This window comes from Catellatospora chokoriensis (assembly GCF_011297315.1).
GTDB classification, from domain to species: domain Bacteria; phylum Actinomycetota; class Actinomycetes; order Mycobacteriales; family Micromonosporaceae; genus Catellatospora; species Catellatospora citrea.
Genome location: NZ_JAAOTI010000042.1, coordinates 1 through 56041, shown reverse-complemented (window position 1 = coordinate 56041; position 56041 = coordinate 1). Strand labels below are relative to the sequence as shown.

The window sequence follows — 56041 nt, the reverse complement described above, 5'->3', positions numbered from 1 at the left end:
ACCCATCAGGGCAAGTACCAGGCCCGCATGATCGGCGCCGCGATCGGCGCGCGGGCCAACGGCGAGCCCGTCGACGAGACGCGCTGGGGCGCGCACGTCTCGACCGCCGACCACACGGCGGTGCCCCAGGTCGTGTTCACCGACCCGGAGGTCGCCTCGGTCGGCCTGACCACGCGCGAGGCCGAGCGCACCGGCCGCCGGATCGAGGTGGTCGACTACGACATCGCCCGGGTCGCGGGCGCGCACCAGTACGCCCAGGGATACCGCGGCCTGGCCCGCCTGCTCGTCGACGTGGACCGGGGCACCGTCGCCGGCGCCACCTTCGTCGGCCCCGGCGTCGGGGAGCTGCTGTATTCGGCCACCGTCGCGGTCGCGGGCGAGGTGCCGCTGGAGCGGCTCTGGCACGCGGTGCCCGCCTTCCCGACCATCAGCGAGGTGTGGTTGCGCCTGCTGGAGACCTACCGCGACCGCCACCAGCCCCGCCGTACGCCGCCGGCGCATTCCTGAGCGCCGGTTCCACTCATCCCGAAGGAGATCAACCCATGGCAGCCAGTGACCTGGTTCTCATCGCCGGCGCCGGTGGCGTGGGCAGCACCGTGCTGGAGAAGCTACGCGCCCACGACGTCCCGGTCCGGGCCATGGTGCGCCGCGACGACGACCGGGCGGCCGCGCTGCGCGCACTCGGCGCGGACGTGGTCCTCGGCGACCTGACCCGGCCCGAGACCGTCGCGGCCGCCCTGGACGGCGTCGGAGCGATGTACTTCGCGATGCCCGTGTCCCCGGACCACCTGCTGGCCGCGACCGTGGTGGCCAGCGTCGCGCGGGAGTACGGGCAGCTGTCCGGCCTGGTCGACATGTCGCAGATGACGGTGTCGCAGATGACGGCCACCAGCACCGACGAGTCCCACCAGCAGCGGCTGCACTGGCTGGCCGAGCAGGTGTTCAACTGGTCGGGCCTGCCGGTGATCCACCTGCGGCCGACGTCGTTCCTGGACAACCCGCTGTTCACCACGCTCGCGGCGATGTCGATCCAGAAGGAGGGCACGATCGCGCTGCCCTTCGGCACCGGCCGCACCTCGCCGGTCGCCGTCGACGACGTCGCCCGGGTCGCCGCCGCCGTGCTGCGCGACCCGGCACCGCACGTCGGGCACGTCTACGAGCTCACCGGGCCGCGCACCGTCGACATGACGCAGATGGCCGAGGAGTTCTCCCGGGCGCTGGGCCGCCCGGTGACCTACACCGACGTGCCGCTGGACCTGTGGCGCGCCGAGGTGCTGTCCAAGGCCGCCCTGCCGCCGCACACCGAAGCGCACATCGCCACCATGGCCCGGCTGCACCACGAGAACCGGTACGACCGCGCCTCCGACGACGTCGCACGCGTCACCGGCACACCCGCCCAGACGATCGAGGAGTTCGTCGCCGCCCGCCGGGACTTCTACCTGGGCTGAGCCACCCCTGGCCAGCATCACCGACCGCAGAGGAGACGACGCCATGCGTACCGCACCCCAGCGCCCCGACGGTGCCGAGACCGACCGCCGGGCCCGCTTCGGCACGCTGCCCAAGCAGATCCGCCCGGAGGAGATGGTCGAGGAACGACCGGCCACCACCCCGGCGGACCACGCCTACAACCCCGACGAATGGCTCGTCCGCTACGCGTGGTGAGCCCACTCGACCGACGATGGAGGATTCCGATGCGCCTGCCCAAGCCCCTCATGGTCCTGTCGATGGCGATGCTCGCGGCCAGCGTCGCGATCGCGTGCGCCGCTCAGGTCGTCTGACCGCGCTCAGCTCGCCCCGGCCAGTTCCGCCGGGGCGAGCGCCAGGCCGTAGTTCTGGCCGCGTTTGCGCACCTGCCACAGCCCGCTGACCGTGCCCCGGTCCACGAGCTTGCACATCAGCACGTCCAACAGGTCCGTCATGAACATCGGGTAGGTCAGCCCGGCCGTGTCCCGCCACACGAAGTACGGTGTGGTGCGGCCGCGGGGGCCGGTCACGAGCGTCAGGGTCGCGGCGAACGGTTCGTTGCCTTCGGACCAGGCCTGGTCCTGCTCGGGGCGCAGCCGGCCCCAGACGGGGATCCGGCTGGGATAGTGCTCCAGGTTCCCGTGATCGTCGACCGGGTAGCGGTCGAGCCCGTTCGTCGCTGCCATGACGGCGATCATGCATGCAGGGTGTGACACCCTGCCGCGGTCCGTCCGGCCACGACAATCAGCTCGGCCGGGGCGCCCGGCGCGTTGAGGCGACCGCGCAGTCCGGAGCTTTGCAGTCGCGGCGGTCCCGGTGGATGCGGAGGTCGTTGACGCTGATCCGCACCACGCTCACGGCCGGGCGGGAGGGCCCGCGGCGCCAGTACGCGCGCTCGTTCTCCGCCGCCCGCTCCGCCTCGGCCTGGGCCAGCCGCGGCGCCACGAACTCGTGTGTACGCCAGTCCGGCCAGTCGCGGCGCACCGCGAACACGACCGCCCCGTCAGCCAACCGCCGCCGCGCCAGGCCGAACCAGCCGACACCCACCCACAGGCCACCCATGCCCCGAACCCCCGGTCAACGCGTCTGCCCCCACCGCGCCGCCCGGTGGGCCGACGCCGAACCTCCATGGTCGTGGTGAATCGACGGTCACCCACCGTTACGTCGGTGATCTGTCCACCGCCGGGTGACCTCACCGGCGGGGCCCTATGGCAGCCGACCTCGGTCCCGCCAGTCCACGCTTTGAGACATGCACATGCATGGCACCGTTTGCGGTCTTGCGGAACCTAGACTCCTCAGGGGAACGAGCAGTCGGCGCACGGGGAAACGCTGACATCGCGCGACGAGGCGCACCCAGCGAGCCTCCGCACAGATGATCAGGTGAGCATGAAGATTCTGGCGATCAACGGATCCGAGCGCAGCCGCGGCTCGACCTGGCTGGCCGCGCAGGAGGTGGCCTCGCACGCCGAGCTGCGCGGCTGCCGGACCGACATCATCAACCTGGCAGAGAAACGGGTCCTGGCCTGCGACTGCGGCGCCTGCAACTCCCGGCCCGACCCCTGCCCCGTCGACGACAGCGTCGGCGAGGTCGTCGCCGCGATGATCGAGGCTGATGCCGTCGTGCTCGCCGCCCCGGTCCACGGGTTCGGGCTGTCCTCGCTCATGCAGACCTTCATCGAGCGCGCCGGGGTCGGCCACCTCAGGTTCACCCGGCCGCTCACCAACACCATCGGCGCCGCGATCGTCGTCGGCCGGCGCTACGGCCACCTCGACGTGCACGCCCAACTGCTGCACAACCTACTGCTCAACCGCTTCATCCTGGTCGGCAGCGGCTTCCCGGTGACCATCCACTCCGGTGGCGAGCAGGGCATCCTGTCCGACACCGAGGGCATGGACGCGCTGCGCCGCACCGTCGACCGGATCATCGACGTCGGCACCGCCCTGATCGAGTCCGGGACCAGGCTGCCGCGGCCCGAAGAGGTCGAGCGGCGCGTCGGAAGGACCGGCTGACCCGTGACCGCGATCGCCGAGGCCGAGTCCCCGGCCGGCAGCGGGCTCGGCCTGCTCGTCGCCAGCAAGTTCGCCTCCACGGTGGCGTACTCGATCCTGTGGGTGCTGCTGCCGCTGCACGTCTACCAGGCCAGCGGGTCCGCGCTCGTCGCCGCGCTGGCCTCGGCGGTCAACGTGCTGCCGTTCCTGCTGTTCGGCATGCTCGCCGGGGCCGTCGTCGACCGGTCCTCGCCGACCCGGGTCATGGTCTGGATGGAGACCGGCAACGCCGCGGTGCTGCTGTGCGTGCCGCTGCTGCTCGCCACCGTCGGCGCCCCGCCGCTCGCCCTGATCGCCGTCGGGTTCGCCTCGGCCACCGTGTACGTGTGGTTCGAGGTGGCCAGTTCCGCGGCGATACCGTCCGTGGTCGGCAAGGCCGGGGTGTTCCGTGCCAACAGCTACCTGTGGATGGCCGCGACGGTCGTCACGTCGATCGCCGCGCCGGTCGGGTTCTTCCTGCTCGACGCGCTGCGCCTCGGGCCGACGTTCGCCCTGCTCGCCGGCTGCTACCTGGTGTCGGCGCTGCTGATCGCGATGATGCGGCTGCCGGCCGCCGCCCGGCCCGATCCCGGCCGGGCACGGGAGCCGGGCGCGATCTGGGCGGGCCTGCGGTTCATCGGCGGCCAGCCGCTGCTGCGCGCGTACACGACCGTCAACGTCGGCGTCGGGATCAGCGCCGGCGCGGTGTACGGGATGCTCGTCGTCTTCGCCTCGCGGGCGCTGGGCCTGGCCACCGACGACTACCGGATGGCTTGGATCATGACGGCGTCCGGGGTCGGCGCGCTGCTCGGCGCGCTCGCGGCCCGCCGCCTGAAGACCGCGCCGCCGGTCGGCACCGCCCGGTGGCTGATCGGGGCCGACCTCGTCCTGCTGCTGGCCTACGCCGCCGCCCCGAACTGGGCCGTCGCCCTGGCCGCGCTGCTGTGCTGGAACACCGTGCACACCTGCTTCATGGTCGTGGGCATCTCGGTACGGCAGATGGTGACGCCGTTGAGCCTGCAGGGCCGGGTCAACGCGGTCGGCCGCATGATCGCGTGGGGGTCGGTGCCGCTGGGCACGCTGCTGTGCGGCTGGCTCACCGAGGTCGTCGGGCCCCGGCAGGCGCTGGCGCTGCTCGCCGTCTGCGCGCTGGCCAGCCTGGTCGTCGCCGTGCGCACCCCGCGCACGCTCACCGTGGAGGAAGCAACCTCATGACCACCCGGCCCCCGTTGCGGGTCCTGTTCGTGGCGTTCAGCCGCTCCAGCCTCGGCCACGTCACCCGGATGCGCACCGCCGCGCAGCGGTTCCAGCTGGCCGGCCACCAGGTCGCCGTCGCCGCGCACGCCGAGGTGCGCCCGATCGTCGAACGGGCCGGGCTGCCGTGGATCGGCATCGACGAGATCGGGCCCGCGCCGGTCTGGCGCGGCATGAACGACGTCACGGAGCTGCGGGCGTTCGCCCGGACCCGGCTCGCCAGCCCCGAATACGTCGAGACCTGCCTGGCCGACGAGCTGCGCGCCATCGACGACTTCGGCCCCGACGCCGTGGTCAGCGACATGCGCAACACCGCGTCGGTGGCCGCCTCGATGCGCGGGCTGCCCAGCGTCACCTGCCACAACCTGCGCCTGTTCCGCCATCCGATGCACGCCGTGCTGCCCGAGGTCCTGATCACCCTGGACCAGCTCGGCGTCGCCGACGCCCATGCCCGCAAGGTGCTCGGCGACGCGATGCTGGTGCCCGACCTGGCCGTGCTCGACCCGCTGTCCGAGGTGCCCGCCGAGACGATGGGCCTGGTCACCAGCCTGGTCTCCGAGATCCGCCACATCGGCGCCCTGGTCCCGATCGAGCTGCCCGCCGCGCCGGTGCGCACCGAACGGGCGCCACTGCTCAACATCACCCTCGGCGGCAGCGGGGCCGGGGACAAGGACCTGCTCCGCGTGGTCGCCGCCGCCCGCGGGCTCGGCGTGCCCCTGGCGGTGACGCTCGGTGTCGAGGGCGACGGCACCGAGGCGCTCGCCGCGCAGGTGCGCGTCGCGGCCGGGGACGCCGACGTCGACATCGCGGGGTTCCGGCACGACGCGGTCGACCTCATGGCCCGTGCGAGTGCCGCCGTCGTGCACGGCGGCCACTCCTCCCTGATCGAGGGCCTGCTCTGCGCCACGCCGCTGGTGTTCGTGCCGCACTCCGCCGAGCAGCGCGGCAACGCGGGCCGGATCACCGACCTCGGCCTGGGCGCGACCGTCGAACCGGACGACCCGGCCGAGACCATCGCCGCGAAGATCAGGTCGATGCTCGCCCCGCCGGACCGGGCGGTCCACACCGCCTTCGCGCAGACCCTGCGGGCCGCCGACGGCGCGCAGGCGATGGTCGAGCACGTGGAGCGCGCCGTCGCCCTGCACCGCATCACCAGGAGCAGCCATGCCGCACAGTGACGGCGACGTCCGCCTGTCGACAGTGATCATGACCCATCCCGCCCGGGCCGCCCGTGCCCAGGCGCTCGCCGAGCAGCTCGCGGCGCTGTCCCCGGTCCTGGTCGTCGACACCGGACCGGCCGGGCGGGGCAATCTCGGCAACGCGGTGCGGGCCTGGGCCGCGGTCGGCGCCGACGCGACCCACCACCTGGTGCTGCAGGACGACGTCATCCCGTGCGGCGGTTTCGCCGAGCAGCTGCACCGGGCCGTGCGGGCCCGGCCCGACGACGCGGTCAGCCTGTTCTGCGAGTGGGGCTCGCGCACCGCGGGCCTGGTGCGCGCCGCCGCCTGGCAGGGCTGGTCCTGGGCGCGGGCGGTCGACGTCTACACCCCGTCGCAGGGCCTCGTGCTGCCCCGGCGGGCGGCGCTCGACTTCGCCGCGAGCGTCACGGACCCGACCGGCGCGGACGATCTCGCGCTGTCGGCGCACCTGCGTGCCACGGGGCGGCGCACCGTGGTCACGGTGCCGAACCTGGTGGAGCACGACGACCACCTGAGCCTGACCGGCAACGGCTTCCAGGGGCTGCGGCACGCCGCGTGCCCCGCCGCGGACGGCGCGCCCGTCGACTTCGGCACCGCCGTGGCCGGCGAGGGCCTGACCTGGGTGCCGTGGGCGTCCTGGATGCGGGTGCACGCCGAGTGGTTCTTCTGCGGCGACCAGGGCGAGCTCACCTGGCTCGGCGAGTTCGCCGACACCAGGCTCCCCGACGGCCTGCGCAAGGCGGACCTGTCCGACCGGTTCTACGCCGACCTCGCCGCCGCCGATCCGGCGCTGCCCGCCGCGGTCAGCGAGCTGACCTTGTTCGAGTACTGGACGACGTACTTCGCGCTCGGGCTGACCATGCCGGGCAGCACCCGAGCCGAGCCCGGCCCGCTGGCCACGGGCGCCTTCGCGACCGCGTTCGCGGGCCTGTTCCGGCGCTACCTGCCGATGCCGACCGTCGCCGCGCTCCAGGCACCGGCTGGGCAGTTCGCCGCGGCGGCCTTCCGGCGGGGAGCCGACGCCGACCTCGACCGGCCGCACGCCGGCTGGTACGCCGGATGAGCCGTCCGGTGCCCGGCCCGCCGCCGCACCGCTGGCTGGGCCGGCGCGGCAACGCCCACGCCTACGCCGCGGACCCGGTCGCCTACACCGCGCGACTGCACCACGACTTCGGCCCGGTCAGCGGGCTGGTGCACGGCGACGGCCGGCAGGTGTTCGTGTTCGGCGCCGAGCACAACCGGGCCGTGCTCACCGACGGCGACCGCTTCCACACCGTCCTGGAGTACGCGATCCCGGCCCGGATCCGGCGCGTGCGCCGCGGCATCGGACTGCTCAACATGAACGGCCCCGCGCACCGGGCCGCCCGGCACACCGTGACGCCGTCGTTCCGGCCGCAGGCGATGGGCCGGCATGCCGAGGTCATCGCCCGCATCGCCGCCGAGGAGGTCGACTCCTGGATCCCGGGGCAGGCGTTCGACCTGACCGCCAGCATGCGGCGGCTCACCCTGCGGATCGCCTGCCGGTGCTTCTTCGGCGTCGACATCGCCCGCGACGCCGAGTCCGTCGGGCACCTGGTCCAGCAGATGCTGGCGCTGCGCTACTTCGCCTCGTCGATCCGCTACTTCCCGTTCGACCTGCCCGGCACCCCGTACCGGCGGCTGCTCACCGTCATCCGGCGGCTCGACGACGCGCTGGCGTCCATCGTGGACGCCAGGCGCACCGCCGGCGACCCGCCCGACCTGCTGCAGTCGCTGCTGGACAACCGCGACGAGCACGGCAAGGGCCTGTCCGACGACCAGCTCGTCGGGCACCTCACCACGCTGCTGGTCGCCGGGCATGAGACCTCCTCCAGCACGCTGTCCTGGGCGCTGATCCTGCTCTCGTTGCACCGGTCCGATCTGGACGAGGCGCTCGCCGACGTCGAGCACCGCACCCCCGAGGAGTGCGCCGGATCCGCGGTGCTCGACCGCACCCTCAAGGAGACGCTGCGGCTGCTGCCGCCCGGCCCGAACACCTCGCGGATCGCGGTCGCCCCGGCCGTGCTCGGCGGGCATGAGATCCCCGCCGGATGCCAGGTGGTGACCAGCAAGTACGTGACCCACCGGGACCCTGCCCGGTTCCCCGAACCGCTGCGGTTCCGGCCCGAGCGATGGGCGACCGCCGACCCGGGCCGGTACGAGTACCTGCCCTACGGCGCCGGCCCGCATGTGTGCATCGGCGCGGCCTTCGCCGACCTGGAGATGAAGATCGTGCTCGGCACGATCCTGCGCCGCCACGTGCTCGTCCCCGTGCCGGGCAGCCCGATCTCCCGCGAGGTCGGCCTGCTCATGTCACCGAAGGGGCCGGTGCCCGTCATGGCGCACCCGCGCACCGCGGCACCCCAGCGCCACGACCCGGTCGACGGCGACCTCAACGAGATGGTGGACCTGTACGGCGACGAGCGGTGGAGACTCGGATGGTAGAACGGCTCCCGGTCAGCCTGGTGATGGCGACCTGCGACAAGCGCGAGTACCTCGCGCTCACCCTCGAGTCGCTGCTCGTCCAGACATACCCCGGCTTCGAGGTCGTGCTCTGCGACGACGGCACCGCCGGCGGCGTCGAGGACGTGGTCGCGCCCTTCCGCGACCGGCTCGACATCCGGCTGGTCACACAGGACAACCGGGGCCGGGCCGCCGCCCGCAACACGGCGCTGGCCCGCGTCGACGGCGAACTGGTCGTCTTCATCGACGACGACCGCATGGCCGGGCCCGAGTTCGTCGCCGAGCACGTCGCGGCGGCGCTCAGCGGACGCGACGGCACGATCGGCTGGAAGCGGCGGGCGCTGACCTGGTGGCGGCCCGGCATCCTCCCGCTCGGCGAGCAGGACCTGTTGCGGCTGGTCGGCCGGGTCGGCGACGCCGAGCGGCTGGCCGAGCCGATCCATCTGCTCGCACCGGGCGAGCTCACCGCCGACCCCGCAGCCGCCTTCGCCCGCACCGAACTCGGCGACGAACCCGACAACTACCATGCGATCGTCGAGGCCTACGGCACCGGGCTGGACGACTTCCGGTTCGGCTGGGCGCTGGCCACGACCGCGAACCTGTCGGTGCCGCGGGCCGCGGTCAAGGAGGTCGGCGGCTTCGACGAGTCCTTCACCGGCTGGGGGCTGGAGGACACCGACCTGAGCTACCGCCTCCACCGGGCCGGGGTGACGTTCTCGGTGAGCACCACCGCGATCAACTACCACCAGGTGCACCCGCTGGCCCACCCCGACCCGACGGTGGCGCTGCGGATCATGCGCACTCAATTGCTGCGCAACCTGGACCACTTCTGCCGCAGGCACCAGGCCCTCGACGCGTACCTGTTCCGCCGGCGCTGGGAGCACGCGATGACCCTCGCCGAAGCCGACCGGCTGCTCAAGCTGGTCGAGCAGCAGAGCGACCCGCTGCTGCGCCGGGAACTCGAGGCGCTGTACGCCGCCCGCTGAGCCGTCGACCGGGTCAGCGGGCTGCCGGGGCCGCACCGTTCCAGATCGGCGGTGCGTATCCCGCCGGCTTGTCGCCGATGCCGAGGCCGGGGCTCACGATCCAGGACTGGTAGCCCGGGGTGAACATCGCGTACGGCCCGCCCGGCTCCGGCGCACCGGCCTGCTCCAGCCGCTCGCGCAGCTCGGCCGGGATGGTGAAGTCGAGCGCGCCCAGGTTGGCGTCGAGCTGCTCGGCGCTGCTGGCCCCGATGATCACCGAGCCGACGGCGGGCTGGGTCGCCACCCAGTTGACCGCCACCTGGGCCATGCTGCGGCCGAGTTCGGCGGCGACCTTCTCCAGGGCGTCGATCACAGCCCAGTCGCGCTCGGCGACCTGCTGCGCTCCCCCGCCGCCGAGCCGGCCGTCGCCCGCCAGGCCGTCGCCGGTGCGCCGGTACTTGCCCGACAGCAGGCCGCCGCCGATCGGGCTCCAGGCGGTCAGCCCGATGCCCAGCGACTGTGCCATGGCCGGATACTCGGCCTCTATGCCGCGGTTGACCAGCGAGTACGGCAGCTGCAGGTTGATCATCGGGGTCAGCGCGTGGGCCTCGGCGAGGCTCTGCGCGCGGGCGGCGTACCAGGCGGGCACGTCGGACAGCCCCGCGTAGCGGATCTTCCCGGCGCGCACCAGGTCGTCGAAGGTGCGCACCACCTCCTCGACCGGGGTGATCCGGTCCCAGGTGTGCAGCAGGTAGAGGTCGACGTAGTCGGTGCCGAGCCGGCGCAGCGTCGCGTCCAGCGCCCGGATGACGTGCTTGCGGCCGTTGCCCGCGGCGTTGGGGTCGGCCGGATCGACGGTGTTGGTGAACTTGCTGGTCAGCACGACCCGGTCGCGCACCCCGGCGGACGCGATCAGCCGGCCGAGGATGGTCTCGCTCTCCCCGGCGGTGTAGAAGTCGGCCGTGTCGACGAAGTTGCCGCCGCCGTCGAGGTAGCGCCGGAAGATGGGCTCGGCCTCGCGCTCGGTCTTGCCGTATGCGGCGTGGAATCCGCTGACGCCGAAGTTCATCGTGCCCAGCGCCAGCCGGCTCACCCGCAGTCCGGACCTGCCGAGCAGGTAGTAGTCGTTCACAGCTGCCGTCCCCAGTGGTTCTCGGGCGCTCCAAGATTGGACCGCTCGGTCCAACTTAACGCCAGAAGAATGGACCGTCAAGTCCAGATCTTGCATTAGTCCTGGTCAGCGTATGCACGCGCAGCCGTCGCTGGCCGCGATCGCCGCATTCGCGTACGCCACAGGGTTTGCCGGTCTTTGCCACGACTTCCGGCACCGTGGTGTCTTGCCGGACTTCACCCGATTTGTGAGGCAGGATGTCGGACGTGGAGTGACCTTCGCGCGCAGGTCGCCCTCGCCGCCCATGAGATCGGTTTCTTCCGGGGGCCGAGCGAGGCCGTCAGCGCAGGCCCCACCGGCGGTGGTCGACCGCCTTCCCCCTGTCCACGCGCCCAGCACAATCCCCGACCGGAAGGGTTAGCACCGATGACCACGCCCCCGGCACCCGGCTCGACCGGCGCCTCGGCGCCATCCGACGGCCCAGGAACACCTCCGGGCGCCAGCGCCCACCCGAACCCGAACGGCCCCGGCGGCGTCCGGGGCGGTCACGGCCGCACCAACGGCGGAGGCCACGGCCCGACACCGGTCGGCCCGGCCCCGCTGCGCCCCGTCGCCGGACGCGCCACCGTGCCGTCCGCTTCGGGCCGCGCCACTGTCGGCGGCCCGCGTGTGCCCGCCGGACGCGTAGGCGCCGGCGGCAGCGGCCGCCCCGGCACGGGCGGCGCGCCCCGCACCGCCGTGCTGCCCAGCGGACGCGGCAGCGACGGCGACCAGCCGGACGTTCAGTCCGGCGGCAAGGGCACCGGCCGCAAGAGCAGGCTCGGCCGGTGGAGGTGGCGCAGCATCGTGCTCGCCTCGGCCGCGGTCGTCGTCATGCTCGCCGGCGGCGGCCTGATCGGGGTCGCCTACCTCTACGACTCGGTGCCCGAGCCCGCGGACTTCAGCCCGAACGAGAACACCTTCGTCTACTCGGCCGACGGCGCGCAGATCGCCAAGCTCGGCGGCGAGAACCGCGAGATCGTCTCGATGTCCAGGCTGTCCGACGAGGTGAAGGTGGCTCTCATCGCGGGCGAGGACAAGAACTTCTTCAACCACCACGGCATCGACCTGTGGGGCGTCGCCCGCGCCGCCTGGAACAACATCACCGGCGGCGAGACGCAGGGCGCGTCCACCATCACCCAGCAGTACGCCCGCAACGCGGCCAAGGACCTCGAGGTCACCTATGCCCGCAAGCTGCGCGAGGCGGTGATGGCGCGGCGGCTCGAAGAGGAGCACTCCAAGGACGAGATCCTCGGCTTCTACGTCAACACCGTGTGGTTCGGCCGCGGCTCCAGCGGCGTCGGCGCGGCGGCGAAGGCCTACTTCGGCAAGGCCGCCGACCAGCTTACGGTCGAGCAGGCTGCGGTGCTCGGCGCGGTGCTCAAGCAGCCCGAACCCAACGAGTACGACGGCACCAAGGGTTTCGACCCGCACCTCAACCCCGACGCCGCCCGGATCCGCTGGAACTACGTGCTCGACAACATGGTGGAGATGGGCAAACTCGACCGCCAGAAGCGCGCGGCCATGGTGTATCCGGACAAGACGCTGCGCAAGTACTCCGCCAAGTCCGGCGAGACGGGCGTCCAGGGCACCGGCACCGGTTTCGTGATCACGAAGTACGTCGAGCGGGAGATGGCGGCGTGGGGCATCACGGACTGGCGCAACAAGGGCTACCGGATCACCACGACGATCAACTCCAAGGCCCAGAAGGCGCTGGAGGCGCAGCTCTTCCGCACGTTCGAGTGGAAGGAGACCTGCCACGGCAAGGGCGATGAGAAGGAGTGCACCAACGACGTCGTCAAGGCGGTCGACCACAAGGTCGACGGCGTGTACACGAAGATCAAGGGCTATCCGAAGAACGTGATCGCGGCCGGCGTCGCCATCGACCCGAGGAACGGCCGGGTGCTGGCCTACTACGGCGGCGCCGACGGCACCGGCATCGACTACGCCGGAAAGATCAACGAGGGCACGATCTGGGAGGACGGCGGCCACCCGCCCGCGTCCTCGTTCAAGGTCTACACCCTCGCCGCCGCGATCGACGCGGGCATCTCGCTCAAGTCCACCTGGGACCCGACGCCCATCGTCGCCACCGGCAAGAAGAAGAACTGCGACAAGTACAAGCTCTGCCCGTACGAGGTGGAGAACGCCGGCCGCGACGCCGGCAGCCTCAAGTGCAAGCGCAAGTGCACGCTGCAGGACGTCACCCGGCTCTCGCTGAACGTCCCGTTCTTCAAGATCGCCAAGAAGATCGAGCCGAAGAACGTCGTCGCCATGGCGCACGCCGCGGGCATCAACACGATGTGGGCCGTCAGCGACGGCAAGGCGCGCGACCTCACCAAGCCCGAGACCGACACCAGCCGGGCCTCCTTCGACTACCAGGTCGGCTTCGGGCAGTACCCCATCACCGTGCTCGACCACGCCACAGGCATGGCGACCTTCGCCAACCACGGCATCTACAACAAACCGCACGTCGTGATCAAGGTCGAGAAGAAGGACGAGCGGACCGGCAAGTACCAGCTCGTGCCGAACACCGGCGAGGTCAGCAAGGCGGAGCGGCGCATCCGGCAGGAGGTGGCCGACGAGGTCACCGGCATGCTCAAGCAACTGCCCAAGAGCTACTACCGCGCGCTCGCGGGCGGCCGCCAAGCCGCCGCGAAGACCGGCACCTGGGAGAGCAAGGTCCAGGACAAGGCCCACTCCAACGTATGGACCGTCGGCTACACGCCGCAGATCGCCGCCGCCATCTGGGTCGGCAACGTCAAGAACGCCTCGGACCCGATCTACCGGCCCAAGGCGCTCGGCGGCGGCAACATCACCAGCGTCGGCCTGCCCGCCGAGATCTGGCAGGGGTTCATGAACCAGGCCCATGCCGACATGAAACTGCCGCTGGAGCCCCTGGCCAACGGCACCAACGGCAAGCTCGGCGAGGTCGAGGGCGTGGGCGACGGCGTCGAGCCGTCGAAGAAACCCAAGCCGAAGGACTGCACCCCCATGCCGATCTGCCTGCTGGCCAGCCCGAACGTGCCCGGCAACGCCGCCGTGGTGCCGTCGCCCTCCGTCGGCGAACCCGGGCCAGGGCCAGGGCATGGGCCAGGGCATACGCCACCAGGCCCGGAGCCGTCCGCCACCGACTGAGCGGACCGGTTCGTCCGGCCAGGGGCCGTCGCGCCACACGGCGACGAGACGGCCCCTGGCCGGACTCCGTCAGTGGCCGACCATCGCCTGTGCGAACGCCGACAGCCGGGCCCCGGCCGCAGCGCCGAGCCCGCTCAGCGCCGCGAGCTGCTCCGCAGTCAGCACGACGTCGGCGGCCGCGACGTTCTCGGCCAGGTGCGTGCGGCGGGTCGTGCCCGGGATGACATGCACGTCGTCGCCCTGCGCCAGCACCCAGGCGATGGCCACCTGGGCCGGGGTGCACCCGGCCGCGCCGGCGATGTCGCGGATCCGGTCGACCAGCGCCAGGTTGTGATCGAGGTTGCCGGCGGCGAACCGCGGGTGGTTCAGCCGGTTGTCGCTGTCGTCGAGACCAGCCGTGGACCGGATCGTGCCGGTGAGCAGGCCGCGACCGACCGGCGAGTACGCCACGATGCGGATGCCCAGCTCCCGGCACACCGGCAGCACCTCGTCCTCGATGTCCCGGCTGAACAGCGAGTACTCGATCTGCAGGGCGCTGATCGGGTGCACCGCGTGCGCCCGCCGGATCGTCTCCGCGCCGACCTCCGACAGGCCCAGATGCCGCACCTTGCCCTGCGCGACCAGGTCGGCCATCGCGGCGACGGTGTCCTCGATCGGAACCTCGGGGTTGCGCCGATGCAGGTAGAACAGGTCGATCACGTCGACGCCGAGCCGGCGCAGCGAGTTCTCGCAGGACTCTCGGGCCCAGCCGGGGCTGGAGTCGACCCGGTGCACGCCGCCGTCGCGGCGGATGGCGAACTTGGTGGCCAGGAAGACCCGGTCCCGGTTGCCGGGCAGGAACCGCGCCAGCAGCTCCTCGTTGCGGCCGTCGCCGTATGACGCCGACGTGTCGAAGTGCGCCACGCCCAGCTCCAGTGCGCGGTGCAGGGTGGCCAGCGACTCGTCCTGGTCGGCCGGGCCGTAGTTGGTGCTCATGCCCATACATCCCAGACCGAGCGCTGGGATGGCCGGCCCGGCGGGGTCAATCAGTCTTTTCTCCATCAAGGAACCCCCGATATCTGGTGATCTTCCGGTCGATGACGGCAAGGTCGCGCTCCAGCTCGCTGATCTGGCGCAGCACCGTCGTACGGTGCTGTTCCAGCAGCTCCAGCCGCTCCCTGCGGTTGTGCGTGCCCGCGCGGACCAGCTCGATGTAGCGGAGCATCTCCCGCACCGGCATGCCGGTGGCGCGCATCTTGGTCAGCAGGTCGAGCCGCTCGACGTCGCGCAGCCGGTAGCGGCGCCGCCCCGCGTGGTCACGCGGAATCGGGTCCAGCAGCCCGACCTGCTCGTACCAGCGCAGGGTGTACGCCGTCAGCCCCGTCTTGGCCGCTACCTCGCCTACCGACAGCCCTTCCTCCATGCCGCCCAGCCTCGCAGTTGGAGCGCACTCGAAGTCAAGCCGCCGCCGCGACAGGTGTGAGGTGCCGCCAGGGGCGGAAGATGAGGCCGGTCGATGCTCTGATCATCGCGCCGGCCACCTACAACACGATCAACGAACTCGCGCTGGGTATCGCCGACACGTACGCCCTTCCTCGCCTCGGTCGAAAGCCCCAGGCAGGAGACTTGATTTATCGGAGTCCGCCAGCATCCATCCCGGCGATGCCGAGGGCCTCGGTGAATTCGAGGATTCCGTCGCCGAACGGACCGGGGCGCTCCTCGATGGCGGCCGCGAGTCGATCGGGGTTGACGACGAGGCTGGCCTTCTCGGCCCACGCCAGCAGTCCGGCGACGGCCCGGCTGTTGAGCGGCTCGAATCTGCCGTCGTCGTCGACGAGGGCCCGGACCATCAGCTCGTTGAGGTAGAACTCGACGGCGCCGCCGGAAGGATCGGCCGCCGTGGCAAAGGCGCAGCCGCTGTCGAAGACCGATAGCGCGATGGCCGGTGCCGCGGTCTCCAGCGCGAGGTCATTGGCCAGGTCGCCGGGTGCGGTGTCGTCGACCGGGCCGAGGAACCCGATCCGCCAACCGTCGGCGCGTACGTTGTCGGTCACGGCCACGAACAGGTCGTCGACGCACGCCAGCTCGTCAAGCCGCGTGTCGCCGGTGCGGGCGACGATGACAAAACCGGAGTAGCCCACGATCATTCCTGCCGTTCGGCGAGGCGCTGGTTGGCGATTGCCAGGGCGCTGGCGGCCAGCGAGTCGGGGCCGCTGCCGTGCCAGCCCGCAGTCTCGGCCGCGACCGCGTCCACGTCGCCGCGTTCAGCATGTGCATAGGCGCGGATGATGCCGTCGTTCCACGTTCCGTCCGGCCAGCGGCCCGCCTTCCATCGCCCGGAGGCGAGTTGCTCGGCGCGGGCCCGGGCGGATCGTTCACGGTCCTCCTCGACGGCGGCGAGCATCGCGTCGAAGTCACCCAGCCAGCTCTTCATTCGGGGCACGTTCTCCGCCAGCCAGGCCCGCACGACGGTGGCGGCGCGTGCTACGTCGGCTTCCATGGACAACGAGAACTTGTGGTCGGGCAGCGCCGCGGTGTCGCCGGTCGCCACCAGACGATGGCGCCAGACGCCGTGGTGCGGCATGGCATCACGGCGCGGATCGTCCTCTCCGAAGTGGTACCGGAGGTGCGGGGCGAGCAGCACCCCGACGTTGATGAAGAACTCGACCTCTCCCCACAGCGCGGTGGTGCGCTGGATGTCGAGGGCGATGCCGTTGCCCTCGGGGTCGAAGTACCGGAAGACCGGCCCACGGCGGGCAAAGCCGACGGCTGCCAGGTCGGCTTCGATGAGTTCGACGAACCGTCGTAGCAAGGCGTTCACGAGGCGGCACGGTACCGTCCCATGACAGGCCTCACATCCGGGCACCCCGTTCATGATCTCCACTTACCTGCCGGCTACGCCGTGCCGTCAGATACGCCTGCGGCGATAACGCATGGTCACCAGCCAAGGCTGCAGATCCAGGAACAGCGACCATATGACTACCGGAGCCTGCCAGTAGTTGGTTCGCCAGAGGCGCCTGGCCGTGGAGATCCGAGCAGCCTGAGCGGGCTGTGCCGGAGCCGGGTGTCAGTAGGGTGGCGGCATGTTGGATGGCTTCGACGCGCTTCACGCGCTGTGCGGCGAGGAAGGAGACCGCAGCCGCGGGTGGAGGTTCGTCTTCGCCCTGGCTGCGGCATGCGGCCGTCCGGTGGTCGATGGCGACGGAGTCCACGCCGACCGGTTGCAGGCGGCTGAGCGGCGGCTCGGCATCGAACTCCCGGCCGCACTGCGTGAGGCTTACCGACTGTTCGGGCGACGGAGGGACCTGACCTCCGCGCAGGACCGTCTCCTGTCGCCCGACCAGCTGCGGTGCGATGCCGACAACGTTCTGGTGTTCCGCGTCGAGGCACAGCACTGCGCGTCGTGGGGCGTGCCGGCCGAGGCGGTCGACCGCGACGACCCACCGGTCCTGATGAACACCGGCGACCGCTGGGTGCCGTACACCGACCGGCTGTCGATCGCCCTGGTCGAGATGGTGCTGTCGGAGGCGATGTTCTCCGGTGATGAAGGGTGCGTCGACAACCGGGACCTCGATGACGCCGCCAGCGAGGCGATCCTCGCCACGTTCGAGCGCCTGCCGCTGCCGGACCTCCCGTTCTGGGCCGGGATGGACGGGCCGCCCGTGCGCTGGTTCGCCGGGCCCGACGTACTGCTGCGCGACGACGGCGGAACGTGGCTGTGGATCCACGGCCGCACCCCGGCAGCGGTACAAGCCGTGCGGAACAGGCTCCCGGGCGAATGGCTCATGGTCTCGGCAGACGAGGACCGCGACTAGCCCACCGCTCCGAGCTCACCCGCTCGCACCCTGCCCTCGGCGGCCGGGGCATGGCAGTATGGCGGCACCCGTCACATACGGGCCGTCATCGAAGCCGCGACCGGGAGCAGCCATGGACAACGCCATCGACCACGCTCCCCTGCACCATGACGGTGACAGCGGCATCGGTGTCGTGGTCTGCCACGGCTTCACCGGCTCGCCGCACAGCATGCGGCCCTGGGCCCGCCACCTGGCCGCGCAGGGCTGGTCGGTCCGGCTGCCGCTGCTGCCGGGCCACGGCACCAGCTGGCGCGACGCCAACCGCACCACCTGGCAGGACTGGTACACCGAGGTCGAGCGCGCGGTGACCGACCTGCGCCGGCACTGCACCTCGGTGTACGCCGTCGGCTTGTCGATGGGCGGCACCCTCGCGCTGCGGCTCGCCCAGCAGCACCCCGACCTGGCCGGTGTCGTGCTGGTCAACCCGGCAGTCACGATGCTGCGCTGGGACGCGAAGCTGCTGCCCGTGCTCGGCATGGTCCTGCCGTCGGTGCCCGCGATCGGCAACGACATCGCCAAGCCCGGCGTCGACGAGGGCGCCTACCCGCGCACGCCGGTGCGGGCCGCGGCGTCGCTGCGCCGGTTCCAGGCGGTCGTCCGCGCCGACCTGCCCAAGGTCGCCCAGCCGGTGCTGCTGTACCACTCCGCCAACGACCACGTCGTAGAGCCGGTCAACAGCGAGATCGTGCTGAAGAACATCACGTCGGCCGACGTGCAGGAGGTCGTGCTGCAGGACAGCTACCACGTGGCGACGCTGGACCACGACGCGCCGCGGATCTTCGACGGCAGCGTGGACTTCATCCGGCGGCTCAGCAGCTGACCCGTCGGAGTCACGCCATCCTGCGGCCGGGGCCGCCGCCGTGCGGCGGCAGCCCCGTCTCCCGGTCTCAGCGGGCGGTGCCGGCGCGGCGTTTGGCGAAGACGTCGAACGCGACGGCGGCCAGCAGCACCAGGCCCTTGAACAGCATCACCCGCTCGCTCGGCGCGCTCATCAGGGACATGCCGTTGTTGATGACGCCCATGATGAGCCCGCCGGTGATCGCGCCGACCACCCGGCCGACACCGCCCTGCACGGCCGCGCCGCCGATGAACGCGGCGGCGATGGCGTCGAGTTCGAAGCTGTTTCCGGCGGTCGGCCCGGCCTGGTTGAGCCGCCCGGCGAAGACGATGCCCGCGATCGACGCGAGCACGCCCATGTTGACGAACAGCCAGAACGTGACCGACTTGACCTTGATGCCGGACAGGGTGGCCGCGTTGAGGTTGCCGCCGATGGCGTAGATGTGGCGGCCGAACACGACCCGGTCGGTGAGCAGGGAGTACGCCAGGACCAGCGCCGCCAGCAGCACCAGCACCCACGGCAGGTTCTTGAACCGGGCGAGCTGCACGATGACGGTCATCACGACGATGGCGGCGACGGCGAGCTTGGTGACGAACAGCGCGGTCGGTTCGACGCTCTGGCCGTAGCGCACGCGGCCGGCCCGGGCGCGCCACTGCGTGATCACGATTCCGGCGACGAACGCGACGCCGAGCAGCAGGGTGAACAGGTCGGCGCCGTCGAGCGGCCCGAGGCCGATGTTGCCCAGGTAGGTCGGCATGAAGCCGTTGGCGATCGTGCGGACCTCGTCGGGGAACGGGCCGATGCCCTGGTTGCCCAGCACGGCGAGGGTCAGCGCCCGGAACACGAGCATGCCGGCCAGGGTCACGATGAACGCGGGGATGCCGAAGTACGCGACCCAGTAGCCCTGCCAGGCGCCGATCAGGCCGCCGCAGATCAGCGTGATGAGGATCGCCAGCGGCCAGGGCACGTCGTTGTTGACCATGAGTACTGCCGAGATCGCGCCGGTGACGGCGACGACCGAACCTGCGGACAGGTCGATGTGCCCGGCGATGATGATCAGGATCATGCCGATGGCGAGGATCAGGATGTAGGAGTTCTGCACCACCAGGTTGGAGATGTTCTGCGGCGCGAGCAGGTCTCCGTCGGTGAGGAACGCGAACAGCGCGATGATCAGCGCGAACGCGATGTAGATGCCGTTCTGGCGCAGGTTGGCCGAGAAGAGCCGACCGCCGAATCGGTCCGGTGCCTGGGACGCCGCGAGGTCGCTCGCGGTCGCCGCCGGCACTGCGGTGGCCGGGCCGGTCGTGGGGCCGACACTGGTCATGGGGTTACTGCTCCTTCACCTTGGTCATGAACTGCATGAGCCGCTCCGGGGTGGCCTGCTCGCGGGTGACCTGGCCGGTGATCCGGCCGGCGGACATCGCGTAGATGCGGTCGCAGACCCCCAGCAGCTCAGGCAGTTCGGAGGAGATGACCAGCACGGCTTTGCCCTGGTCGGCCATGTGGTTGATGATCGAGTAGATCTCGTACTTGGCGCCCACGTCGATGCCGCGGGTGGGTTCGTCGAGGATGAGCACGTCTGCGTCGGTGAACAGCCACTTCGACAGCACGACCTTCTGCTGGTTGCCGCCGCTGAGCTTGCCGGTGACCGCCGAGACGTTCGGGGCCTTGATGTTCATACCGAGCCGGTAACCGTCGGCGACGCGGTACTCCTCGTTGTCGTGGATCCAGCCGCGGGTGGCCAGCTTGTTCAGCCCCGCTGCGGACACGTTGCGCTTGATGTCCTCGATCAGGTTGAGGCCGTAGCGTTTGCGGTCCTCGGTGGCGTACGCGATGCCGTGGCGGATCGCGTCGCCGACGGTCCTCAGGCGGATCTCGCGGCCGTCTTTGAAGATCCGGCCGGAGATGCCGATGCCGTAGCTGCGGCCGAAGACGCTCATGGCGAGCTCGGTGCGCCCGGCGCCCATCAGCCCGGCCAGGCCCACGATCTCGCCGCGGCGCAGGCTGAGGTTCGCCCCGGAGACCACGACCCGGCCGTGCTGGGTGGGGCTGTGCACGGTCCAGTCCTCGATGCGCAGCACCTCCTCGCCGATGCTCGGCTCGTGTTCGGGGAAGCGGTGCTCCAGGTCGCGGCCGACCATGCCGGCGATGATGCGGTCCTCGGTGACGTCGGCGGCCATGTCGAGGGTCTCGATGGTCCGGCCGTCGCGCAGGATCGTGGTCGTGTCGGCGATCGCCCGGATCTCGTTGAGCTTGTGCGAGATGATGACGCAGGTGATGCCCTGGTCGCGCAGGCCGCGGAGCAGGTCGAGCAGGTGCCCGGAGTCCTCGTCGTTGAGCGCCGCGGTCGGCTCGTCGAGGATGAGCAGGCGCACCCGTTTGGACAGCGCCTTGGCGATCTCGACCAGTTGCTGCTTGCCGACGCCGAGGTCCATCGCGGGCGTGGTCGGGTTCTCGTGCAACCCCACGCGCCGCATCAGTTCGGCGGCTTCCGCGTTGGTGCGGTTCCAGTTCACGACGCCGCCCGGGGCGCGCTCGTTGCCGAGGAAGATGTTCTCCGCGATCGACAGGTTCGGGCACAGCGCCAGCTCCTGGTGGATGATCACGATCCCGAGGCGTTCGCTGTCGCGGATGCCGGAGAACCGGCAGGGCTCGCCGTCCAGGGTGATCTCACCGCTGTAGTCGCCATGCGGGTGTACGCCCGACAGGACCTTCATCAGGGTGGACTTGCCGGCGCCGTTCTCGCCGCAGATCGCGTGGATCTCGCCGCGGCGGACCGTGAGGTTGACGTCGTTGAGGGCGGTGACCCCCGGGAACGTCTTGGTGATGTGACGCATCTGCAGGATCACGTCGGTCAAGGTCGTCCTCCTCCGGTTGACGGGGCGCCGGCCCGGCCGGGGTGACCGGCCGGGCTGGCGCGGCGGTGCTACTTCAGCTGGTCCGCGGTGTAGTAGCCGGTGTCGATCAGCGTCGCCTTGTAGTTGTCCTTGTAGACGATGATCGGCTCGAGCAGGTACGACGGGACGACCTTCTTGCCGTTGTCGTAGTCCTTGGTGTTGTTGACCTCCGGCTTGCCGCCCTTGAGCACGGCGTCGGCCATCTTCACGGTGACCTTCGCCAGCTCCCGGGTGTCCTTGTAGATCGTGGCGTACTGCTCGCTCGCGATGATCGACTTGACCGAGGCGACCTCGGCGTCCTGCCCGGTCACCACCGGGTAGGGCTGGTTGGCGGTGCCGTAGCCGCTGGTCTTGAGCGCGGAGAGGATGCCGATGGACAGACCGTCGTAGGGCGACAGCACGCCCTGCACCTTGTCGCCCTTGGCGTAGGTCTTGGTGAGCAGGTCTTCCATGCGCTTCTGCGCGGTCTCGGGGTTCCAGCGCAGGATCGCGACGGTCTTGAACTCGGTCTCCTTGCTCTTGACGACCAGCGTGCCCTTGTCCAGGTACGGCTTGAGGGTGTCCATCGCGCCGTTGAAGAAGAAGGTCGCATTGTTGTCGTCGGGCGAGCCGGCGAACAGCTCGATGTTGAACGGGCCCTTGGCGGTGCCGTCGGAGCCGTCCGCCTTCTTCAGGCCCAGGCCGACCAGCAGGGAGGTCGCCTGCTGCACGCCGACCTTGTAGTTGTCGAACGTGGCGTAGTAGTCGACGTTGGGCGAGTTGCGGATCAGGCGGTCGTAGGCGATGACCGGGATCTTCTTGTCGGCCGCCTGCTGCAGCTGCGTGGTGATCGCCGTGCCGTCGATCGAGGCGATGATCAGCAGCTTCGCGCCCTTGGTGATCTGGTTCTCGATCTGGTTGACCTGCGTCGGGATGTCGTTCTCGGCGTACTGCAGGTCGACCTTGTAGCCCAGCGCCTCGAGCTGGGACTTGACGTTGTCGCCGTCGTGGATCCACCGCTCGGAGGACTTGGTCGGCATCGTCACGCCGACCAGCGCGCCCTGCGTGCCGCCGGCCTGCTCCTGGTCAGTGGTCTTGGTGCTCGAACCGCAGGCGGCGAGGCTCGTGGCCACGATCAGGCCGAGCGCGGCGGCGGCCAGTCTTGGGATCTTCATGTCGCTCCTTCTCCCGACGGGAACGGCCCGCCGCGCCAGGTCAGGCGGCAGGCTGTGAGCGCTCACAAACTTTTTCGGTAACCCGCGACTTTCGCAGATTACGGGCTTGTGAACGCTCACATAATTCGACGATTGCGAGCCAAGGTCAATGGACGCCAGGTCACGGTTGGATTACGGCCGAGGTACGTGGAGGCACGCATCACGACGGGTTTTCGTGAGGCGTCGACCGCGTCCGGAACCGGGCCCGACAAGGGGCATATAGGATGAACACTCGTCAAATCGGCCCGGCAGGACCGAGCGCGGAGGAGCGGGTCATGGCCCCGACATCACCCGATCGCCAGGTCGCGACCGGGACCGTACTGCTCACCCTGGCGTGCGGCCAGTTCCTGATGACACTCGACAGCTCGGTCATGAACGTGTCGATCGCGACGGTCGCCGAGGACGTGGGCACCACCGTCACCGGCATCCAGACCGCGATCACCATGTACACCCTGGTCATGGCGGCGCTGATGATCACCGGCGGGAAGATCGGCCAGATCGTCAGCTACAAGCGCGCCTTCGCGATCGGCTGCGTGATCTACGGAGCCGGATCGCTGACCACCGCCCTGGCCCCCAACCTCACCGTGCTGCTCCTCGGCTGGTCGCTGCTGGAAGGCGTGGGCGCCGCGCTCATCCTGCCCGCCATCGTGGCGCTGGTCGCGTCCAACTTCGACCGCACCCAACGCCCCCGCGCGTACGGCCTGGTCGCCGCGTTCGGCGCGATCGCCGTCGCGGTCGGACCGCTGATCGGCGGGCTGCTCACCACGTACGCCTCCTGGCGGTGGGTCTTCGCCGGCGAGGTCGTCGTGGTCCTGGGCATCCTGCTGCTGACCCGCCGGATGCGCGACCTGCCACCCGACCGCGCCACCCGGCTGGACATCGGCGGCACCGTCCTGTCCGGCCTGGGCCTGGTGTTGATCGTCTTCGGCATCCTGCGCGGCGGCACCTGGGGCTTCGTCAACCCCAAACCCGGCGGGCCGGCGTGGCTCGGTCTGTCCCCGGTGTTCTGGCTGGTCATCGCGGGCGGGCTGGTGCTGCGCTGGTTCCTGTCCCGCGAGCGCGCCCGCCTGCGCCGGGGACAGCCGGTGCTGCTGGACCCCACCCTGCTCGGCAACCGGCTGCTCCGCGGCGGCCTCACCTCGTTCCTGTTCCAGTACCTGCTCCAGGCGGGCCTGTTCTTCACCGTCCCGCTCTACCTGTCGGTGGCCCTCGGCCTGTCCGCGATCGAGACCGGGCTGCGCATCCTTCCCCTGTCGGTGACGCTGCTGCTCGCCGCCGTGGGCGTGCCCAAGTTCCTGCCGAACGTGTCCCCCCGGCGGGTGGTGCAGGTCGGTTTCGCGGCCCTGTTCGCCGGCATCGTCGCGCTCGCCGCCGCGCTGGAGGTCGGCGCCGGTCCGGCGATCGTCACCGGGCCGCTGCTGCTGGCCGGGCTCGGCGTCGGCGCACTGGCGTCCCAGCTGGGCAGCGTCACCGTGTCGGCGGTGCCCGACGAGCGCAGCGCCGAGGTCGGCGGCCTGCAGAACACCGTGACCAACCTGGGCGCCTCCATCGGCACCGCGCTGGCCGGCGCGGTGCTCATCTCCGGGCTGACCACGTCGTTCCTGACCGGCGTCCAGGCCAATCCGGCCATCCCCGCCGACGTGTCCGCACAGGCCCAGGTGCAGCTGGCGGCAGGCATCCCGTTCCTGTCCAACGAGCAGCTGGCCGCGGCGCTCGCCGACGCCGGCGTGGCCCCGTCCACCGCGGCCGCGGCCGTGGCGCAGAACGAGCAGTCCCGGCTCGACGGCCTGCGCGCGGCGCTGGGCCTGCTGGCGCTGATCGCGCTCGCCGCGCTCTTCCTCACTCGCGGCATTCCCGTCCGCCAGCCGGGCACACCCGACCCGACTCGCCCGCCGCCAGCTTGAACACGGCCGCCGATCATGGGCGGGCAGGCGGGCGATCCTGGGCGGGCGAGTCGAACGATCGCGGGCGGGCCGGGCGGGCGACCGCGGACGGTCTCACGCGTGGAGCGACGCCGACAGGTCGCGCAGCTCGTCCAGCACGATGCGGGCGGCCGCGGTCGGTGCCGACCGGCCGCGCACGGCCGCGTACACCTGGCGGGTCAGTGGTTCCCGCAGCGCGCGGGTCGCCACCCGGTATCTGCCGTCCACCGCCAGCTCGGGCAGCAGTGACACGGACAGCCCTGCTTCGACGTGCGCCAGCAACAGGTCGTAGCTGCTGAAACGACCGGCCACGACCGGCTCGAAGCCGGCCTGCCGGCAGCTGCTCGACACCAGGCGCGACAGGTACGTCCCGGGCAGGTCCACCGACCAGGCCGCCGCGGCGAAGTCGGCCAGGTCCACGGGCGCGTCCGGCCCGGCCTGGTCCTGCGACGTCACCAGCACGATGGCGTCGGCGAGCAGCGGGACGGTGTGCACGTCGGGGTCGAGGGGCGCCGATCCGTCGCTGAAGTCCGCGGTCACGATGACGTCGCAGTCGCCGCGGCGCAGCGCCGGCCGGCTGTCCTGCGGGTCGAGCTCGCTGACCTCCAGCTCGATGCGGGGGTGCGTGCGCCGCAGCCGGGCGGCGAGCGGGATGACCAGCGTCCGGACGGCGCTGGAGAACGCGGCCAGGCGCACCGGACCCGCCGGCTGTCCGGACAGGTCGCGCAGGTCTGCCTCGGCGGCCTTGACCTGGTCGAGGATGACCCGGGCGTGCCGCGCCAGGGTGCGGCCGGCGGCCGTGAGCCGCACCCGGCGGCCGACCCGCTGCAGGAGCTCGGCGCGGGTCTCCGCCTCCAGCACCGCGAGCTGCGCCGACACCGCAGACGGGCTCAGGTGCAGCGCCGCGGCGACGGCCCGCACCGTGCCGAGGCTGTCCAGGAGATGAAGCATCTCCAGGCGGGAGGTGTTCAGCCGCATCGGACCTCCTTGTGCGCAGATGACGCACAGGCTAGCCGGACATCGGCGCTTTTCGCGCACAGCGGCGGTCCATATCGTGAGGACATGACGCTGACGAGCGAACAGGCGACCACTGAGCAGTTCTGGTCCGACGCGGAGCGCCACCTGGTGCGATACGGCGGGCCGTTCACCCCCGAGATCATCGAGCGGGCGGCCGGGAGCTTCGTGTACACCGCCGACGGCCGGCGGATCCTCGACTTCACCTCAGGCCAGATGAGCGCCATCCTCGGCCACTGCCATCCGGCGATCGTGGCCACGGTGCAGCAGCAGGTCGCGAGCCTGGACCACCTGTTCAGCGGCATGCTGTCGCGCCCGGTGGTGGACCTCGCGCGCCGGCTCGCCGAGTCGCTGCCCGCGCCGCTGGACAAAGTGCTGCTGCTGACGACCGGGGCCGAGTCGAACGAGGCGGCCATCCGCATGGCCAAGCTCGTCACCGGCAAGCACGAGATCGTCGCGTTCGCCCGGTCGTGGCACGGCATGACCGGTGCCGCAGCCGCGGCGACGTACAGTGCCGGCCACCAGGGCTACGGGCCGACGGCACCGGGCAACTTCGCGATCCCGACGCCGAACCCGTACCGTCCCGACTTCACCACCGCCGACGGAGAGTTCGACTGGCGGCGGCAACTCGACCACGGCTTCGCGATGATCGACGCCCAGTCGTCGGGCAGCCTCGCGGCCTGCATCGTCGAGCCGATCCTCAGCTCCGGCGGCGTCATCGAACCGCCGCCGGGCTACTTCGCCGCGCTGGCCGCCAAGTGCCGCGAGCGCGGCATGCTGCTGATCGTCGACGAGGCGCAGACCGGGCTGTGCCGCACCGGCGACTGGTACGCGTTCCAGCGCGACGGCATCGTGCCCGACATCCTCACCCTGTCCAAGACCCTCGGCGCCGGGCTGCCGCTGGCCGCCGTGATCACCAGCGCCGAGATCGAGCAGCGGGCCCACGAGCGCGGTTACCTGTTCTACACCACGCACGTGTCGGACCCGCTCGTCGCCGCCGTCGGCAACACCGTGCTCGACGTCCTGCAGTCCGAGCAGCTGGAGGTGCGGGCCCGGGAACTGGGCGCGTTCCTGCGCGACGGCCTGCTGCAGCTCCAGCAGCGGCACGAGGTCGTCGGGGACGTGCGCGGGCGCGGGCTGATGCAGGGCCTCGAACTCGTCGTCGACCGGAAGACCAAGCAGGGCGCGGACGCGCTGGGCGCGCAGGTCACCCGCCGCTGCCTGGAGCTCGGCCTGCACCTGAACGTGGTCCAGCTGGCCGGCATGGGCGGCACGTTCCGCATCGCGCCGCCGCTGACCGCGACCCGCGACGAGCTGGCCCTCGGTCTGGAAATCCTCGACCAGGCCCTCGGCGACACCACGAAGGCGGCCTGACCGCGCCGCCCGCGGGCACGGCGGGCGGACCACCCGGTCCGCCCGCCCCCGGTCATTCGAGAGCCGCGCGCAGCAGGTCGTAGGTGGGGGCGAGCCGCCGCAGAGCGGCCGCCGCGGCCGGGAAGTCCTTGGCCACGATCGGGCGCTGCAGCGACCCGACGAGCCGGGCCTGCTCCGCGGCGATCCCGGCGGCCTTGTCGTATCCGGCCAGCAGCAGGCAGTCGGCGGTGTCGCTGAGCCGGCGGGCGCCGACCCGGATCGCGAAGTACATGAGGTGCTCGCGCAGCCCGTCCCCGGCACCCGCCTCGACCAGCTCGGCGACCCGCTCGGCGGCGGCACCGTTGCCGAGGCTGCCGGGCGGCATCTCCACGTCGGTGCGCAGCGACAGCCAGCCGAGCGCGGCCGGGATGACCGACCGGATCGCGTCGGCGTCGCTGACCTCGGCGACCTGCACGAAGTCGGTGCGCATCGTGTACGGGTCGCCGTAGCTGATCGTCTCGGCCCGCCACGCCGTCATGAAGTCCTCGACCGGCACCTCGGCGTACGGATACCCGTGCGGATCGTGCACCAGCACCCGCTCGTCGTCGACGTCCAGCGCGACCACGAAGTGATCGGCCCCGATCGGACCCGTCATCTCGGGCTGGTGGCGCAGGTGTCCCATCTCGACGGGGCCGACCCACACCGGCCCCCGCCGCACGGCAGCCGTGAGGCGGGCCAGCGCCGCGTCGGCGTCGCCGCCCTTGCCGACCGTCGAGGTCCAGCCGATCGCCGACAGCGCCTGGTCGAAGCCCTGCTCGGGATCCCACCCGTAGGCGTCGAAGAACACCAGCTTGCCGCCGATGAGCTGCATGCCGAACGGGCCGCCGGTGGCGACCTCGATGACCGCGGTCGACGGCGACCGCGCGCCGAGCAGCATGGCGAACGAGTTGCTGTAGCAGTAGGGGCCGCTGCCCACGTAGGGAAGGTGACGCACGGGAAGCCTCTCGCTCAGTGGACGGTGACCGGGTACGCGACGTCGAAGCGCGTGCCGGTGCCGGGACAGATCTCGTAGGGGTGGCCGGTGCAGACGACGCCGGGGCGGGCGTCGGTCCATGCCTCGATCGCGTCGTAGACGCGGAGGACCAGGGGCAGGTCCTCGTAGCCGGGCGGCACAGGCAGGTACACCGCGGTGTGCGCCGGCACCAGCCGGATGTGCAGGTCACCGACCGGTTCGACGCTGCCGGCGCAGGCGACCGCCACCTCGACGTGCCCGTCACTGTCCGGGGTGATCAGATCCTCGAAGAACGTGTACCGGCGGCCGTCGGCCGGCAGGCCCGAGGCCCGCAGGTGAGCGCGGACGTCCCGGTCGGCCGCGGCGGTGAAGCCGAGTAGCGCGGTGGAGTCGATCCGGTGCCGGCGGCCGAGGACCTTCACCGCGGGCACCTCCCGCACCGCCACCGCGTCGGCGAGCCCGGTGTCGGCAGAGGAGCCCTGCACGGCCTCCACCACCGCGGCCCGGTCGTCGAGCAGGCTGCGCTGGGCGTGCAGCCAGCCGCGTAGTTCCAGCGCCCGGTCCTGCGGGCTCAGGTCGGCCAGCACGGCGATCCGGGCCAGCGGCAGGCCCAGGCGGCGCAGCCGGGCGACCAGGCGGGCGCGGGGCAGCTGATCCGGGGTGTAGTAGCGGTATCCGGTGGCCGGGTCCACCCACGCGGGCGGGAGCAGGCCCTGCTCGGCGTACAGGCGCAGCGCTTTCGGCGACAGCCGCGCCGCCGCCCCGAACTCTCCCGCCAGCAGGTGATCCCGTGTCACCCGGCCAGTCTGCGGCGTGCCCTTGGGGCGAGGTCAAGCGGCGGCGCCCTTGACATCGCATTAGCTTTGTTCCAAAACTATGTGGGCCACTCGCGGACCGACGGGAGTCAGCATGACGATCGTGATCATCGGTGCGGGCATCGGCGGGCTCACCGCCGCGCTGAGCCTGCGCCAGGCCGGATTCCGCGACATCCGCGTGTTCGACCGCGTCGCCGAGCTGCGCCCGCTCGGCGTCGGCATCAACCTGCTCCCCCACGCCGTCCGCGAGCTGAGCGAGCTGGGGCTCGGCGAACGCGTCGCGGAACTCGGCACGGCCCCCGGCACCCTGGCCTACTTCAACCGGTTCGGCCAGCCGATCTGGCGCGAGCCGCGTGGACTGGACGCCGGCTACCGCTGGCCGCAGCTGTCGGTGTACCGCGGACGCCTCCAACTCGCCCTGCTCGACGCGGTCCGCGAGCGCCTCGGCGCGGACACCGTCCGGCCCGGACACCGGCTCACCGCGGTCGAGCACGGCCCGCACACCGACCTCGCGATCTTCGACACGGCCGACGGCGAGGTCCGCGTCGAGGCCGGACTCGTCATCGGGGCCGACGGCATCCACTCCGCGCTGCGCCGCCAGCACCACCCCGACGAGGGCGACCCCGTCTGGAACGGGCTGACCCTGTGGCGGGGCACCGCCACGGTCCCCGCCTACCTCGACGGACGCACCATGATCATGGCGGGGGACGGCGCGCAGAAGTTCGTCGCCTACCCGGTCGGCGCACCCGACGCCGCCGGACACGTGCCCGTCAACTTCATCGCCGAGCGCCGCACCGGCGGCATGGCCGGCGCGACCGCCGACTGGAACCGCGCCGTCGACCCCGCCCCGGTGCTCGACCTGTTCCGCGACTGGCGCTTCGACTGGCTCGACGTGCCCGCCGTCATCGCGGCCGCCGACGAGATCCTCGAATACCCGATGGTCGACCGCGACCCGATCGACCGGTGGACCCACGGGCACTCGACCCTGCTCGGCGACGCCGCCCACCCCATGTACCCCAACGGCTCCAACGGAGCCTCCCAGGCGATCCTCGACGCGCGCACGCTCGCCTACCACCTCGCCACCGCGCCCACGACCGAGCAGGCGCTCGCCGCGTACGAGGCGGACCGCCGCCCCGCCACCACCACGCTCGTGCTGAGCAACCGCCGCCAGGGGCCTGAGCAGGTCATGGTCCTCGCCCACGAACGGGCACCCGGCGGCTTCGACGACATCCACGACGTCATCTCCGCGGACGAGCTCACCGAGATCGCCACCGGCTACAAGCGGGCCGCCGGATTCCATCCCGACGCCCTCAACACCCGCCCCTCGCTGACCCCGCCGGACCCGGCGCGATGAGCACCCTGGACCCGGCACACCTGGCAGCGGTCATCTCACCGCTGCGGCGCACGCTGCTGGCCGCGGCACGCGCCGCCGAGGACCTGCCCGAGATCCCCGACGCGCAGATCGAGATCATCCGGGCCCTGCCCGCGGGCACCGCCACGACACCCGGCGAACTCGCCACCCGCCTGGGCATGAGCCGCCCGACGGTCAGCAACCTGCTGCGCACCATGGAGACCGCCGGCCTCATCGCCCGCAGCCAGCGCACCGACGACCGCCGCCACGTCACCGTCGCCGCCTCCGCCAAGGCGCTCGACCTGTTCGACCGCTTCGACCGCGCCAGCGCAAGGCTGATCGCGACCGCCGCGGCCACCCTGCCCGCCGGCGACCGTGCCGCGCTCGCCGCCGCGGTGCCGGCACTCGAACGGCTCCGCGCCGCGCTCGCCGCGCAGCGCCGGCACCCGTCCGCCTCCCCCACCCCCGAGGACGCGCCATGACCACGTTCAGCCAGCGGCTCTCCCGATGGATGCAAGCCCGGATGATCAAAGGGGTCGTGCCAGGCCCCTACGACATCACGGTCCGCAAGGACCTGCGGGTGCCCATGGACGACGGCACCGAGCTGCTCGCCGACCTGATCACCCCCGTCGGCGAGGTCCGGCCGGCCCTGCCGACCGTCGTCATGCGCGGACCGTACGGCCGCCGCAGCACCGACACCCAGGCCCGCGCGCTCGCCCGCGAGGGATTCACCGTGCTGGCGCAGCGCTGCCGCGGCACCTGGGGCTCGGGCGGCGTGTTCCACCCGCAGCTCGACGAGCAGCGCGACGGCATCGCGACGCACCGCTGGGTGCGGCGGCAGCCGTGGTTCACCGGCTCGGTCGCCACCTACGGCCCCAGCTACCTCGGCTACACCCAGTGGGCGGTGGCCGGACGGATGCAGCGCGACGACCCCGCCAACGCCCCCGACGCGCTCTGCCTCATCACGACGATGCCCGACTTCGGCGCCATCACCTGGGACAACGGTGCGTTCTCGCTGCGCAACGCGCTCGGCTGGACGCAGATGATGGACCGCATGGCCAAGCGGCGCCTCCTCCCGCTGGTCCTGGCCATGCTGCGGCCCGACCCCAAGCTGACCAAGGCGTTCGGCGTGCTCCCGCTGAGCGCGGGCGACACCGTCGCGTCCGACGGCCCGGTCGGCTGGTACCAGGACTGGGTCGCCCGCGAGCGGCTCACCGACGAGTACTGGACGCAGCAGTCGCACACGGCCTCCGTGCCCGACGTCACCGCGCCCGTCTACATGATCACCGGCTGGTACGACATCTTCCTGCCGTGGCAGCTGCGCAACCACGCCCAGCTCGCCGCCGCCGGACGGCCGCCCCGCCTGACCATCGGCCCCTGGGGGCACGTCTCCGCCGGACTGGGCGGCCCGGCGCTGTCGGAGTCCGTCGCGTTCCTCAAGGAGCACCTCGCGAACGGGCCGAACACCCGGTTCGCACCGGTGCGCGCCTTCCTCACCGGTGCGGAGCAGTGGCACGACCTGCCCGCATGGCCGCCACCCGGCGCCACCGCGCAGCCCTGGCACCTGCACGGATCAGGCCTGCTCAGCCAGGCCGCCCCCGACGGCGGCGTCACCCGCTACACCTACGACCCCGACGACCCCACCCCCGCCGTCGGCGGCCCGAGCCTGCAACCGGACTCCGGCCCGCTCGACAACGCCGCCCACGAGCGCCGCGACGACGTCACCGTGTTCCGCACCGACCCGCTGGACGCCGCGACCGTGCTGGCCGGAGAGCCCGTGGCCCGCATCCGGTTCCGCTCCTCACAGCCCAGCGCGGACCTGTTCGTACGCATCTGCGACGTGCACCCCGACGGCCGCGCCATGACCGTCTGCGACGGCATCCGCCGCATCGGCGGCATCGCCGCGACCGGCCCCGAGCCCGACGACGAGGGCTTCCGCGAGGTCGAGGTGCGGCTGTGGCCGACGTTCCACCGCTTCGCGGCGGGCCACCGCATCGGTGTGCAGATCAGCTCCGGAGCCCATCCGCGGTATGCCCGCAACCCCGGCACCGGCGAACCCGCCGCGACCGCGGCGACCACCCGGCGGTCCGAGCAGGAGATCTCCCACGCCACGGCCCGCGCCTCGCGGATCGACCTGCCGGTGTGGCAGCCGTGACCGCGCCGACACCGGCACTCGAGCCCGCGTTCGAGGTGGAAGTCCAGCTCGGACCGCTGGAGGAGCACGGGGTGACCCGGGCCGGGCACCGCCGCGTCGTGCCGATCGTCGGCGGGTGGGTCCACGGGCTGTTCGACGCGGAGATCCTGCCCGGCGGCGCGGACTGGCAGCTGGTGCGCGCCGACGGAGCCATCGAGATCGACACCCGCTACTCGGCCCGCACGGCCGACGGCGAGCACGTCTACCTGCGCACGTTCGGCGTCCGCAGCGGCCCGCCCGAGGTCCTCGGCGCGCTGCTGCGCGGCGAGCCGGTCGACCCGTCCGAGTACTACTTCCGCATCGGCGTCCGCCTGGAGACCTCCGCGCCCCGCCTCGCCCTGCTGGAGCAGTCGGTGTTCGTGGCCTCCGCGATCCGCGAGGCCGACCGCGTCCGCTACACCGCCTACCGGGTCACCTGACCTGCTGGTCCACGGCCGGTCCGTGCCTTCGCCGGTCAGTCACTCGGGCCGCTCAGCGCCGCCGCCTTGCGCAGCAGCACGGAGCGTTCGCGCTGGTTGGCGCACAGCCGGGCGGCCAGCTCCAGCTCGGCGCGCGCCTCCGATCGCCGCCCGAGCCGGGCCAGCAGCTCGCCGCGTACGGTCGGCACCAGGTGCGAACCGGGGAGCCGGTTCGACGCGATCAGCGCGTCCACGATGGCCAGCGCCTGCGCCGGGCCCGAGGCCATCGCCACGGCGACCGCCCGGTTGAGCTCGACCACCGGCGAGGGCGCGATCCGGTCGAGCGCCTCGTAGAGCACCACGATCCGGTCCCAGTCGGTCGCCTCGACGGTCGGCGCCGAGGCGTGGGCGGCGGCGATCGCGGCCTGCAGGCCGTAGGGGCCGAGCCCGCGCGTCGACGCCCTGGTCAGCGCGTCCAGCCCCCGGCGGATCGCCGAGAAGTCCCACCGCCGCCGGTCCTGGTCGGCGAGCAGGACCGGCGAACCGTCCGGGCCGGTCCGGGCAGGGAAGCGCGCGGCCGTCAGCTCGCACAAAGCGAGCAGGCCGTGCACCTCCGGCTCGTCCGGCTGCAGCGCGGCCAGCGTGCGTGCCAGCCGGACCGCCTCGTACGCGACGTCGGTGCGCAGCAGCCGGTCGCCCGACGTGGCCGTCGACCCCTCGGTGAAGATCACGTAAATGACGCTGAGCACGCCGCCCAGCCGCTCCCGGCGCTCGCCGGCCGGCGGCAGCGCGAACGGCACCCCGGCCGCCGCGATCGTCTTCTTGGCCCGGGTGATGCGGGCCTGCACGGTCGGCACGGGCACCAGGAACGCGCGGGCGATCTGTTCGCTGGACAGGCCCGCGACCACGCGCAGGGTCAGCGCCACCCGGGCCTCCGGGGAGAGCACCGGGTGGCAGCTGACGAACATCAGCGCCAGGACGCCGTCGTCGATCCGGTCGGGGTCGATGTCGTCGTCGACCGCCGAGTCGGCCGCCAGCAGGGCATACCGGTCCCGCAGGGCGGCCCGGCGGCGGATCGCGTCGATCGCCCGCCGCCGGGCCGTGGCCATCAGCCAGCCGGCCGGATTCGCGGGAGCAGCCGACGGCCATGACACGAGCGCCTCGGTCACCGCCTCCTGGGCCGCGTCCTCGGCCAGCCCGAAATCGCCGGTGAACCGGGTCAGCGCGGCGACGATCCGGGCCGACTCGATCCGCCAGACGGCCTCGACATCGGCCGCGCCCATCAGGTCCGGCCGTCGCGCTCGGGTCCGGGCCGGTTCTCGACGATCACTGGTCGACCTGCGGGACCTCGTCGCTTTCGGGCACGCGCCGGACCTCGACCTTGGCGCCGCGGGGCGCCGGGACCCGCTTGGCCCACTCGACCGCCTCCTCTTTCGAGGCGACATCGAGCAGGAAGAAGCCCCCGAACAGTTCCTTGGTCTCCCCGTACGGCCCGTCCGTGACCACCGGGGCCTCGCCGCTGAAGTCGACCACGACGCCCTTGCCCGGATCGTCGAGCCCCTCGGCCGCGACGTAGACGCCCGCCTTGAACAGGTCCTCGATGAACTGGCGGGACCTGGCGATCATCTCGTCGATGTCGGCCATCATGGCCGCGTTCGACTCGTCGGTGCCCCGCATGATCAGCATGTACTTCGACAACGCAATCTCCTTGTCCGGCGGGCCGCCTCTCGGCTCTCGCACCCTCACGTCGAACGAGCGGCCCGCGGATCGACACGGCCCGGGAGAAGTGTCCCGCCATGCCCCGACCAGGCGTCAACTTTCCACTTGCACAAGTGGAAAGTATTCGCATATGGTTTCCATCATGGAAAGTATTGAGGTCGCGGAGCAGCTCAAAGCGGCCGAGCGCGGCGCCGCCGCCCCCTACGTCGACTACCCGCCCACCCCGTGGTGGCATGCCCCGTCCGTCGGAGCGTGGGTCGCCGCCATGATCGGCACGTTCACGTGGTGGCGCGAGAACGCCGGCCTGTTCGTGGGATCGCTGGTCGCGCTGATCGCCGTCGAGATCCTGTTCGTCACCTGGATGCGCCGTCGGCACGGCGCGCTGCCCATGCCGGGCAGGGGCACGCCGCCCATCGAGATCGCCGGAGTCTGGCGCGGATACGCGGCAGCACTGCCCGTGATCGCGCTACTCGTCGCGGCCGCCTGGCTGCTCGGCGGCATCCCGGCCGCCGCAATCGCCGGATTCGTCCTCGTGACCGCCGGCCTGGCCGTCTACGAACGCCGCTACTCCGTGGCCGCCGCCAGGACCCGGGCCCGCCTGCAATGATCGACGACCTCGATCCGGTCATCCACGTGCCCAAACGCCTGGCGGCCATGGCCGTCCTGGCCAACGCTCCGTCGGTGTCCTTCCGGTTCCTCAAGGACCATCTGCAGCTCAGCGAGTCCGACCTGTCTAAACAGATGTCCACACTGGAGGCGGCTGGCTACGTCAGTTCAGTGAAGGACGGTCACGGCCGCGGGAGCAGCACGACCTACCGGATAACAAAGGCCGGGCAACAGGCATACGACAGCCACTGTGCGGCGTTGCGAGCGCTGATCGGCGGTGCCTGACCACGGTGTCCACCGGTCCCGGAGTGCCGCGAGTCCCTCCGTCGCGCCCGAACGCTCGACATGCTCAGCGGCCACGGCCATCTTTGTCGTACAGGCGATCTCGGGTGTCGGGGCGGTAGCCGCCGCACGACAAGGTCAGTCTTTTCACGACAGCGTGTATGGTTCAATGCCCGAGTGACTCGAATGGCCGTGGAGACGCGGACGCCGCTGCTGATGCTAACCGCCGACCTGGGCGAATTGCCTGGACTTGACGAAACAGCCGCCTACCTCAGCGCATTCAACACAGTCGGAGCCCAGGCGATAGAGACCGCCGCAGGTGGCCGTGTCGTCTTTGTGCCTCGGTCGGGGCGAGGCCTGGCTCGGTCGGCTCAGCTACGGGTCGTCCGCCTCCGCATGGAGAGCCCCCTTGAAGCGATCGTCACCGCTGCATCCGGCAGTCTTGGTCCCCTGGCATACATCGCTGGAGGCTGGCTGATCGTCGAGCGGGTGGTCAGGTTGATCATGGAATGGCAAAACCACCGTGCCGCACTCGGAAAGTCACTCGACGTTGGGGGCATAGATCCGGCCACCCCCGGTGCGCTTATGGTTCCGATGCAGTTCGCCACGTCCGACAGAACCGAGGACGTGCCCGATGACGCTGATTACCCGGAGCAGTTTGAAGGCGCAGATGGCGAGACCCCGATCAGCCTCCTCAGATCGACAAGAAATTCCCTGACGAGCACCGGGATTTCGAGCGCCGTGCGCACTCTCGCAAGCAGACGGGTCATCAGGGTCGAAATTCTAGATGACTGATGCCGATGAAGTTGCTGATGGATCGCTGCGCCGCTCAGGTGCGCCAAGGAAGGCTCGACCCCAACCCAACGGCACTGTCCCAGCGTAACCTCGGCGGCCGCCACACGGGACGTCCGCCGACGCGGCTGTGTCGAGCCTCGTCGGCGAACGTCCCGTCGTCGGCACGGCTGGCAGGACACGTGTGACGGAGTTATTCGCCCTTCGGGTCCGGGCAGCTGATCTGGACCGTCACGGTGCCGGTCTGCCCGTTCGCGGTGACCGTGATGACGGCCTGGCCGGACCAGGTCGGGTGGGTGTCGGCCCAGGCGTTGTGAAGGTAGCCCAGACCGTTGCCGCTGCCGTCGGTGGTGAAGGTGTCGTCGTGGTCGAAGCCGCGCGCGGTTTCCGCGGTGTACACGGTGTTGGGCAGGCCGCCGGTCACCGCGACGTACACCTGCGCACCGAGGTCGTTGCAGCCGTCGAGCGTGCTGGTCAGCCGGCCGACCGACGTCTGCGCGGTGTCGGCGAGGGCGACCTCGTGGGCGAGGAGCGTCGTGGCGAGCGCGAAGCCGGCGATGCCGAGCGCCCGGAACGCGTTGATCCGAAGGGTGGACACGTTGACCCCGTTTCGTGACGGTTCCGGCGGCGTGTCCGCCGAGACCTCCGACCACAGTAGACAGTCGGCACGCCCCATGGGGGACACGCACCGGCGCGGGCCGTCCACCCACGGCCGCCCGCCGGCTCGGGGTGCACCGTAAGCGGGTTCAGCTGACCAGCCGAATCATGCACGAACCGCGCCGCGCCGGGCGATAATGGTGCGGAACCCCCGTCGAACATGGACCGCACCACGTCCATGCGCACGATGGGAGGGCAGACGATGGCACGCACGGTGGCAGATCTGATGGTCGCGACGCTCAAGGCGTCGGGCGTGCGCCGGATGTACGGGGTGCCCGGCGACTCGCTCAACGGCCTCACCGACGCGCTGCGCCGCGACGGCGGCATCACCTGGCAGCACGTTCGCCATGAGGAGGCCGCGGCGTTCGCCGCCGCGGGCGAGGCCGCGGTGACCGGCGAGCTGGCGGTCTGCGCGGGCAGCTGCGGGCCCGGCAACCTGCACCTGATCAACGGCCTGTTCGACGCCAACCGCAGCCGCGTGCCCGTGCTGGCGATCGCCGCGCAGATCCCCCGCGACGAGATCGGCTCCGGTTACTTCCAGGAGACCCACCCGCAGGACCTGTTCCGCGAGTGCTCCGTGTACACCGAACTCGTGAGCATCCCGAGCCAGCTGCCGTGGGTCCTGCAGATCGCGATGCGCACGGCGCTGGCGCGCGGCGGGGTCGCCGTCGTCGTGGTGCCCGGGGAGGTGTTCCTCGCCGACGCGCCGGCCGACGCCAAACCGATGGCGATCCGCCCCGTGACGCCGCTGGTCCGGCCCGCCGATGCCGCGCTCGACGCAGCGGCCGCGGTCCTGAACGCCGCCGAGCGGGTCACCATCCTCGCCGGGGCGGGCTGCGCGGGCGCCCACGACCGGCTGCTCGCGATCGCCGGAGCGCTGCAGGCCCCGGTCGTGCACGCGTTCCGCGGCAAGGAGTTCGTCGAGTACGACAACCCGTACGACGTGGGCATGACCGGGCTGATCGGTTTCAGCTCGGGCTACCGGGCGATGGAGCACTGCGACGCGCTGCTCATGCTCGGCACCGACTTCCCCTACCGCCAGTTCTATCCCGAGGGCGTGCCGGTGGTGCAGGTCGACGTGCGGGGCGAGCAGATCGGCCGCCGGGTGCCCGTCGACGTGCCACTCGTCGGCACGGTCCGCGACACCGTCGACGCGCTGCTGCCCAGGCTCACCGCCAAGACCGACTCGGCGCACCTGGACCGGATGACCGCCCACTACCGGCGCGCCCGCAGCAGGCTCGACAGCCTCGCGAAGTCCGCCGCCGACGAGTCACCGCTGCACCCGCAGCACGTCACCGCCGTCATCGACCGGCTCGCCGCCGACGACACCGTCTTCACCGCCGACGTCGGCACGCCGTGTATCTGGGCGGCCCGCTACCTGCACATGAACGGGCGGCGGCGGCTCATCGGCTCCTTCAACCACGGGTCCATGGCCAACGCCCTGCCGCAGGCCATCGGCGCGCAGGCCGAGCACCCCGACCGCCAGGTCGTGTCGCTGTCCGGCGACGGCGGGCTGGCAATGCTGCTCGGCGAGCTGATCACGCTGCACCAGATGCGGTTGCCGGTGAAGGTCGTCGTGTTCAACAACGGCTCGCTGTCGTTCGTGGAACTGGAGATGAAGGCCGCCGGCTTCGTCACCTTCGCCACCGACCTGGACAACCCCGACTTCGCCGCGATGGCCGAGGCCGCTGGGCTGTTCGGGGCCCGCGTGGACAAGGCAGGCGACCTGGAGGACGCGCTCCGGGCGGCCTTCGCACACCCCGGCGCGGCGCTGGTGGACGTGCGCACCGCCCGGCACGAGCTGTCCCTGCCGCCCAAGCTCACCTTCGGCCAGATCAAGGGCTTCACGCTGTACGCCACCAGGACCATCCTGTCCGGCCGCGGCTCGGAGATCGTCGAACTGGCCAGGACGAACCTGCGTGACCTCGACGCCGAATGACCGGCGGCACCCGGCCGCTGAACAGCGGGACAACCTGACCACAACCGCGTCACAACCCCGGTCGCGTTCGCTGTGCGCAGCGGCCGGGACCACCGGCCCGTTCCCGGCACAGCAGCCGTGCGGTCCAGCGGACCCGCGGCGGAACGGAGTCCCCCCATGCAGACCCCATCCCTCCTCCGCAGGATCGGCGTGCTCGGCGCGCTGACCGGCGTCGCGCTCGCGGCGGGCCTCACCGCCGCCAGCCCGGCGCAGGCCGCCACCACGCTGAAGGTCGCCACGGTCATCTGCAACGTGGAGACCGACGAGGTCGGTGACGACAGCCCGTACTTCCTCGTCTTCGCCGCCAGCACGACCAACCCGGGGGCGACGGCCTTCGGCAAGTGGGGCCCCGGCGGCTGGGACGACGAGATCGCCAGCGGAGAGTCGTACAGCCCGAACGCCTCGATCGTCAGCGGGGTGGGTAGCAGCACCTGGCGGCTCATCTCGCTGATGGTGGAAGAGGACTTCGACAACGATCTCACCGCCGGCGAGATCGCCTGGATCGGCACCAACATGCACAACCAGTACCAGGTCTCGTTCTGGAAGCCGGCCTCGACGATGATCTCCGAGATGCGCGCCACGCTGCGCAACACCACGGCCACGTACCTGTCCAACGACGACATGGTCGCCACGGCCAGCAGCACCATCGGCAGCTACGCGAGCTACGTCGGCGACGGCGGCTACTACCAGGTCCGGTACACCCTGCCCTGATCCGTGCACCGTGCCGGTGGTGGCCCGACGGCCGCCACCGGCCACGCCTTCTGTCAGAGATCGTCGGCGCCCACCTCGTGGAGACGGCCGTCCGGTCCCATCCGGAACAGGCGCGGCGGCCCCATCGCTGCCCGTATCTGCGCATACTCGGCCTGCCGGGCGGCCTGCTCGGCACCGGTCGGGTCGGTGACCCGGAAGCTGTGCATGTGCACCGTCTCGACCGCGACGTCGTCCGGTTCGGGCATTCCCTCAAGGACGAATCCGAACAGCTCGCGCAGCGCGTCCTCGCCGAGTTCGAGCGGATGGAACGGCAGCGGGTAGGGCTCGTCGTCGGGCCAGCTCAGGTCCGGTTCGACCGGATACTGCCCGGCCCAGTAGGGCAGCTCGAACGCGTACGGCTCGCCGATGTTCTCCACGATGCCACTGTCCGGGGACAGGCTCAGCGACCTCACCAGCCGACCGTCCTCCCAGACCGCGAAGCACAGCCAGTCGACGGCGGAGTGCATCCCGTGCATGACGATCCGCCTGCCCGCACCTAGGGCGAGCAGGTGTTGCGGCAGCTCCGACGGCCGGTCGAGGACCAGCCGCCGGTCGCCGAAGATTTCCGCCCCGGCCAGCACGGCGACGTTGGTGACGTCGTCGGCCGGGTTGGTGTCGTCGAGGGTGGTCTCCTCGTCCCACTCGACCTGGTAGCCGGGGTGGATGCGCCGTACCGCCTGTTCGGCCTCCGCCCGTGCCGCGGGGACCGCGCCCAGCAGGGCTGGGCGCAGGTCCCCGTCGACGAATGCCAGTAACGCCGTCTTCGCACCCACCGCGACTCCCCACGCTCCACCGGACCGAGGTAACGCACCTTAGTGCGGTGGTCGGACGTTCAGCGCGACGCCGACACCCGCACCGGGTGCTCGGCCAGTTCCACCTGCACGGCGGCACCGGGGCCCAGGCCCGAGGCCTGGCGGGTGGCGAGGTCGGCCTTGATCCCGACGCCGCCCGGCAGCTCCACGAACAGCCGGGTGGTCGGCCCGAGGAACGACACCGTCACCACCCGCGCCGGTCCGTCGGCGGCCGCGCTGACCCGCACGTCCTCCGGCCGGATCAGCACGTCCACCGCGGCGTCGCCGGGCAGCTCGCCGATGACCGGCAGCTGCTGCCCGGCGACCTCGACCCGGCCTGATCCGGTCAGCCGTCCGGGAATGCGGTTCATGGTGCCGACGAACTCGGCCACGAACGCCGTCGCCGGGTGGTGGTACAGCTCGATCGGGGTGGCGCACTGCTCCAGCCGCCCGTCGCGCAGCACGGCGACCCGGTCGGCCATGGACAGCGCCTCCTCCTGGTCGTGCGTCACGAAGATCGTCGTGATGCCCAGGTTCTTCTGCAGCCGGGAGATCTCCTCCCGCAGGGTGAGCCGCACCTGCGCGTCCAGCGCCGACAGCGGCTCGTCCAGCAGCAGCACCCGCGGCTGCAAAGCCAGTGCCCGCGCGAGCGCGACCCGCTGCTGCTGGCCGCCGGAGAGCTGGTGCGGGAACCGGTCGCCCTGGGTCGGCAGGCCGACCATCGCCAGCAGCTCGTCGGCGCGGGCCCGACGGGTCGCCGCGTCGACCTTGCGGATACGCGGCCCGAACGCGACGTTGTCGCGCGCGGACAGGTTCGGGAACAGGCTGTACGACTGGAACACCATGCCCGCGTCACGCTTGTCGGCGGGCACCCCGACGATGTCGACGCCGTCGACGAGCACCTGGCCGGAGTCCGGGTGGTCGAAGCCCGCGACCATCCGCAGCGCGGTCGTCTTGCCGCAGCCCGACGGACCGAGCAGCGCGAGCAGCTCACCGGGGGCGACGGTGAGGTCGAGACCGTCCAGCGCCACGGTGCTGCCGAACGTCCGGCGCAGGGCCCGGAACTCGACGCCGGCGCCCGGCTTCGTCTGCGTGATGGTCATGGTCATTCCTCGCTCGCGGTTTTGGCCCGGGTGCCCGCGCTCGACAGCGCCAGCAGCAGCAACCAGGTGATCAGGAGGCTGAGCAGCGACACCGCGACGGACAGTCGCGCCTCGCTGCCGCTGACCTTGACGATCCACACCGGGAACGTCTCGAAGGTCAGGATCCGGGCGATGGTGTACTCCCCCAGCACCAGCGCCAGCGTCAGGAACGCGGCCCCGGCCAGTGAGCTGCGCAGGTTCGGCAGCAGCACCCGGACGAGCACCTGCCACCAGCTCGCTCCGCAGTTGCGGGCGGCCTCGGTCAGGGTGGGCACGTCGATGGCGCGCAGCCCCGAGTCGAGCGAGCGGAAGACGAACGGCAGCGCCAGCACCGTGTACGACAGCACGAGCGCGACCGGGAAGCGTTCGTCCTGCACGGCCAGGAAGGTCTGGTAGAGCGGGGTGTCGGACAGCCGTTCGGGGCCGAGTCGCAGGATGGAGCCGATCCCGGCGACGAACGCGATCGGCGGCACCACCAGCGGCAGGGTGCACAGCACCTCGATGACGCTGCCGAGCCGCCCCGGCCGCAGCCGGACCGCGACCATCGCGGGCACCACCAGAGCCAGCACCAGCACGATCGTGGCGACGGCCAGCAGCAGGGACAGCCCGAGGCCGTCGGTGAAGCCGGGCGCGCTGAGGATGTCCGCGTACGCCTGGCCGGTCAGGCCCTGCCCGGGCACGTCGACGGTGAACACGAACGACGCCACCAGCGGGGCGGCGAAGTAGAGCCCGAACACGGCGAGGACGAGGCCGTGCCAGACGCGGGTCCGGCGGGTCAGCGCAGCCATCGGGCGCTCCGTCGTTGCAGGGGCAGGTAGATGGCCATGACCAGCCCGGCCACGAGCACCATGTCCAGGGCCAGCGCGGACGCGACGCCCTCCTGGCCGATCAGGACGTTGCCCGACAGCGCGTCGGCGATCTGCAGCGTGACCAGGGGCAGCACGCTGCCGACCATGGCCGCGGCGGTGGCGTACGCGGCGAACGCGGTGCCGAACAGCAGCACGAAGCCGCCGAGCAGCGACGGGCCGAGCACGGGCAGGCCGATCAGCCGCCAGAACTGCCAGCCGGTGGCGCCGCAGTTGGCCGCGGCCTCCCGCCACTGCGGGCGCAGCCCGTCCAGTGCCGGGGCGATGACCAGGACCATCAGTGGGATGAGGAAGTACAGGTAGACCACGGCCAGTCCGGCCGGGGTGTACAGGCTCCAGCCGGCCTCGGTGAGGTGCAGCAGCTCGGTCATCACGCCGGAGATGCCCAGGGTGGCGATGAACGCGAAGGCCAGCGGCACGCCGCCGAAGTTGGCCAGCACGCCGGACGCGGTGACGACGAGGTTGCGCAGGCCGGGCAGGCGGCTGGCGACGACGGCCTGGGCCAGCAGCGTGCCGAGCACCACGCCGAGCGCTGCGGTGATCAGCGACAGGTTGATGCTGCTGGTGAGCGCGTCGAGGTAGGCGCCCCGCACGGACCGGGTCAGGTTGTCGGCGGTCAGCGTGGTCGTGTCAGTGGCGCGGTCGGTGACGGTGACCGCGCCGACGCCGACCGCCACCATCGGCAGCCCGAAGAAGACGGTGACGAACACCAGCAGCGGCAGCGCCGCCAGGGAAGCGGAGCTGCGGCGGGGGCGGGCCCCCGCCCGGCCGGACACCGCGGGGGCGGTGTCGGGCACGGACGGGGACACGGTCGTGGCGACGGTCGGCATCGTCAGCCGGCCAGGGCCTTGGCCCAGTTGGCGACCAGGTCGGCCTTGGCCTTGTCGTTCTGCGCGGGGGTCGGGAAGCTCGGCTCGCCGTCGACCTTCGGCAGCGCGGCGACCAGGTCGGCCTGCGCCGAACCATCGGTGATCATGCCGGGCAGCAGGACGGGGCGGGCGAAGCCCTTCAGCCACAGGTTCTGGCCCTCGGCGCTGTAGAGGAACTCCTCCCACAGCCGCGCGGCGGCGGGGTGCGGCGCGTCGAGGTTGATGGCCTGCGAGTAGAAGTTGGCGTACTTGCCGTCGGCGGGGATGGCGACCTTCCAGTCGAGGCCCTTGGCGGCGAACTGCTTGGCGTAGCCGGCGTTGAGGTAGTCCCAGTCCAGGCTGATCGGGGTCTCACCCTTCTCGACCGTGGCCGGGGTGGACTCGACGGGGATGAAGTTGCCGGACTTGTGCAGCGCGGCGAAGAAGTCGATGCCGGGCTGGATGTTGTCGAACGAGCCGCCGTTGGCCAGCGACGCGGCGTACACCGCGGCGATCGCCGAACCGGACTTGGTCGGGTTGCCGTTGAGGGCGACCTTGCCCTTGTACTCGGGCTTCTTCAGGTCGGCGAAGGTCTGCGGGCAGACCGCGATGCGCTTGGCGTCGCAGCCGATCGAGACGTAGCCGCCGTAGTCGTTGAACCAGCGGCCCTCGGCGTCCTTCTGCGAGGCCGGGATCTTGTCCCACGCGGCGACCTTGTACGGCGCGAACAGGCCCTCCTGCGCGCCGCTGATGGCGAACGCGACGCCGAGGTCGAGCACGTCAGGGGCACGGTCCTGGCCCTTGAGGGTCTTCACCGCGGTGATCTCGTCGGAGCTGGACCCGTCCGGGTTGTCGCTGTTGACCTTGATGCCGTACTTCTTGCTGAAGGTGTCGATGATCTCGCCGTAGTTGGCCCAGTCCGGCGGCAGCGTGATGACGTTGAGCTGGCCCTCCTTCTTGGCGGCGGCGATCAGGCCGTCCATGCCGCCGAAGTCGGACAGCGAGACGGCCTTGTCGGCGGCCACGCCGGCGGGGGTGGTGGGCGCCTCCTCCTTCGCGCCGCACGCGGCGGCGGCCAGGGCCGTGGTCAAGGACAGCGCCAGGACGGCGGCCACGCGGCCGGTCCGGCGGGAGAATACGGAGTGCATCTGCTGGTCTCCCAGGTGTGTCGGGTGTGCAGGCGAGCCCAGTAGGCACGCCGGGGGTGTCGGTGAGCTGAACTGCGTGACATCAATCCCCCGCGCCGGACTGAACAAGGCAGGCGACGTGCACGGATCGTGTGCGAAGTCACCGGCCGCGCGGCTCCCGGCGACGGCGCGGGGCCGCCGGGAACCGCCGGTCATGGCTGCCCGAGCAGCGCGGGCAGTTCGGCCACGGCGGCCAGCAGGTGGGTCGCGCCCGCGGCGGCCAGGTCCGCGCGGCCGTGCGCGCCGCCGAGCACCCCGGCGACGACACCCGCCCCGGCGCGGACGCCGCAGCCGATGTCGTTGACGCTGTCGCCGGCCACGGCGATCGCGCGCACGTCGTCGACGCCCAGCCGCAGCGCCGCGTGCAGCACCAGGTCCGGGTACGGCCGGCCGCGCAGCCCGTCGCCGGGCACCAGGGCCAGGTCGACCAGGTCACGCCAGCCCAGGGCGTCGATGATCGCGTCCTGGGTGGGCCGGGAGAACCCGGTCGTGAGCACGACCGCGACGCCGGCTTCGCGCAGTGCGGCGATCGCCTCCGCGGCCCCGGGCAGGGCGCTGACCTCGCCCGCGCCGACCAGGTCGGCGTAAGCCTGCTCGAATGCGGCGTTGGCGCGCTGGGCGGCCGCCTCGTCGCCGTCGAAGATCTCCCGGAACACCACGATCTTCGACATGCCCATGGTGCGGCGCACGACGATCAGCCCGGCGGCGTGCCCGCTGGTGCCGGGCTCGACGCCCTGCGCGGCCAGGGCCACCGAGGCGGCCCGTTCGACCAGGCCGCCGTCGCTGACGGTGGTGCCGGCCATGTCCAGGCAGGCCAGCCGGAGTCGGGGCAGTTCGGTCCAGGGGTGGTTCACGCGAAGGTCTCCTCTGCGATCGCCGGGGACAGGGTCATGCCCCGGCCGCCCGGTCCGGTCACGACGGTCACGCCCGGCGCGGGCTGCGCCCGGTGGTAGATGGCGTCGTCGGTGGTCTGCGAGTACACGCCCGCCCAGCGGCGCACGATCGGGGGCAGCGTCCGGCCGAGCAGCTGCTCGGCGACGGCCCGCACGTAGTCGTAGTACCGCTCGTCGACGTCGAAGGCGAAGGGTTCGGCGTACTCGTGGGTGTCGCCGATGGTCAGGCTGCCGTCGAGGCGCTGCACCAGCAGCAGCTGCATCTTGCCGGCCGCGGCGACCGGGGCCTGCGGCGGCAGCGCGGCAAGGGCGGGCGTCTGCCAGGCCGGGTAGTAGCGCAGCGAGTCACCGTCGGCCAGCGACGTGGTCAGCGGCTCGTCGAGCGGCGCGGTCTGCATCATCTGCAGGCGCACCCGCCGCAGCGGCGCGGCCGACAGGTGCGTGCCGGACAGTCCGGTGTGGGCGGCCCCGGTGCACTGCACGACGAGGTCGGCGTCATGGCGTACACCCAGGTGGTCGACGACCGACGGCCCGCCGGACAGCTCGCGGACCTCCCGGCCGGGCAGCCACCGGTAGCGGCCGGTGGCCGCGAGCGCGTCGCGCAGCGCCTGCGGCACCTGACGGGACTCCACGGCGGCGTCGCGCTCGCACAGCACGGCGGCCAGCAGCTCGCCGCGCACCGCCGGGTTGACCCGCCGGACCTCGTCCGCCTCCAGCAGCCGCAGGCCGCGCTCGGCGGCGTCGGGCCGGGCGCAGACCTCCTGCGCGACCGCCAGCTCGGCGGGGGTGCGCAGCACCGTCAGCGAGCCGTTGGCGCGGAAGCCTACGCCGGGCACGTCGCGGCCGATCTCCTCCCACAGCTGCCGGGCGCTCAGCGCCAGGTCCAGCTCGGGTCCGGTGGCCCGGCCGGAGACCCAGACCAGGCCGAAGTTGCGCACGCTCGCACCGCGCGTCCCGGCCTCGCGTTCGAGGTGGACGACCTCGTGGCCGCGCCGGACGGCGGACCGGGCCTGCATCAGCCCCAGGATGCCGCCGCCGACGATGATCACGCGCATGGTGCCGTCCTCCGAGAAGCTTGTGTAGACAACCTCGGCGCTGACTGTCCACGCGGGCGGTTGACGGAATGTGAACACCGGTTGCAGCCAGGAAGAAGGCTGCCGCAACGGGCAGCCGTCCTGTCTAGCCCGCCTTAGGATGTGCGGATGGACGTCCCGACCTACCTGGTGCTGGCCGACCGGCTCGAACGCGAGCTGTCCGCCGAACCCGCGGGCGCGCGCGTGCCGTCCGAACACGAGCTGGCCCGCCGGCACGCCGTGAACCGGCTGACCGCGCGGGCCGCGCTGGACGAGCTGGAGCAGCGGCGGGTCGTGCGCCGGCGGCGCGGCAGCGGCACGTTCGTGAGCCGCCGCTACGACATGACCGTCACACCACAGTCGGCGCTGAGCTGGTCACAGGTGGTCCGGGCGGCGGGCGGCAGCGCACGGGCCGAGGTCGTCGACGCCCCGGCGCAGGCCCCACCCGAGGACCTCGGCGACGGCGTGGACGTGCTGGTGCTGCACCGCGTCGGCTGGGTCGACGGGCAGCGGGCCCTGTGCAAGACCAGCTGGCTCGCCGGCGACCTCGTGCCCGGCCTGCACGAGGCCCTGCCCCGGCACGATTCCCTGTTCACCACCCTGGAGCAGGCCTACGGCCTGCGCCCGCGGCGGCACGCCCTGCGCGCCGAGATCACGGCCCCGCCACCGGCCGTCCGGGAGATCCTGGACCTGCCCCGCAACACCGAGGTCGTCTGGATCGCCAGCCGCACCGACAGCGAACGCACCGGCCGTGCCGTCGAGGTCACCCACTCCTGGCTGCGCGCCGACCTGTTCCGCCTGGTGGTCGACCTGCGGGCCTGACCGGGCCGCCCCGCGCCGCCCTGGCATGATCGCGCCCGTGACGACACGCGTAGCCCTCATCACCGGCAGCTCCCGAGGCCTGGGCCGGACGATCGCCCGGCGGCTGGCCCGCGACGGCATGGCCGTGGCCGTCAACGGCCGCCAGGAGAAGCCCCTCGCCGAGCTGGTCGACGAGATCCGCGCCGAAGGCGGCACCGCGGCCGCGTTCCCGGCGGACGTCACCGACGCCGATGACGTGACCCGGCTGGCCGATGCGATCACGTCGCAGCTCGGCCCGGTGGACGTGCTGGTGCTCAACGCCACCGGACCGCAGCCCGAGGCGCTGATCGCCGACGCCGACCGGGCGGCGTTCGAGGCGCAGCTGGCGTTCTTCGTACACAGTCCGGTGCTGCTCGGACGGGCGCTGACGCCCGGCATGACCGCGCGCGGCTACGGCCGCATCGTGCACGTCGACTCGGAGGTCGCCGACCGGCCGCAGCCGGGCTGGTCGGCGTACGCCACCGCGAAGAACGCGCAGATCGGCCTCGCCCGCGCCTGGGCGCGCGAGCTGGCCCCGCACGGCATCACGGTGAACAGTGTCGCGCCCGGGTGGATCCCGGTCGAGCGGCACGAGGGGTCCTCCGTGGACGGTTACCTGGCCACGGTGCCCGCGGGGCGGATGGGCACGCCGGAGGACATCGCGCACGTGGTCGCCTTCCTGGCCGGCGAGGGCGCGGGCTTCGTCACCGGGCAGCGCGTCGTCGTCGACGGCGGCCGCAGCCTGCACGCGTGAGCCCGGCCGTGTCTCGGTAACGGCACCCGGTAGCCGGATTTGTCATAAAATCCGGTGATGTGGCCGCCGTGCGGACCGCAGCGCCGACCGGGTGCGCGGGCGGCGGGGGCACCGGGAGGCGAAATGGCTGCCACGGCCTCGACCGCCGCGGGCTCGGCGCACGAACTCGACCTGGCGTGCACGGTCAACGGCGAGCCGGTGCGGCTGCGCGTCGACACCCGCGAGTCACTGCTCGACGTGCTGCGCGAGCGGCTCGGCGTGACCGGCCCGAAGAAGGGCTGCGACCACGGCCAGTGCGGCGCGTGCACGGTGCACCTCGACGGCCGCCGGGTGGTGTCCTGCCTGACGCCCGCGGTGCAGGTGACCGGCGCCGACGTGACCACGGTCGAGGGCGTGGCCGGGCCCGACGGCGAGCTGCACCCGTTGCAGCAGGCGTTCATCGACCACGACGCCCTGCAGTGCGGCTACTGCACCCCGGGCCAGCTCATGTCCGGGCTGGCCTGCCTGGCCGAAGGGCACGCCGGGGACGACGACGAGGTGCGCGAGTACATGAGCGGCAATCTCTGCCGGTGCGGCGCGTACGCGGGCATCGTCGCCGCGGTCCGGGCCGTCGCCGAGCAGGGGCGCTGAGCCGTGCGCCCGTTCGCGTACACCAAGGTCGAGACCGTCGCCGAAGCCGTCGGCGCGCTGGCCGCGGCCGGTCCGCGGGCGCGGCTGCTGGCGGGCGGCACGACGCTGTACGACCTGATGAAGCTGGAGATCGAGACCCCGTCGGCGGTGGTGGACGTGCACCGGGTCGCCGACCTGGCCGGTTTCGACACCTCCGGCGACACCGAGCTGGTCTTCGGCGCGGGCGCGCGGATGGCCGACGTGGCCGAGGACGCCCGGCTGCGCGGCGACTACCCGGCGCTGTCGGAGTCGCTGTGGCGGGCGGCGTCGCAGCAGCTGCGCAACATGGCCACGCTCGGCGGGAACCTGCTGCAGCGCACCCGCTGCCCGTACTTCCGGGGCGGGGAGCCGTTCGCCTGCAACAAGCGCCGGCCGGGCAGCGGCTGCGCCGCGCAGGAAGGCCTCGACCGCTCGCACGCCCTGTTCGGCGGCAGCGAGCACTGCATCGCGGTGTATCCGGGCGACTGGGCCACGGCGCTGGTCGCGTTCGATGCCGAGGTGGACGTGCTCGGGCCGGGCGGGGCCCGCAGCCTGCCGCTGGCGCGGCTGCACCGCGAGCCCGGCGACACCCCGCACCACGAGCACACCCTCGAACCCGGCGAGATCATCACCGCGGTGCGGGTGCCGGTCACCCCGGCGGGCCGCGGGTCGGCCTACCTGAAGATCCGAGACCGGGAGTCGTACGCGTTCGCGCTGGTGTCCGCGGCGGTCGCGCTGACCCTCGACGGCGACGGCCGGGTCGGCCAGTGCCGCATCGCCGTCGGCGGCGTGGCCACCCGTCCGTGGCGGGTGCCCGCGGCCGAGCAGGCGCTGCGCGGCAACACGATCACCGAGGCGAGCGCCCGCGCCGCCGGGGAGGCCGCGTTCGCCGGCGCGCGGCCGGGCCGCGCCAACGCGTTCAAGATCGAGCTGGGTACGCGCACCGTCGCCGACGCGGTGCGCCTGGCCGGAAGCAGGGCGGCCGCATGAGCCCGCAGCCCGTGGACACCCGGGCCCAGGACACGCAGCCCGTCGACACCAGGCGCGTCGACGCCCGCGAGAAGGTCACCGGCGCCGCGCTGTACGCCACCGACCTGCACCCCGACCAGCTCGCCCACGCCACGCTCGCCACCGCGACCATCGGCCGCGGCCGCATCGCCGAACTGGACGTCTCCGCCGCCGCCGCGGTGCCCGGCGTCCTGCTCGTGCTCTCCCATCTCGACCACCTGGACCTGCAGTCCCCCGGGTTCGTGATGGGCGGCGGCTACGGCGTGCAGAGCCTGCAGCCGCTGCTCGACGACCGCATCGCCTACCGCGGCCAGGCCATCGCCCTGGTCGTCGCCGAAACGCTGACCGCGGCGACCGAGGCCGCGAACCTGGTACGCGCCCGCTACGAGACCGAGCCGTTCGCGGCCACCCTCGACTCCCCCGGCGTCGAGCGCATCGCCCAGCCCACGGCCATCCCGCTGCCGTTCCTGGCCGACATCGACGTCGGGGACGCCGAATCCGCGTACGCGGCCGCGCCGCTGCACGTCGACGCCACCTACGACCAGCCCGCGCAGCACCAGAACCCGATGGAGCTGATCGGCGCGACCGTCTGGTGGCGCGGCGACACCCTGGTCGTGCACGAGGGCACCCAGAGCGCCGGTGCCATCCGCCACGGGCTGGCCCAGCAGCTCGGCATCGACGCCGCGAACGTCGAAGTCGTCTCGCCGTACACCGGCGGCGGATTCGGGCAGAAGAACTCGCTCCAGATCCACATCGCTCCCCTGGCCGTGGCCGCCCGCAGGCTCGGCCGCCCGGTCCAGCTCGTCGTGTCGCGCGCGCAGCTGTTCCACCACACCAGCTTCCGGCCCGCGAGCCGGCACCGGATCCGGCTGGGCGCCGACGAGCACGGCCGCATGGTCGCCGCGATCCACGAGGTCGAGCACCAGACCTCCCGGCACGACCTGTTCCCGCTGATGTACAACGAGATCACCGCACGGCTGTACGGCATCCGCGACTTCCGCGGCCGGCAGACCTTCGCCCGCATGGACACCCAGACCCCCGGCTTCATGCGCGCCCCGTTCGAGCACCCGGCGGCGTTCGCGTTCGAGTCCGCCGTCGACGAGCTCGCCTACGCCGCCAACCGCGACCCGCTCGAATTCCGCCTCGCCAACGACACGACCGTCGACCCGGTCAGCGGCGAGCCGTTCTCGTCCCGCCACCTGGCCCAGTGCCTGCGCCGCGGCGCGAAGACGTTCGGCTGGAGCGCCCGCCGGCAGCGCCCGGCCAGCATGCGCGCCGAAGACGGCTCGCTGGTCGGCTGGGGCGTCGCGGTCGGCGCGTACCCGGCGTCGATCGTGCCCGCCACCTCGCACGTGGTCGCCGGCGCGGACGGCCGGGTCCGCGTCGAGGTCGACGGGCACGAGATGGGCCAGGGCATCCGGTCCACCATCGCCCTCCTGGTCGCCGACGACCTCGGCATCGACGTGCGGCACGTCGACATCGTCGTCGGCGACACCCGGGTCGCCACGCAGCACCTGACCGCCGGGTCCTGGGGCACCGCCTCCGCGCTCGGCGCGGTGCACGCGGCGCTGCGAGAACTGCGCAAGCAGCTCGGCGCGGACGTCGGCGGCCCGGTGGACGTCTCCGCCGCGGTCCGCGCGGCGAGCCGCGACACCGTCGAGGCTCGTGCCGCGACGCTCGGGCCGGGCCAGACGGAGCAGGACGCCGAGCGCGCCCGCCAGGGTCACCCCGTCATCGCCGGGCCGGAGTTCCCCGGATACAGCACGTTCAGCTGGATCGCCCACTTCGTCGAGGTGCGCGTCGAGCCGACGACCTGCCGCATCCGCGTGCCCCGCGTCGTCAGCGTCGCCGACTGCGGCCGGGTCGCCAGCCCCGTCACCGCCGCCAGCCAGGTGCGCGGCGGCATCGTCTGGGGCATCGGCGCGAGCCTGCGCGAAGCCGGCGAGGTCGACCCCCGCTACGGCGGCTTCCTCAACGCCAGCCTCGAGGAATACCCGGTGCCGGTCAACGCCGACATCGGCACCCTCGACGTCGACTTCATCGGCGAACCCGACCTGCGCTTCCACCCGGTCGGGGTGAAGGGCCTCGGCGAGGTCAGCATGGTCGGCGTCGCTGCGGCCGTCGCCAACGCCGTCTTCCACGCCACCGGCGTACGCCACCGCCGCCTGCCGATCCGCATCGAGGACGTGCTCGCCGGGGCGACCGCGTAGACCGACGTGCCCGCTGTGCGCCGCCTGTGATCACTGGACGTCGCCTGTACACAATCCACGCATCCCGGCACGGAACCGACACCGTCGCGTCCAGCTGCCAGGACTGTCGGAGGTTGCCTGGGCGCTTCGCCGAGGAAATCGCGTCAGCGTCGAAAGCTCACCGATCCCAAGGAGGCGAGCTTCCATGATGAAGTTCTCGAAGAAGACCCTGGTCACGGCCGGAGCAGCGGGTGTACTGGCGCTGGGCATCGCGGCGCCCGCCACGGCATGGGCGGCCGAAGGCAGCGGATCCACGTCCACCGCGACCTCGTCGCAAGGCAAGGACACGGGCGGCCAGCGGGCCGAGCATCAGCAGAAACTGGCCGAGGCCCTCGCCAAGGAACTCGGCGTCGACCAGGCCAAGGTCTCGGCCGCGCTGGAGAAGGTGCAGTCCCAGCTGCGCCACGACGGCAAGGCCCGTGACAAGACCGGCGACAAGACCGCCGACCGCGCGCAGCAGCTCAAGGACCGGCTGGCCGCGGCCGTCAAGGCCGGCAAGCTGACCCAGGTCGAAGCAGACGCGATCACCAAGGCGGCCGAGGCGGGCGTCCTCGGCGGCCACGGCCACGCACCGGACCGAGCCTCCTCCAGCGAGTCCGGCAAGTGACCCGGCGGGCGGCGTCCGGAGCACTCCGGACGCCGCCCGCTCGCGGTCAAGACGTGAGCACCGTGTGAGCGAACCAGCTCATGCCGCGCTAACAGGACATGCGGTGGGCTGTCCCCATGAACCACGTGCGCACCCCGCTCCCCCGACGATTCCGCCCGCGACGACATCCGCTCGGCCGCGGCCTCCGGCGGACGCCGAGCGGGCCCGGCGTCACCATCGCGTGCGCGTAAACGGTTCCGTGCCCATGGCTCGCGTACTCCTGATCGACGACCATCGCCCGGCCCGCGAAGGGCTGCGCCTGGCCCTGACCCGGCACGGCCATACCGTCGACACCGCCGACAGCGGCGAGCAGGGCCTCGCCCGGCTGCGCACGTTCGCCGCCCAGGTCGTCGTGCTCGACCTCGCACTGCCCGGCATGGACGGCTTCGACGTGTGCCGCCACCTGCGGGACGAAGGCGACCTGCCGATCATCGTGTTGACCGCCCGCGACGACGACATCGACGTCGTCGCCGCCCTGGAGGCGGGCGCCGACGACTACGTGGTCCAGCCGGTGCACGCCCGGATCGTCGAAGCACGCATCCGCGCGGTCCTGCGGCGTGCCTGCCGTACCTCGGGCAGATCGGCTCGGCCCGAGGGATCCGAGCAGCACGGCGCGCTGAGCATCAACCGGGCCTCGCTCTGCGTCGGCAAACACGGCCGGCGCGTCCGGCTCGCCCCGACCGAGATGCGGCTGCTGCTCACCCTGTCGGCCACACCCGGCCGCGTGCACAGCCGCCACCAGCTGCTCGAAGCCGTCTGGCAGCACGACTTCCTCGGCGACTCCCGCCTGGTCGACGCCTGCGTGCAACGCCTGCGCGCCAAGATCGAGGACGACACGACCACCCCGGTGTACGTGCAGACGGTCCGCGGCTTCGGCTACCGCTTCGGCCCCCTGTGAACCCACGCCCCGCCCCTTGATCCGACTTCCGACGGCCGGGGCCGCTCGGATTCGGGCATCGGCGAAGCGGACAGCGCCGTTTCTGGTCCCGCCTCGGCGATCTGGGTTGGTCCTGCTGGGGCGAGCCCAGCCCCGGCACGCCTGCGCGGCAGGTCGAACAGCCACGATGCGCCCAGGCCGAGCAGCACCCAGTGGATCAGCAGGCAGAGTGCGATAACCACGGCCGACAGCACCACCGGATAGCACAGCGCGGCGATGATCTGGCCGGTGAAGCCGAGGTTCGAGATCGGATCGTGCAGCGCCAGGTGCAGCAGGGCCAGCACCGGCATGTGGATCACGTAGATCGGCAGGGTGCGGCGTCCCAGTGCGGCGAGCGGGCCGCCGATGGCAGGGCTTCGGGAGAGGCGGGCGGCTGCGGTCACCCCGAACGCCACCGCGACGAGGCCGACGGCGAGCCATACGCCGGGCCAGCGCTGCGCACCCGCTGCGGCCATGGCGGCCAGCGCGGTCGCGTACGCGAGGAAGGAAAGCACGATCCGGCGACTGGTGACGGTCTCCGCCCAGCGCTCGATGACGGGCCGGAAATAGGCGCCCGCGAGGAAGAACACCAGGTTCTGGTACAGACCGCCGCGATCACCGGGAGTGGCGAGCACGCCCGCCGCGGTGATCGCCGACAGGGCTGCGGCGGCGGTGAGCACCACGGTGCGTGGCACCCGGTGCAGCGCTTTGGCGATGACGAAGTAGGCCGCGAGGGCGTAGAGGTACCACAGGTTCGACGGTGTGATGGTGAGCTGTTCCAGCAGGGCGAGGGCCGAGTCCGCACGGGCGGTGGCGAAGTCCGGCACGGCGCTGAGGAGCACGGTGTGGATCAGCAGCCAGGCGGCGTACAGGTAGAGGAACTTGGCGACGCGCGATCGTGCGGTCTGTCGCCAGGTCCGGGCCAGGGCGGTGGTCGCGAAGACACCGGAAATGGTGAAGAACAGGGGCATCCTCAGCGGGAGCAGCTGTTCCCCGAGAGTGCCCCAGGCACCGGGCAGGGGGATGCCGATGTGCCAATCCACCTGCAGGTAGTCCTTCATGACCACATGCCACAGCACGACGAGCACGATGCAGGCGCCTTTGGCGGTGTCCGCCCACAATGCGCGCGGTCGCGTCTGCGCTGTGATGGCTGATGGCGGAGTCTTTTCTGTTCGCACCGCCCGAAACTGCCAACGTGATGTCCGCGCCTGTCGCGCAAAGCGTCACGAGATCGTCACAAGTGTGACGTCGCCCAGGCCCGCTTGACGGGTCAGTCCCAGCCTGCGGTTGCTTCCGAAGACGGCAGCAAGCACCAACGTGCCTTGCGTTGCCCGTACGCGCCGTCCCGGATCGCCGCCGAAGGCGCGTGGAAGCGTTCGAAACGAGTACCGCCATCGTCGGTCGTTCTAGAGCATCCCTCCGTTGTCGATCGAACTCGAATACCCGGACGGAGCTATGTGATCTATATATGCGTGGATGATCGGCGGATGGGTCGGGCCGCGTGCGGTTGGGATCATGGCTGCGTGACAGGTGGGGTATCTGGGCGCAGTCGTCCGCTTCTGGTGTGGGTGCTGGCGGTGCTCGCAGGCCTCGCAACGTTAACGGGTCTGCTGCTGGGAGCTGCTACGAATGTCGTGACCGGACTGCTGCCGCCGGAGTGGGCCTGGGCCAGGGACTTTGGGGTCATGGGGTATGTCGCTGGCGGTTTGGCGGCATTGCTGGTGGTGCTAGCGGTGGCGGTGCAACGGTTGTCCTCCGTAGTGCCGGGGGCGGACGCTGCCGGATGGCCGCGGCAGTCTGGCGTGATCCCAGGGGAGGCGTTCGGATTTCAAGTGCGTGAGGTGGGTGCGCGCATATCGTCGGCACTCGCCCACGACGGCGACGTGGTGCTGTTCGGGCTGGGTGGGGCGGGCAAGTCACAGCTGGCGGCCTGGGCAGTGCGCCGCCTGTGGGGCTTGCGGTCCTGGCGTGGTCGGCGGTCGGTCGATTTGCTCGTATGGGTGGCCGCGTCATCGCGTGATGCGATCGTGGCGGCGTACGCGCAGGCTGCCCACGAGGTCGGTGTGGGTGGCACGGATGACAGCGAGAAGGCGGCGGGCAGGTTCCTGACGTGGCTGCAGGTGTCAGGTCGGCGATGGCTGGTCGTTCTCGACGGTTTGGATGATCTGGACGCTGTGCAGGGGTTGTGGCCGCCGCAGCAGCCAGCGGGCCGAGTCCTGGTGACTACGCGCCGGCGGGAGGCGTCGCTGGCAGCGCCTGGCCGCACGCAGATGGAGATCGGGATGTTTACCGCTGCCGAAGCACGCGGCTATCTGGTGGGCAAGGTGCCCGGTGCCGATCTGGCCGAGGTCGATGGGTTGGCTGCGGATCTGCGGTGGCTGCCGCTGGCGCTGGCGCACGCGGGTGCATTCATGGCCAACGAGAGGATGGATGTGGCTACGTATCGGAGGCTGCTGGGTGAGCGTGGCCGAAGGTTGTCGGAGTTGCTGGCCGACTCGGGACTGCCGGATGACTACGCGCGGCCGGTGTCGACGACGTTGTCGCTGTCGGTGGAAGAGGCTGACAAGCTGACGCCTGCCGGGTTGGCGCGACCGATGCTGTGGCTGCTGAGCGTGCTCGATCCTGACGGCGTACCGTGGGAGGTTGCGGCGACGGACGCGGTCTACCGGTGGCTGGCGACTTCCTGGGGTGGCGGGGCTGTAAACGAAGTTCAGGCGCGTGGGGCCGTGAACGCACTACGCCGGTTCAGCCTGGCCAGTGCCGACGAGCGGGTCTGAGGTTCCCCCGATAACCCGGAGACTTTCGATCATGGTCTGATAGACCCTGACCAGGAGGTTTTCGTGCCCGCCCCTCGCAAGTACCCGGACGAGCTGCGCCAGCGCGCTGTGCGGCTCTACCGG

The 56041-nt window shown here is 71.7% G+C and carries 55 protein-coding genes and 1 pseudogene (1 of these 56 cut by a window edge); 32 read left to right on the top strand and 24 right to left on the bottom strand.

Features of this window, described 5'->3' with window-relative positions; all coding sequences use genetic code 11:
• The 3 genes in view from HAV39_RS39035 to HAV39_RS39025 are tightly spaced (at most 43 nt apart) and all read left to right on the top strand, a layout consistent with a single transcriptional unit that may run on beyond the window.
• Positions 1 to 507, top strand: the 3' end of a protein-coding gene (locus HAV39_RS39035) for a dihydrolipoyl dehydrogenase family protein (protein ID WP_191844136.1). The gene continues 978 nt to the left of window position 1, outside the view; 507 of the gene's 1485 nt are visible here — the last part of the coding sequence; its start codon lies beyond the left edge, outside the window; it ends in the stop codon at positions 505 to 507.
• Between the two features lie 35 nt (positions 508 to 542).
• Positions 543 to 1448, top strand: coding sequence for an NmrA family NAD(P)-binding protein (locus HAV39_RS39030; protein WP_191844135.1), 906 nt, complete (start codon positions 543 to 545; stop codon positions 1446 to 1448).
• 43 nt (positions 1449 to 1491) lie between these two features.
• Positions 1492 to 1662, top strand: coding sequence for a hypothetical protein (locus HAV39_RS39025; RefSeq protein ID WP_191844134.1), 171 nt, complete (start codon positions 1492 to 1494; stop codon positions 1660 to 1662).
• Between the two features lie 122 nt (positions 1663 to 1784).
• Here HAV39_RS39025 and HAV39_RS39020 read toward each other — a convergent pair whose 3' ends face one another.
• Complete coding sequence (locus HAV39_RS39020) at positions 1785 to 2150, bottom strand: hypothetical protein (protein ID WP_191844133.1); 366 nt, start codon at positions 2148 to 2150, stop codon at positions 1785 to 1787.
• A gap of 58 nt (positions 2151 to 2208) precedes the next feature.
• Positions 2209 to 2526 (bottom strand): hypothetical protein, encoded by a 318-nt coding sequence (locus tag HAV39_RS39015; protein WP_191844132.1) that lies wholly within the window; start codon positions 2524 to 2526, stop codon positions 2209 to 2211.
• 324 nt (positions 2527 to 2850) lie between these two features.
• Here HAV39_RS39015 and HAV39_RS39010 point away from each other — a divergent pair, with 324 nt between their 5' ends.
• The 6 genes from HAV39_RS39010 to HAV39_RS38985 are packed head-to-tail and all read left to right on the top strand — an operon-like array spanning position 2851 to position 9412.
• The gene (locus tag HAV39_RS39010) at positions 2851 to 3474 is read left to right on the top strand and encodes a flavodoxin family protein (protein WP_191844148.1); all 624 of its coding nucleotides are present in this window, start codon (positions 2851 to 2853) and stop codon (positions 3472 to 3474) included.
• 3 nt (positions 3475 to 3477) lie between these two features.
• The gene (locus HAV39_RS39005) at positions 3478 to 4707 is read left to right on the top strand and encodes an MFS transporter (protein WP_191844131.1); all 1230 of its coding nucleotides are present in this window, start codon (positions 3478 to 3480) and stop codon (positions 4705 to 4707) included.
• Positions 4704 to 5924, top strand: a complete 1221-nt coding sequence (locus tag HAV39_RS39000) for a glycosyltransferase (RefSeq protein ID WP_191844130.1) — start codon at positions 4704 to 4706, stop codon at positions 5922 to 5924. The genes HAV39_RS39005 and HAV39_RS39000 overlap by 4 nt, the downstream gene beginning before the upstream one ends.
• A complete protein-coding gene (locus HAV39_RS38995) occupies positions 5911 to 7008 on the top strand; it encodes a hypothetical protein (protein WP_191844129.1) in 1098 nt (365 codons plus the stop codon). Before HAV39_RS39000 ends, HAV39_RS38995 begins: the two co-directional genes overlap by 14 nt.
• A complete protein-coding gene (locus HAV39_RS38990) occupies positions 7005 to 8408 on the top strand; it encodes a cytochrome P450 (protein ID WP_191844128.1) in 1404 nt (467 codons plus the stop codon). Before HAV39_RS38995 ends, HAV39_RS38990 begins: the two co-directional genes overlap by 4 nt.
• The gene (locus HAV39_RS38985; protein WP_191844127.1) at positions 8402 to 9412 is read left to right on the top strand and encodes a glycosyltransferase family 2 protein; all 1011 of its coding nucleotides are present in this window, start codon (positions 8402 to 8404) and stop codon (positions 9410 to 9412) included. Before HAV39_RS38990 ends, HAV39_RS38985 begins: the two co-directional genes overlap by 7 nt.
• Before the next feature lie 13 nt (positions 9413 to 9425).
• Here HAV39_RS38985 and HAV39_RS38980 read toward each other — a convergent pair whose 3' ends face one another.
• Positions 9426 to 10523 carry an aldo/keto reductase gene (locus HAV39_RS38980; RefSeq protein ID WP_203736588.1) on the bottom strand — a complete coding sequence of 366 codons (1098 nt, stop codon included), beginning with the start codon at positions 10521 to 10523 and terminating at the stop codon, positions 9426 to 9428.
• A 405-nt stretch (positions 10524 to 10928) separates the two neighbouring features.
• Here HAV39_RS38980 and HAV39_RS38975 point away from each other — a divergent pair, with 405 nt between their 5' ends.
• Positions 10929 to 13676: a transglycosylase domain-containing protein gene (locus tag HAV39_RS38975; RefSeq protein WP_191844125.1), complete on the top strand. Its 2748-nt coding sequence runs from the start codon at positions 10929 to 10931 to the stop codon at positions 13674 to 13676.
• Between the two features lie 69 nt (positions 13677 to 13745).
• Here HAV39_RS38975 and HAV39_RS38970 read toward each other — a convergent pair whose 3' ends face one another.
• The gene (locus HAV39_RS38970; protein ID WP_191844124.1) at positions 13746 to 14717 is read right to left on the bottom strand and encodes an aldo/keto reductase; all 972 of its coding nucleotides are present in this window, start codon (positions 14715 to 14717) and stop codon (positions 13746 to 13748) included.
• Positions 14698 to 15078, bottom strand: coding sequence for a MerR family transcriptional regulator (locus tag HAV39_RS38965; protein ID WP_191844123.1), 381 nt, complete (start codon positions 15076 to 15078; stop codon positions 14698 to 14700). The genes HAV39_RS38970 and HAV39_RS38965 overlap by 20 nt, the downstream gene beginning before the upstream one ends.
• A gap of 80 nt (positions 15079 to 15158) precedes the next feature.
• On the opposite strand from HAV39_RS38965, the pseudogene HAV39_RS43470 reads away from it, so the two are divergent.
• Positions 15159 to 15233, top strand: a pseudogene (locus HAV39_RS43470) (flavoprotein); the annotation flags it as partial.
• 53 nt (positions 15234 to 15286) lie between these two features.
• On the opposite strand, the gene HAV39_RS38955 reads toward HAV39_RS43470, so the two are convergent.
• Positions 15287 to 15796 carry a hypothetical protein gene (locus tag HAV39_RS38955; RefSeq protein WP_191844149.1) on the bottom strand — a complete coding sequence of 170 codons (510 nt, stop codon included), beginning with the start codon at positions 15794 to 15796 and terminating at the stop codon, positions 15287 to 15289.
• A gap of 2 nt (positions 15797 to 15798) precedes the next feature.
• Positions 15799 to 16530, bottom strand: a complete 732-nt coding sequence (locus HAV39_RS38950; protein WP_342355598.1) for a DUF4304 domain-containing protein — start codon at positions 16528 to 16530, stop codon at positions 15799 to 15801.
• A 208-nt stretch (positions 16531 to 16738) separates the two neighbouring features.
• On the opposite strand from HAV39_RS38950, the gene HAV39_RS38945 reads away from it, so the two are divergent.
• Both HAV39_RS38945 and HAV39_RS38940 read left to right on the top strand, forming a co-directional pair.
• Positions 16739 to 17470, top strand: coding sequence for an SMI1/KNR4 family protein (locus HAV39_RS38945; protein WP_191844121.1), 732 nt, complete (start codon positions 16739 to 16741; stop codon positions 17468 to 17470).
• 112 nt (positions 17471 to 17582) lie between these two features.
• The gene (locus HAV39_RS38940; protein WP_191844120.1) at positions 17583 to 18329 is read left to right on the top strand and encodes an alpha/beta hydrolase; all 747 of its coding nucleotides are present in this window, start codon (positions 17583 to 17585) and stop codon (positions 18327 to 18329) included.
• Between the two features lie 67 nt (positions 18330 to 18396).
• On the opposite strand, the gene mmsB is transcribed toward HAV39_RS38940, so the two are convergent.
• The 3 genes from mmsB to chvE form a co-directional block, all read right to left on the bottom strand.
• The gene (mmsB, locus tag HAV39_RS38935) at positions 18397 to 19671 is read right to left on the bottom strand and encodes a multiple monosaccharide ABC transporter permease (RefSeq protein ID WP_120315076.1); all 1275 of its coding nucleotides are present in this window, start codon (positions 19669 to 19671) and stop codon (positions 18397 to 18399) included.
• Between the two features lie 4 nt (positions 19672 to 19675).
• On the bottom strand, positions 19676 to 21205 hold the full coding sequence (gene mmsA, locus HAV39_RS38930; protein ID WP_191844119.1) for a multiple monosaccharide ABC transporter ATP-binding protein: 1530 nt from the start codon (positions 21203 to 21205) through the stop codon (positions 19676 to 19678).
• Between the two features lie 68 nt (positions 21206 to 21273).
• Positions 21274 to 22398 carry a multiple monosaccharide ABC transporter substrate-binding protein gene (chvE, locus tag HAV39_RS38925; protein WP_191844118.1) on the bottom strand — a complete coding sequence of 375 codons (1125 nt, stop codon included), beginning with the start codon at positions 22396 to 22398 and terminating at the stop codon, positions 21274 to 21276.
• A 314-nt stretch (positions 22399 to 22712) separates the two neighbouring features.
• Here chvE and HAV39_RS38920 point away from each other — a divergent pair, with 314 nt between their 5' ends.
• Positions 22713 to 24341, top strand: coding sequence for an MFS transporter (locus tag HAV39_RS38920; protein ID WP_191844117.1), 1629 nt, complete (start codon positions 22713 to 22715; stop codon positions 24339 to 24341).
• A 93-nt stretch (positions 24342 to 24434) separates the two neighbouring features.
• Here HAV39_RS38920 and HAV39_RS38915 read toward each other — a convergent pair whose 3' ends face one another.
• Positions 24435 to 25337 carry a LysR family transcriptional regulator gene (locus HAV39_RS38915; protein ID WP_191844116.1) on the bottom strand — a complete coding sequence of 301 codons (903 nt, stop codon included), beginning with the start codon at positions 25335 to 25337 and terminating at the stop codon, positions 24435 to 24437.
• A gap of 84 nt (positions 25338 to 25421) precedes the next feature.
• On the opposite strand from HAV39_RS38915, the gene HAV39_RS38910 reads away from it, so the two are divergent.
• A complete protein-coding gene (locus HAV39_RS38910; protein WP_191844115.1) occupies positions 25422 to 26747 on the top strand; it encodes an aspartate aminotransferase family protein in 1326 nt (441 codons plus the stop codon).
• Between the two features lie 52 nt (positions 26748 to 26799).
• Here the strand turns inward: HAV39_RS38910 and HAV39_RS38905 are convergent, their stop codons facing one another.
• A complete protein-coding gene (locus HAV39_RS38905; protein WP_239120880.1) occupies positions 26800 to 27702 on the bottom strand; it encodes a cysteine peptidase family C39 domain-containing protein in 903 nt (300 codons plus the stop codon).
• A gap of 32 nt (positions 27703 to 27734) precedes the next feature.
• The gene (locus tag HAV39_RS38900; RefSeq protein ID WP_191844113.1) at positions 27735 to 28535 is read right to left on the bottom strand and encodes a MerR family transcriptional regulator; all 801 of its coding nucleotides are present in this window, start codon (positions 28533 to 28535) and stop codon (positions 27735 to 27737) included.
• A 112-nt stretch (positions 28536 to 28647) separates the two neighbouring features.
• On the opposite strand from HAV39_RS38900, the gene HAV39_RS38895 reads away from it, so the two are divergent.
• Genes HAV39_RS38895 through HAV39_RS38880 form a run of 4 tightly spaced genes read left to right on the top strand, consistent with a single transcriptional unit; the run spans position 28648 to position 32517 of the window.
• Positions 28648 to 29907, top strand: a complete 1260-nt coding sequence (locus tag HAV39_RS38895; RefSeq protein ID WP_191844112.1) for a flavin-dependent oxidoreductase — start codon at positions 28648 to 28650, stop codon at positions 29905 to 29907.
• Positions 29904 to 30386 (top strand): MarR family winged helix-turn-helix transcriptional regulator, encoded by a 483-nt coding sequence (locus tag HAV39_RS38890; RefSeq protein ID WP_191844111.1) that lies wholly within the window; start codon positions 29904 to 29906, stop codon positions 30384 to 30386. Before HAV39_RS38895 ends, HAV39_RS38890 begins: the two co-directional genes overlap by 4 nt.
• On the top strand, positions 30383 to 32059 hold the full coding sequence (locus HAV39_RS38885) for a CocE/NonD family hydrolase (RefSeq protein ID WP_191844110.1): 1677 nt from the start codon (positions 30383 to 30385) through the stop codon (positions 32057 to 32059). Before HAV39_RS38890 ends, HAV39_RS38885 begins: the two co-directional genes overlap by 4 nt.
• Positions 32056 to 32517: a DUF3237 domain-containing protein gene (locus tag HAV39_RS38880; RefSeq protein ID WP_191844109.1), complete on the top strand. Its 462-nt coding sequence runs from the start codon at positions 32056 to 32058 to the stop codon at positions 32515 to 32517. Before HAV39_RS38885 ends, HAV39_RS38880 begins: the two co-directional genes overlap by 4 nt.
• A gap of 35 nt (positions 32518 to 32552) precedes the next feature.
• On the opposite strand, the gene HAV39_RS38875 is transcribed toward HAV39_RS38880, so the two are convergent.
• Positions 32553 to 33779, bottom strand: a complete 1227-nt coding sequence (locus tag HAV39_RS38875) for an RNA polymerase sigma factor (RefSeq protein WP_191844108.1) — start codon at positions 33777 to 33779, stop codon at positions 32553 to 32555.
• Positions 33780 to 33822: 43 nt separating this feature from the next.
• Positions 33823 to 34194 carry a YciI family protein gene (locus tag HAV39_RS38870; RefSeq protein WP_191844107.1) on the bottom strand — a complete coding sequence of 124 codons (372 nt, stop codon included), beginning with the start codon at positions 34192 to 34194 and terminating at the stop codon, positions 33823 to 33825.
• A gap of 163 nt (positions 34195 to 34357) precedes the next feature.
• Between HAV39_RS38870 and HAV39_RS38865 the strand changes: the two genes are divergently transcribed.
• The 3 genes from HAV39_RS38865 (at position 34358) to HAV39_RS38855 (ending at position 35898) form a co-directional block, all read left to right on the top strand.
• Positions 34358 to 34822, top strand: coding sequence for a hypothetical protein (locus tag HAV39_RS38865; protein WP_191844106.1), 465 nt, complete (start codon positions 34358 to 34360; stop codon positions 34820 to 34822).
• On the top strand, positions 34819 to 35106 hold the full coding sequence (locus HAV39_RS38860) for a winged helix-turn-helix domain-containing protein (RefSeq protein ID WP_191844105.1): 288 nt from the start codon (positions 34819 to 34821) through the stop codon (positions 35104 to 35106). The genes HAV39_RS38865 and HAV39_RS38860 overlap by 4 nt, the downstream gene beginning before the upstream one ends.
• Positions 35107 to 35289: 183 nt before the next feature.
• Positions 35290 to 35898 (top strand): hypothetical protein, encoded by a 609-nt coding sequence (locus HAV39_RS38855; protein WP_191844104.1) that lies wholly within the window; start codon positions 35290 to 35292, stop codon positions 35896 to 35898.
• Between the two features lie 190 nt (positions 35899 to 36088).
• On the opposite strand, the gene HAV39_RS38850 is transcribed toward HAV39_RS38855, so the two are convergent.
• On the bottom strand, positions 36089 to 36493 hold the full coding sequence (locus HAV39_RS38850; RefSeq protein WP_191844103.1) for a hypothetical protein: 405 nt from the start codon (positions 36491 to 36493) through the stop codon (positions 36089 to 36091).
• A 261-nt stretch (positions 36494 to 36754) separates the two neighbouring features.
• On the opposite strand from HAV39_RS38850, the gene poxB reads away from it, so the two are divergent.
• Positions 36755 to 38491, top strand: coding sequence for a ubiquinone-dependent pyruvate dehydrogenase (gene poxB / locus HAV39_RS38845; RefSeq protein WP_191844102.1), 1737 nt, complete (start codon positions 36755 to 36757; stop codon positions 38489 to 38491).
• Positions 38492 to 38647: 156 nt separating this feature from the next.
• Positions 38648 to 39241, top strand: a complete 594-nt coding sequence (locus HAV39_RS38840; protein WP_191844101.1) for a hypothetical protein — start codon at positions 38648 to 38650, stop codon at positions 39239 to 39241.
• 53 nt (positions 39242 to 39294) lie between these two features.
• On the opposite strand, the gene HAV39_RS38835 is transcribed toward HAV39_RS38840, so the two are convergent.
• From HAV39_RS38835 to HAV39_RS38805, 7 genes are all read right to left on the bottom strand, one after another.
• Positions 39295 to 40053 carry a DUF6928 family protein gene (locus tag HAV39_RS38835; protein ID WP_191844100.1) on the bottom strand — a complete coding sequence of 253 codons (759 nt, stop codon included), beginning with the start codon at positions 40051 to 40053 and terminating at the stop codon, positions 39295 to 39297.
• Between the two features lie 59 nt (positions 40054 to 40112).
• Positions 40113 to 41174 (bottom strand): ABC transporter ATP-binding protein, encoded by a 1062-nt coding sequence (locus HAV39_RS38830; protein WP_203736587.1) that lies wholly within the window; start codon positions 41172 to 41174, stop codon positions 40113 to 40115.
• A 2-nt stretch (positions 41175 to 41176) separates the two neighbouring features.
• Positions 41177 to 42001, bottom strand: coding sequence for an ABC transporter permease (locus tag HAV39_RS38825; protein ID WP_191844098.1), 825 nt, complete (start codon positions 41999 to 42001; stop codon positions 41177 to 41179).
• Complete coding sequence (locus tag HAV39_RS38820) at positions 41989 to 42909, bottom strand: ABC transporter permease (RefSeq protein WP_191844097.1); 921 nt, start codon at positions 42907 to 42909, stop codon at positions 41989 to 41991. The genes HAV39_RS38825 and HAV39_RS38820 overlap by 13 nt, the downstream gene beginning before the upstream one ends.
• Before the next feature lie 2 nt (positions 42910 to 42911).
• A complete protein-coding gene (locus tag HAV39_RS38815; RefSeq protein ID WP_191844096.1) occupies positions 42912 to 44075 on the bottom strand; it encodes an ABC transporter substrate-binding protein in 1164 nt (387 codons plus the stop codon).
• 191 nt (positions 44076 to 44266) lie between these two features.
• Positions 44267 to 44968 (bottom strand): phosphonatase-like hydrolase, encoded by a 702-nt coding sequence (locus HAV39_RS38810; protein WP_275413970.1) that lies wholly within the window; start codon positions 44966 to 44968, stop codon positions 44267 to 44269.
• Positions 44965 to 46062 carry a TIGR03364 family FAD-dependent oxidoreductase gene (locus HAV39_RS38805; RefSeq protein ID WP_191844095.1) on the bottom strand — a complete coding sequence of 366 codons (1098 nt, stop codon included), beginning with the start codon at positions 46060 to 46062 and terminating at the stop codon, positions 44965 to 44967. The genes HAV39_RS38810 and HAV39_RS38805 overlap by 4 nt, the downstream gene beginning before the upstream one ends.
• A 147-nt stretch (positions 46063 to 46209) precedes the next feature.
• Here HAV39_RS38805 and HAV39_RS38800 point away from each other — a divergent pair, with 147 nt between their 5' ends.
• The 7 genes from HAV39_RS38800 (at position 46210) to HAV39_RS38770 (ending at position 53123) form a co-directional block, all read left to right on the top strand.
• Complete coding sequence (locus HAV39_RS38800; RefSeq protein WP_191844094.1) at positions 46210 to 46902, top strand: GntR family transcriptional regulator; 693 nt, start codon at positions 46210 to 46212, stop codon at positions 46900 to 46902.
• 37 nt (positions 46903 to 46939) lie between these two features.
• Positions 46940 to 47674: an SDR family NAD(P)-dependent oxidoreductase gene (locus HAV39_RS38795; protein WP_239120879.1), complete on the top strand. Its 735-nt coding sequence runs from the start codon at positions 46940 to 46942 to the stop codon at positions 47672 to 47674.
• Positions 47675 to 47797: 123 nt separating this feature from the next.
• Positions 47798 to 48304: a (2Fe-2S)-binding protein gene (locus HAV39_RS38790; protein WP_203736586.1), complete on the top strand. Its 507-nt coding sequence runs from the start codon at positions 47798 to 47800 to the stop codon at positions 48302 to 48304.
• 3 nt (positions 48305 to 48307) lie between these two features.
• Complete coding sequence (locus HAV39_RS38785) at positions 48308 to 49312, top strand: FAD binding domain-containing protein (RefSeq protein WP_191844091.1); 1005 nt, start codon at positions 48308 to 48310, stop codon at positions 49310 to 49312.
• Positions 49309 to 51540 carry a xanthine dehydrogenase family protein molybdopterin-binding subunit gene (locus tag HAV39_RS38780; protein ID WP_191844090.1) on the top strand — a complete coding sequence of 744 codons (2232 nt, stop codon included), beginning with the start codon at positions 49309 to 49311 and terminating at the stop codon, positions 51538 to 51540. Before HAV39_RS38785 ends, HAV39_RS38780 begins: the two co-directional genes overlap by 4 nt.
• Positions 51541 to 51724: 184 nt before the next feature.
• Positions 51725 to 52186, top strand: coding sequence for a hypothetical protein (locus HAV39_RS38775; protein ID WP_191844089.1), 462 nt, complete (start codon positions 51725 to 51727; stop codon positions 52184 to 52186).
• Between the two features lie 244 nt (positions 52187 to 52430).
• Entirely contained in the window at positions 52431 to 53123 is a 693-nt protein-coding gene (locus HAV39_RS38770; protein ID WP_191844088.1) for a response regulator transcription factor, read from the top strand.
• Here HAV39_RS38770 and HAV39_RS38765 read toward each other — a convergent pair.
• Positions 53102 to 54319: an acyltransferase family protein gene (locus HAV39_RS38765; RefSeq protein WP_373311840.1), complete on the bottom strand. Its 1218-nt coding sequence runs from the start codon at positions 54317 to 54319 to the stop codon at positions 53102 to 53104. The genes HAV39_RS38770 and HAV39_RS38765 overlap by 22 nt on opposite strands.
• A 456-nt stretch (positions 54320 to 54775) precedes the next feature.
• On the opposite strand from HAV39_RS38765, the gene HAV39_RS38760 reads away from it, so the two are divergent.
• Positions 54776 to 55918 (top strand): NB-ARC domain-containing protein, encoded by a 1143-nt coding sequence (locus HAV39_RS38760; protein WP_191844087.1) that lies wholly within the window; start codon positions 54776 to 54778, stop codon positions 55916 to 55918.
• The last annotated feature ends 123 nt before the right edge of the window (positions 55919 to 56041 follow it).

Coding starts and splice junctions, on each gene's coding strand:
- HAV39_RS39030 (WP_191844135.1), top strand. CDS start 543: ATGGCAGCCAGTGACCTGGTTCTCATCGCCGGCGCCGGTGGCGTGGGC.
- HAV39_RS39025 (WP_191844134.1), top strand. CDS start 1,492: ATGCGTACCGCACCCCAGCGCCCCGACGGTGCCGAGACCGACCGCCGG.
- HAV39_RS39020 (WP_191844133.1), bottom strand. CDS start 2,150: ATGGCAGCGACGAACGGGCTCGACCGCTACCCGGTCGACGATCACGGG.
- HAV39_RS39015 (WP_191844132.1), bottom strand. CDS start 2,526: ATGGGTGGCCTGTGGGTGGGTGTCGGCTGGTTCGGCCTGGCGCGGCGG.
- HAV39_RS39010 (WP_191844148.1), top strand. CDS start 2,851: ATGAAGATTCTGGCGATCAACGGATCCGAGCGCAGCCGCGGCTCGACC.
- HAV39_RS39000 (WP_191844130.1), top strand. CDS start 4,704: ATGACCACCCGGCCCCCGTTGCGGGTCCTGTTCGTGGCGTTCAGCCGC.
- HAV39_RS38995 (WP_191844129.1), top strand. CDS start 5,911: ATGCCGCACAGTGACGGCGACGTCCGCCTGTCGACAGTGATCATGACC.
- HAV39_RS38990 (WP_191844128.1), top strand. CDS start 7,005: ATGAGCCGTCCGGTGCCCGGCCCGCCGCCGCACCGCTGGCTGGGCCGG.
- HAV39_RS38985 (WP_191844127.1), top strand. CDS start 8,402: ATGGTAGAACGGCTCCCGGTCAGCCTGGTGATGGCGACCTGCGACAAG.
- HAV39_RS38975 (WP_191844125.1), top strand. CDS start 10,929: ATGACCACGCCCCCGGCACCCGGCTCGACCGGCGCCTCGGCGCCATCC.
- HAV39_RS38970 (WP_191844124.1), bottom strand. CDS start 14,717: ATGGAGAAAAGACTGATTGACCCCGCCGGGCCGGCCATCCCAGCGCTC.
- HAV39_RS38965 (WP_191844123.1), bottom strand. CDS start 15,078: ATGGAGGAAGGGCTGTCGGTAGGCGAGGTAGCGGCCAAGACGGGGCTG.
- HAV39_RS38950 (WP_342355598.1), bottom strand. CDS start 16,530: ATGAACGGGGTGCCCGGATGTGAGGCCTGTCATGGGACGGTACCGTGC.
- HAV39_RS38945 (WP_191844121.1), top strand. CDS start 16,739: ATGTTGGATGGCTTCGACGCGCTTCACGCGCTGTGCGGCGAGGAAGGA.
- HAV39_RS38940 (WP_191844120.1), top strand. CDS start 17,583: ATGGACAACGCCATCGACCACGCTCCCCTGCACCATGACGGTGACAGC.
- mmsB (WP_120315076.1), bottom strand. CDS start 19,671: ATGACCAGTGTCGGCCCCACGACCGGCCCGGCCACCGCAGTGCCGGCG.
- chvE (WP_191844118.1), bottom strand. CDS start 22,398: ATGAAGATCCCAAGACTGGCCGCCGCCGCGCTCGGCCTGATCGTGGCC.
- HAV39_RS38920 (WP_191844117.1), top strand. CDS start 22,713: ATGGCCCCGACATCACCCGATCGCCAGGTCGCGACCGGGACCGTACTG.
- HAV39_RS38915 (WP_191844116.1), bottom strand. CDS start 25,337: ATGCGGCTGAACACCTCCCGCCTGGAGATGCTTCATCTCCTGGACAGC.
- HAV39_RS38910 (WP_191844115.1), top strand. CDS start 25,422: ATGACGCTGACGAGCGAACAGGCGACCACTGAGCAGTTCTGGTCCGAC.
- HAV39_RS38895 (WP_191844112.1), top strand. CDS start 28,648: ATGACGATCGTGATCATCGGTGCGGGCATCGGCGGGCTCACCGCCGCG.
- HAV39_RS38890 (WP_191844111.1), top strand. CDS start 29,904: ATGAGCACCCTGGACCCGGCACACCTGGCAGCGGTCATCTCACCGCTG.
- HAV39_RS38885 (WP_191844110.1), top strand. CDS start 30,383: ATGACCACGTTCAGCCAGCGGCTCTCCCGATGGATGCAAGCCCGGATG.
- HAV39_RS38875 (WP_191844108.1), bottom strand. CDS start 33,779: ATGGGCGCGGCCGATGTCGAGGCCGTCTGGCGGATCGAGTCGGCCCGG.
- HAV39_RS38865 (WP_191844106.1), top strand. CDS start 34,358: ATGGAAAGTATTGAGGTCGCGGAGCAGCTCAAAGCGGCCGAGCGCGGC.
- HAV39_RS38860 (WP_191844105.1), top strand. CDS start 34,819: ATGATCGACGACCTCGATCCGGTCATCCACGTGCCCAAACGCCTGGCG.
- HAV39_RS38855 (WP_191844104.1), top strand. CDS start 35,290: ATGGCCGTGGAGACGCGGACGCCGCTGCTGATGCTAACCGCCGACCTG.
- poxB (WP_191844102.1), top strand. CDS start 36,755: ATGGCACGCACGGTGGCAGATCTGATGGTCGCGACGCTCAAGGCGTCG.
- HAV39_RS38840 (WP_191844101.1), top strand. CDS start 38,648: ATGCAGACCCCATCCCTCCTCCGCAGGATCGGCGTGCTCGGCGCGCTG.
- HAV39_RS38830 (WP_203736587.1), bottom strand. CDS start 41,174: ATGACCATCACGCAGACGAAGCCGGGCGCCGGCGTCGAGTTCCGGGCC.
- HAV39_RS38825 (WP_191844098.1), bottom strand. CDS start 42,001: ATGGCTGCGCTGACCCGCCGGACCCGCGTCTGGCACGGCCTCGTCCTC.
- HAV39_RS38820 (WP_191844097.1), bottom strand. CDS start 42,909: ATGCCGACCGTCGCCACGACCGTGTCCCCGTCCGTGCCCGACACCGCC.
- HAV39_RS38815 (WP_191844096.1), bottom strand. CDS start 44,075: ATGCACTCCGTATTCTCCCGCCGGACCGGCCGCGTGGCCGCCGTCCTG.
- HAV39_RS38805 (WP_191844095.1), bottom strand. CDS start 46,062: ATGCGCGTGATCATCGTCGGCGGCGGCATCCTGGGGCTGATGCAGGCC.
- HAV39_RS38800 (WP_191844094.1), top strand. CDS start 46,210: ATGGACGTCCCGACCTACCTGGTGCTGGCCGACCGGCTCGAACGCGAG.
- HAV39_RS38790 (WP_203736586.1), top strand. CDS start 47,798: ATGGCTGCCACGGCCTCGACCGCCGCGGGCTCGGCGCACGAACTCGAC.
- HAV39_RS38780 (WP_191844090.1), top strand. CDS start 49,309: ATGAGCCCGCAGCCCGTGGACACCCGGGCCCAGGACACGCAGCCCGTC.
- HAV39_RS38775 (WP_191844089.1), top strand. CDS start 51,725: ATGATGAAGTTCTCGAAGAAGACCCTGGTCACGGCCGGAGCAGCGGGT.
- HAV39_RS38770 (WP_191844088.1), top strand. CDS start 52,431: ATGGCTCGCGTACTCCTGATCGACGACCATCGCCCGGCCCGCGAAGGG.